Below are 55,611 nucleotides of genomic sequence, written 5' to 3'. Positions count from 1 at the left end.
GTGAATTTTTCCTTGTTGGTGCCCTTCAGCCGCAGCACCGCGAGGTCGGTGCGGCTGTCCTTCAGCACGATCTCGGCCTCGAATTCGCGCTTGTCGGAGAGCGAGACCTTCACCTGGTCGGCGCCCTCGATCACGTGATTGTTTGTGACCACAAGGCCCGAGCCGTCGACCATCACGCCGGAGCCGAGCGAGCGCTGCATCTGCTCGGGCTGCTGCCCGGGGACGCCGAAGAAGCGCCGGAAAATCGGGTCGTCCAGGAACGGATTGCGGTTCTGCACGGTCTTGGCGGCGTAGACATTGACCACCGCTGGCTGCACCCGCTGCACGATCGGCGCATAGGATAGCTGAAGCTCGGCCTGCGACGACGGTACGCGGCGATCCTGGGCCGCGGACGGGAACAGATTCCCCATGAAAGCCAGCGTGCACAGAGCGGATATGGCAGCAAAACGGGCGGGTCGGAGCATTCTCACCTCTCGAGGAAACGCCGGAATATAGGCGTGTTCGCGCGGCAATTGAAGGGCGCCCGGCCGGATAAACGGCCCCCGCCGAACCAGTGCAAAACCCCTGCCAGCCGCGTTGAAGCACGCCGCCGAACTTCTATGATGGCTGTCATCTCACTGCGCTGCTCCGCTTGTTGCCTGCGGACAACAAGCGGAACTGCGAGACTCGAAATCGCTGTCGCGCGTCAGTCACGTTCGACTCCTAGGACATTTCAGTGAGTGAGTGGGGACTTCAAACACAACAGGGGTGCACAATGGGTGCGACAAAAGTTGGTGCAATCGCCATCGGGTTGGCAGGGGCGCTTGCCGCCTCGCCGGCCTATTCGCAATCGGCCGGAGGCGGCAGCGACGCGGAGATCGCGCTGCTCAAGCAGCAGCTGAAGCTGCTCGAGCAGAAGCTCGACAGACTGCAGAAGCAGACCAACGCCAATACCGCGACCGCAGCCAGCGCAAACGCCAACGCGAAGGCGGCGGATGCCAAGGCAACTGATGCGAAGGCCGCGCGCGTCGCAACCGCAAATGCCGCGATCCCGGTGAAGGGACCGGTGGCGCCGTCGGGCGTCGTGGTGACGCTGCCGAACAACCGACCGACGATCTGCACCGCGGACGAACAGAACTGCGTTGCGATCACCAGCCGCGTGCATTGGGATGTCGGCGGCTACGACTATCGTCCGAACACCGCGGGCACCTCGCCGCAGAAGCTCGACAGCGGCGAGAACCTCCGCCGCGCCCGCATCGGCATCGTCGGCAAGTTCTTCGGCGACTGGAACTACGCGCTGATCTACGACTTCGGAGGCTCTTCCGACGGGTTCGGCGGCGCAGCACCGGGATCGCTGCCCGGCGGCGGCACCTCCGGCGTCGAGAACGCCTATCTGAGCTACACCGGCTTGAAGCCGTTCGGTGGCAAGATGGCGATCGAAGCCGGCATCATGGACCTGCTCTGGACCATGGACGAATCCACCAGCTCCAACGACATCCTGTTCATGGAGCGCGCCTCGGCCGGCATCATCGCGCAAAACGTCGCCGCCGGTGACTTCCGCTCGGCCATCGGCACCCGCTGGTGGAATGACCAGCTCTGGGCCGGCGCCTATGCCACCGGACCGACCACGGGCTCAATCCACTCCGCGTCCAGCGTTACCCCGGCCGGGACGTCCGAGCAGTATGGTGCGGTGGTCCGCGTCGCCGGCAATCCGATCAGCGGCAAGGACTATTCGGTGCATATCGGCGCCGATGCGGAATGGCTGGTGCAGCCGCCGCGCAACCAGCTCACGCAGGCGCAAACGCTCACGCTGAGCGACCGGCCCGAGCTGCGCATCGATCCGACGACGCTGATCTCGACCGGTGCGATCGCCAACGTCTCCGGCGCGCAGGTCTACGGCGTCGAGGCGGCGGCGACCTATGGCCCGTTCATCGCACAGGGCGAGTACTACTGGTTCAACGTCGACCGCACTGCGAATACCGGGCTGCCGCCGTTCGGCGCGCCGAGCCTGAAATTCGATGGCGGCTATGCGCAGGTCGGCTACGTGCTGACCGGCGAGAATCACGCCTACAATCCGGCGACGGCCTCGTACGGCGGTATCAAGCCGCACGATCCGTTCTCGCTTGCCGGCGGCGGCTGGGGCGCCTGGGAAATCGCCGGCCGCGTCAGCCAGATGAACCTCAACGACCAAGTCGGCCAGGCGGTCGGCGTCGCCGGCGGACGGCAGACCGTCTATACCGCCGCACTGAACTGGTACGTCAACAACAATGTCCGCTTCATGCTGAACTACCTGCACGGCGATATCTCCAAGCAGGCGTCAGCGACCTCGACTGCCGATGTCGGCTCGAAGTTCGACGCGGTCGCCCTGCGCACGCAGGTTGCGTTCTGACTCGATCTGAACAGACATCATGACAACGGCCGGGAGCAGCATCGCTCCCGGCCTTTTTATTGTCGCGTGCACGATTGCGATGACGTTGGGTGGAATCGGTCCGACGGCGGACTCGCTACACCCCTCCCGCTTGCGGGGGAGAGCAATCGCATATGCAAAGTTCGGTGTCGTCCCGGCGCAGGCCGGGACCCATAACCACAGGGCCTTGTTGTTGAACAAGGCTGTGGCCCCAGCTCGCTTTTATCACCCCGCCCTGTGGTTATGGGTCCCGGATCTGCGCTCCGCTTCGCTACGCTTGTCCGGGACGACGAAGTTCTTTTGCCATATGCGATTGCCCTACCCGCAAGAGGGAGAGGGAACGCAGTTCCGTGCTGATACCGTTTGACCCAATCTCGTCGTGCCTTACGCCGCGCGCTTCTTCTTCACGACGACCTCCGGCGCCGGCGCGCAGGACAGCCGCTCCTGATGGTCCTCGCCCCAGGCTTTCAGAATATCGATCACCGGCCGCAGGCTCTCGCCGAGTTCGGACAGCGTGTATTCGACCCGCGGCGGCACCTCGGCGTAAACCTTGCGGATCACGAGGCCGTCGTCCTCGAGCGCACGCAGCTGCTTGGTCAGCATGCGCTGGGTGATGCCGGGCATCCGGCGCCGCAACTCGCCGAAGCGCTGGGTGCCGGCCTGCAAGTGATACAGGATGACGCCCTTCCATTTGCCGTCGATCAGGTCGAGCGCGGCCTCGACCGCGCAGCCCGGCCGGCGTGCAAAGTTCTTCCGTTTCATCGGTATTTTCCCAATAGTATACAAACAGGGACTAGGTCCCTGTTTTTACAGTACTTGCCAAAACGACGCCAGCGCGACAGGTATCACGGCAGGCAATCGCCACCAAGGAGACCAGGCATGAAGGCCGTCGGATACCAAAAATCGCTGCCGATCGAGGCGGCGGATTCGCTCGTCGATTTCGAGATCGCCAAGCCTGAGCCGAAGGGGCGCGACATCCGCGTCGCGGTGAAGGCGATCTCGGCCAACCCGGTCGACTACAAGGTGCGCAAGCGCTCCGCGCCGACCGACGGCAGCTACAAGATCCTCGGCTTCGATGCGGCCGGCGTGGTCGATGCGGTCGGGCCCGACGTGTCGCTGTTCAAGCCCGGCGATGAAGTGTTCTACGCGGGCTCGATCCAGCGCCAGGGCACCAATTCGGAATTTCATCTGGTCGACGAGCGCATCGTCGGCAACAAGCCGGCATCGCTGTCCTTCGCGCAAGCCGCCGCCCTGCCCCTGACCTCGATCACCGCTTGGGAGCTGCTGTTCGACCGGCTCGGTGCGGTGCCGGGCAAGAGCCTCGATCCGCGCACGCTTCTGATCACGGGTGGCGCCGGCGGCGTCGGCTCGATCCTGATCCAGCTTGCACGTCGCCTCACCGGCCTCACCGTTGTTGCGACCGCGACGCGGCCGGAGTCGGCGAAATGGTGTCTCGATCTCGGCGCGCATGCGGTGATCGACCACTCGCAGCCGATGAAGGAGCAGATCGAGAAACTGAAGCTGCCGCCCGTCGGCCTCGTCGCCAGCCTCACCTTCACCGAGCAGCACTACAAGTCGATCGCCGATTTCATCGCGCCGCAAGGCAAGTTCGGCCTGATCGACGATCCCGCCGAATTCAACGTCGCCGTGTTCAAGGGCAAGGCGGTCTCGGTGCACTGGGAATCGATGTTCACGCGCTCCTCGTTCCAGACGCCTGACATGATCGCGCAGCATCAACTGCTCAACGACGTTGCCGATTTGATCGACAAGGGCGTGCTGCGCACCACGCTCGACCAGACCTTCGGCACCATCAACGCCGCCAACCTCAAGCGCGCCCACGCGCTGCTGGAGAGTGGCAAGTCACGCGGCAAGATCGTGCTGGAAGGCTGGTAGGACGATTAACGCAAAGGTGTAGGGTGGATTAGCCGAAGGCGTAATCCACCGCGCCACGCGCGGAGAACGGCGGGTTACGCTGACGCTAACCCGCCCTACGCACCTCCGCACCTCGCGAGATATCCCCACAGGCCGCTCGCGGCTTTTGCCAAAGCCGACGGCGCCTGTATGATTTGCGCAACGATCACCCCGCCTTCAATCCGGCCGCGCCCGACGCGGCAGGAACGGTGGTGACGCCCACGGGGATGGGAGGAAACCGATGAGTTTGCTCACGGCCGATCCGTCGCGGATCGATCCGGAGTGGATGACGCGGGCGCTGCGCGCAGCCGGTGTGATCGACCAGGCCAGGGTCATCGATCTCGCCTGCAAGCCGGTCGGCAACGGCCTCGTCGGCGACAGCTATCGATTTCGCCTGAGCTATGACGGCAATGAGCCGAATGCGCCCTTGAGCGTCGTCGGCAAATTCCCGGCCGCAGATCCCGACAGCCGCCGTTCGGGTTCCGCGCACACACTTTATGTACGCGAGGTCGCGTTCTATCGCGAGCTGGCCGCGACCGTCGCCATTCATACACCGCGGCCGATCCTCGCCGAAATCGATCCGGCCACCGACGACTTCACGCTGATCCTGGAAGATCTGGCCCCGGCCCGCCCGGGCGACCAGTTCGCCGGATGCTCGATCGCAGACTGCCTGACAGCAATGACCGAGGCCGCCGCGCTGCATGCACCGCGATGGAGCGACCCGACGCTCGATGCCGTGCAATGCTTCGTGGTCGCGGCCGGCCGGCGCAGAGACCTTCGCGCGGTGTTGCCCGGCATTATCGGTCAGTACAAGGAGCGATATCGTGGCGTCATCGAGCCGGAATTCCTTGATTTGATCGACCGGCTGCCGGATGCGATCCCGCGCTACCAGTCCGATCGAACGGTGCCGCGAACCCTGCAGCATGCGGACTTCCGGCTCGACAACATCCTGTTCGACGTGCGCGGCAACACAAGTCCGATGGCGACGCTGGATTGGCAGACGCTGACGGTGGGACCGGGCATCGTCGACGTCGCCTACTTCCTGTCGGCCGGCATCGACCCGATCGAGCGGCGGCTTCATGAAGCCGAATTGGTGCGGTTCTATCATTCCGAGCTGGTCCGGCGCGGCGTGCGGGATTATGGCTGGGATGACTGCTGGCGGGATTACCGGCGCTATACGCTGCATGGCATCATGATGGGCGTGGTCTCGGCGCTCAGCGTGCAGCGCTCCGAGCGCGGCGACGCGCTATTCCTGAAGATGACCCGCGGCGCCTGCGCGCAAGCACTCGACCACGACAGTTTTTCATACTGGCAGGACTAACGCTGTTTCGCGCGAATTCGAAAGGGATCGGCGTGCTCAACAAACTGGACGATTTCCCCATCCACCAGACGCCGGAGCCGATCGCGGTTCCCTCGACCAGCGACCGCAATGTCTATGATCGAACCTGGTTCAATGGCTACACCGCCGACGGCGCGTATTATTTCGGCATCGGCATTGCGATCTACCCGCACCGCAAGATTCTCGACTGCGCGTTCAGCGTCGTCGAGCGCGGCGGACGCCAGCATTGCTTCTACGGTTCGCGGCGGGCGCCGATCGAGCGCACCGAGATGCAGGTCGGCCCGTTCCGGCTCGAGGTGCTCGAACCGATGTTGCGGACCCGCGTCGTGCTCGACGACAACGCAACCGGCCTCGCCTGCGACCTGACCTTCTCGGCGCGCACGGCCGCGATCCAGGAAGCGCGCCAGACGCTTTGGTCGGGCGACCGCCGCGCGATGGATTCGACCCGGTTCGACCAGTTCGGCCGCTGGAGCGGCGTCATCCACCACCCCGATGGCGGGATCAAGGTCGACGATCGCACGTGCTACGGCACCAAGGATCGCTCCTGGGGCGTGCGTAATGTCGGCGAACGCGACGTCGGAGGTGCGCCGATGCCGCCGCCGAGCGTGTTCTTCCTCTGGGCCCCGCTGGTCTGGGACGACCACATCTCGCACGCCATCTTCTTCGACGGGACGCATGGCGAGGCGCTGGTCCGCGAGGGCATCACCGCGCCGCTCTACCGCAGCGAGGCCGAGATCCCCGGCGTGGTCGACGGGCTCGACCGCCGCATGGCGACGGCGCGGCACCGCGTGACCTATGTGCCGAATACGCGGCTGGCGCGCTCGGCTGAAATCGACCTGGTCGATATCGACGGCCACACCACGACCATCGCGCTCGACCCGATCCTCAAATTCCAGATGAAGGGCCTCGGCTACGGCCATCCGCAATGGGGCCAGGGCATGTGGAAGGGCGAGCTCGAGATCGGCGGCGAGTCGTTCGATCCCTTGGCGCTCGACCCGCTGGCCCGCGAGAACGTGCACGTGCAACAGGTCGTGCGCGCCCGCCAGGGCAGCCAGACGGGAATCGGCGTGCTGGAGCAGATCTGCTTCGGCCCCTATCCTCCCGCGGGGTTCAGCGAGTTCCTCGACGGCGCCAAAGCCTAGTTCGGCGGCACGCCTTCGACGAAGATCAAGCGGCGGTCGAGCGCGGTCCGCCGATGCCTGAGCGCTTCGGCATATTCCGGCGACGCGTACCATTCGCGCAGACGCGCCATCGACGGAAATTCGACGACGATGATGTTCTTCGGCGGCGGTCCGCCTTCAACCGCTTCCGCGGCACCGCCGCGCACCAGATAACGTCCACCATACTGCGCGATCGCCTTGGCAGCGATGGTGCGATAGGCCTCGAAGCCGGCGGCATCCTTCACGTCGACTTCGGAAATCACATAGGCTGACATGATCGCGCCTCACGCGATCGTATTGACGATGCCGCCCTCGGCCCGCAGCGCGGCGCCATTGGTCGCCGATGCCTGCCTGGAGCAGACATAGACCACGAGGTTGGCGATCTCTTCCGTGCTGGCGAAGCGCTGCAACAGCGAGGTCGGGCGGTGCTGCTTGACGAAGTTGGAGGCCGCCTCCTCGAGCGACTGGCCGTTCTGCCTGGCGAGATCCTTGACGAAAGTCTCGACACCCTCGGACATGGTCGGTCCGGGCAGCACGGAGTTGACGGTCACGGCAGTGCCCTTGGTCATCTCGGCGAGCCCGCGTGCGATCGCAAGCTGCGCGGTCTTGGTCATGCCGTAATGGATCATCTCGGTGGGGATGTTGAGGCCGGACTCCGAGGAGATGAAGACGATGCGGCCCCAGTTGCGCTTCAGCATGCCCTGCATGTAGCCGCGCGACAGCCGCACGCCCGACATCACGTTGACCTCGAAGAAGCGGCTCCAGTCCTCGTCGGGAATGTCGAAGAAGCCCTTCGGCTCGAAGATGCCGGCATTGTTGACGAGGATGTCGACCTCCGGCAGCGCCGCGAGCAGCGCCTTGCAACCGGCCGCTGTCGAGACGTCGGCGGCAATGCCGCGGACCTTCGCGCCTGGTATCGCCCTCTCGATCGCGGCCACCGCCGCATCGACCTTGGCCTGACCGCGGCCATTGACCACGACCTCGGCACCGGTCCCGGCCAACCCCTTTGCAATGGCGTTGCCGATGCCCGCGGTCGAACCGGTCACCAGCGCAGTCTTTCCGGAAAGGTCGATTTTCATCTGTCATCTCCATTGATGGTGACGGAGATATCGGGCGCGGCACTACGAGCCGCAATCGCTTTCACCGATGCGTGAGGAACATGCCACAGCGAGGTCGTCCTGGCGAAGGCCAGGACCCATTACCACCGGGTTCGATGGTGAGCGGGATCGTGGCCCCAACGAATGCAACAATCAGCAGTTGGGGTTATGGGTCCTGGCTTTCGCCAGGACGACCGCGGGGAGAGAGCCGTTGCCAAACAAAAACGGCGCCCGAAGGCGCCGTTTTCAAAACCTGGGATCGAGAGCAGCCTAAGGCCTGCTCGGCGAGACCGGCTTACGCCGCCTCGGCTTCACCGCCCTGGGCCGGACCGGAGTCCTGGCCCTTGGCGTCGACGTCGCGGTCGACGAACTCGATCACGGCCATCGCCGCGTTGTCGCCGTAGCGGAAGCCCGCCTTGATGATGCGGGTGTAGCCGCCCTGGCGGTCCTTGTAGCGGGTCGCCAGCGTGTCGAACAGCTTCTTGACCTGGTCGAGGTCGCGCAGCTCCGAGATCGCCTGGCGGCGCAGCGACAGCCCGCCCTTCTTGCCGAGGGTGACGAGCTTCTCGACGATCGGCCGCAGCTCCTTGGCCTTCGGCAGCGTGGTGACGATCTGCTCGTGCTTGATCAGCGCGGCCGCCATGTTGGCGAACATCGCACGCCGATGCTCGGCGGTGCGGTTGAGCTTCCGATGAACCTTGCCGTGACGCATTGACTTCTTCCTTCTTCAATTCTGTCGCGGTGGTTCAGCGACAAGTGCAGGTGGGCATCCTGCGTTCGCCCATCAAAAAAATCGTGGCCGGAGGTTTTCCGGCCACGACGGTGAAAGCGGATCAGTAGTGATCCTCGAAGCGCTTGGCGAGCTCGTCGATGTTCTCCGGCGGCCAGCCCGGCACTTCCATGCCGAGGTGCAGACCCATCTGGGCCAGCACTTCCTTGATCTCGTTCAGCGACTTGCGGCCGAAGTTCGGGGTGCGGAGCATTTCCGCTTCCGACTTCTGCACGAGATCGCCGATGTAGACGATGTTGTCGTTCTTCAGGCAGTTTGCCGAACGCACCGACAGTTCGAGCTCGTCGACCTTCTTGAGGAACGCCGGGTTGAACGCGAGATCGGGGATGATCTCCTGCGTGACTTCCTTGCGCGGCTCTTCGAAGTTGACGAACACGTTGAGCTGATCCTGCAGGATGCGCGCAGCGTAAGCCACCGCGTCCTCCGGCGTGATCGCGCCATTGGTCTCGATCGTCATGGTCAGCTTGTCGTAGTCGAGGATCTGGCCCTCACGGGTGTTCTCGACCTTGTAGGAGACCTTGCGGACCGGCGAGAACAGGCTGTCGACCGGGATCAGGCCGATCGGCGCATCCTCGGGACGGTTGCGCTCGGCGGCGACGTAGCCCTTGCCGGTCGTGACCGTGAACTCCATGCGGATCTCGGCGCCGTCGTCCAGCGTGCAGAGCTGGAGGTCGGGGTTGAGCACGGTGACGTCGCCGACGGTCTGGATGTCGCCGGCGGTGACGGCGCCCGGGCCCTGCTTCTTCACGACCATGCGCTTCGGGCCTTCGCCCTGCATCTTGATCGAGATGTCCTTGATGTTGAGGACGATGTCGGTGACGTCTTCACGGACACCGGCGATCGAGGAGAACTCGTGCAGCACGCCGTCGATGTGCACCGACTGCACCGCCGCGCCCTGCAGCGAGGACAACAGGATGCGGCGCAGCGCGTTGCCGAGCGTCTGGCCGAAGCCGCGCTCGAGCGGCTCGGCGACGACGGTGGCGAACCGGCTCGCGTCCGAGCCCGGCGTGACTTGCAGCTTGTTCGGTCGAATGAGTTCTTGCCAATTTTTCTGGATCGTCACTTGTTCACCCTTTGCCGGTCGTTCAGGCCAGTCGAATGGCCAAACCTGGCGTTGGAGATCGCGGATCAGTCCGCGCGGTCAATTCCAAAAACGATCGCAGGGCGGCCAAGGCCGCCCGCGACTTAGATCAAACGCGCCGACGCTTGCGCGGACGGCAGCCATTGTGCGGGATCGTGGTCACGTCGCGGATCGAGGTGACGGTGAAGCCCGCAGCCTGCAGCGCGCGGAGCGCCGACTCACGGCCCGAACCCGGGCCGGCCACTTCAACCTCCAGCGTGCGCATGCCGTGTTCCTGCGCCTTCTTGGAGACGTCTTCCGCCGCGACCTGCGCGGCATAAGGGGTCGACTTGCGCGAGCCCTTGAAACCCATCGTGCCGGCCGACGACCAGGCGATGGTGTTGCCCTGCGCGTCGGTGATGGTGATGGTCGTGTTGTTGAACGACGAATTCACGTGCGCGATGCCGGAGGCGATGTTCTTGCGTTCGCGGCGGCGTACGCGGGTGGCTTCCTTGCCCATTTCTAACCTTTCCTGTGATCTCAAACGCCGCCGTAGTGCCAGCGGCTACACCTCAAAACGCAAATGGCGAGCAGCGAATTTCGATTCGCTGCTCCCCACCTGCAATTCGCAAAACTTACTTCTTCTTGCCGGCGATCGCCTTGGCCGGACCCTTGCGCGTACGCGCATTGGTGTGGGTGCGCTGACCGCGCACCGGCAGACCGCGACGATGACGCAGGCCGCGATAGCAGCCGAGGTCCATCAGCCGCTTGATGTTGATGCCGACCTCACGACGGAGGTCGCCCTCGACCAGATAGTCACGGTCGATGACTTCGCGGATCTGCAGGACTTCCTGGTCGGTCAACTGGTTGACGCGACGGTCCGCGGGGATCTTGACCTTCTCGATGATGTCGGCCGCGTTCTTCTGGCCGATACCATGGATGTACTGAAGCGCGATCAGCACGCGCTTGTTGGTAGGAATGTTGACGCCGGCAATACGGGCCACGGACTTCTCTCCTGTCGCCGCTCCATCACGGATGCGGGCTTCTCAAGTGCTTGCTACTTGCGGGCTTGTGTCCACAAACGCGAACACGACGCCCTTCCCCTTGTGTCCTTCGGGGCCCGGCATCGTCATAAAACTATCCAACTTGGATGCGGGGCTTATTAAAGGATTCATGTCGGTTTCGTCAACCGCTCCTAGCGTTTAGCTCGCTTTTTCGTGAGCTTTTTTGTCGCCTTTTTGGCGACTTTTGCACCCTTGCGGGCATTCGCGGCACCAGCGGCCTTCTTTGCCGCCTTTTTGGCCGGCTGCTTCGCAGCCTTCTTGGCACCCTTGCCGGCGCCTTTGGCCCTGGAGGCCGTCTTGGTGGCCTTCCCGGCCGGTCTGGTGGCCTTTTTGGCAGATTCGGCAGCCTTCTTGGCAGCTTTCTTGGCCGGTTTCCTGGTGGTCTTCTTGGCAGCCTTGGAGGCCTTTTTGGCCGCCCGGGAAGCCGCCTTGGGCTCCTCGTGCTCCTTCGGTTCCAGCGCGCCGAGCGCGGTCAGGATCCGGTTGATCTCACGGGTCACGTGCTCGATGGTCATCATTCCATCGACCGTCAAGAGCTTCCGCCGCTCCGAATAATAGTGAATCAGCGGTTCCGTCATCGAGCGGTACTGCGCCAGGCGCTTGGTCAGCACTTCCGGCGTATCGTCGAGCCGCACTTCCTCGCCACGCGCGCGGGTTTCCTCGGCGCGCTTCTCAACGCGGGCGAGCAGCGCGCTCTCGTTGACGCGCAGCTCAACGACGGCATCGAGCTTGAGGTGCTTCTTGCGGAGCAGCTCGTCGAGCGCCTCGGCCTGCGGCACGGTGCGCGGGAAACCGTCCAGGATAAAACCCTTCTTGGCATCGGGCTCGTCGATCCGGTCGGCGATGATTCCGACCACGACCGAGTCGGGAACCAGGCCGCCATTGGCCATGATCTCCTTGGCCTGCAAGCCGATCGGCGTGCCCGCAGCAACCGCAGCGCGCAACATCTCGCCGGTCGAGAGCTGAACGATGCCGTGCCTGTGCACCAGCCGCTGCGCCTGGGTTCCCTTGCCCGAGCCCGGCGGCCCCAAAAGGATCAATCTCATATCTGTTTCGCCCCCCGGCTAGGTGGGCGACGTCCGCACACCTGTGTTTTGAGTTTGAAGCCGCGCCGCGATCAGCGACGGCGGCCTCCCCTGAGCTTCGACTTCCTGATCAATCCTTCATACTGATGCGCGAGCAGATAGCCCTGCACCTGCGACACCGTATCCATCGTCACGCTGACGACGATCAGGAGCGAAGTGCCGCCAAAGTAGAACGGGACCGAGGCGTAGGAAATCAGAATTTCGGGAATCAGGCAGACGATCGCGAGATAGATCGCGCCGAGCACCGTGATGCGCGACAGCACGTAGTCGATGTATTCGGCGGTGCGCTCACCGGGCCGGATGCCGGGGATGAAGCCGCCATGCTTCTTCAGATTGTCCGCGGTCTCGGTCGGGTTGAACACGATCGCGGTGTAGAAGAACGCGAAGAACACGATCAACGCGAGATACATCAGCAGGAACAGCGGACGGCCGTGGCTGAGCTGGGTGGTGAGCCACTGGAACCACTCCGGTCCCTTGCCGGCGTTGAAGTTCGCGACCGTGGTCGGCAGCAGCAGCAGCGACGAGGCGAAGATCGGCGGAATCACGCCCGAGGTGTTGAGCTTGAGCGGCAGATGCGAGGACTGGCCCTCGAACATCTTGTTGCCGACCTGGCGCTTCGGATACTGGATCAGGAGCCGGCGCTGCGCACGCTCCATGAACACGATGAAGGCGATCACGGCGACCGCCATCACGATGACGATCAGGATCAGGCCGGTCGACATCGCGCCCTGGCGGCCGAGTTCCAGCATGTTGGCGAGCGCCGAGGGCAGCTCGGCGACGATGCCGGACAGAATGATCAGCGAGATACCGTTGCCGATGCCGCGCGAGGTGATCTGCTCGCCGAGCCACATCAGGAACATGGTGCCGCCGGTCAGCGTGATCGCGGTCGAGATCCGGAAGAACATGCCGGGGTCGCTGACGACATTGCCGGCGCCCTCGAGGCCGATCGCGATGCCGTAGGACTGGAACAGCGCCAGGATCACCGTCAGATAGCGGGTGTACTGGTTCAGCGTCTTGCGGCCCGCCTCGCCTTCCTTCTTGAGCGCCTCGAGCTGCGGCGACACGGTGGTCAAGAGCTGGACGATGATCGATGCCGAAATGTACGGCATGATGTTCAGCGCGAAGATCGCCATGCGGTGGATGCCGCCGCCAGCGAACATGTTGAACATGCCGAGGATGCCGCCGGACTGGCTGCGGAACACCTGCTCCCAGATGTTGGGATCGATGCCCGGTAGCGGGATGTAGGTGCCCAGCCGATAAACAAGCAGCGCACCCAGGGTGAACCAGATGCGCTTCTTCAGCTCGTCGGCTTTCGCCAGCTGTCCGAAATTGAGGTTTGCGGCAAGTTGTTCGGCTGCTGAGACCATGTTCGGCTTTCTCCCGGAGCCCGCTTCGCCGACGGCCCCGGAGATCAAATCCCCTCGGCCAGTCGGCAGACACCGGACATTATCTGGTGCTCGGCCTCGATAAATCCATCATTCGATCCGCGGATTACCCGCCCAGGCGGCGGGCAATGACGCAGATGTTACGCCGCCTCGCCTTCGTCCTTGGCGGGGGCCAGGATCTTGACCGAGCCGCCGGCCTTCTCGACCGCAGCAATGGCCGACTTGGAAGCGCCATGCGCTTCGATGGTCAGCTTGGTCTTGATCTCGCCGCGGCCCAGCAGCCGCAGCCCGTCCTTGGCGCGGCGCAGCACGCCGGCCTTGACCAGCGTTTCGACGGTGACCGTCGCGCTCGCGTCGACCAGCTTGTTGTCGATCGCTTCCTGCAGACGGTCGAGATTGATCTCGGCGAAGTCGAGCCGGAAGATGTTGTTGAAGCCGCGCTTCGGCAGACGGCGATGCACCGGCATCTGGCCGCCTTCGAAACCCTTGATGCGGACGCCCGAACGCGCGGTCTGGCCCTTGCCGCCGCGGCCCGAGGTCTTGCCCTTGCCGGAACCGATGCCACGGCCGACACGCATGCGCTTCTTGCGCGAGCCGGCGTTGTCGGCGATATCGCTGAGCTTCATCGCCCTTCTCCTTATCTCTGCTTACTCGCCGACGACGCGGACGAGATGCTGAACCTTGCTGATCATGCCGCGAACTTCAGGGGTGTCCTGCAGCTCGGCAACCCGGCCGATCCTGTTGAGCTTGAGGCCGATCAGCGTCGAACGCTGCGAGTGATGGCGGCGGATTGCGCTGCCGGTCTGCTCGACCTTGATCGTCTTGCTGGCCTTGGCCATCGTCTTGAACTCCAGAAAGCGCTGGTCGCGCGGGTTATTCCGCCACCACTTCGGCGTCGCCGCCGACGCGGCGCGATTGCAGGGTGGAGACCTTGATGTTGCGGCGCGCAGCCACCGAGCGCGGCGAATCCTGATGCTTCAGCGCGTCGAAAGTCGCGCGAACCATGTTGTAGGGATTCGACGAGCCGATCGACTTCGCCACCACGTCCTGGATGCCGAGCGTCTCGAACACCGCACGCATCGGGCCGCCGGCGATGATGCCGGTACCCGCCGGAGCGGTACGCAGATAGACGCGACCGGCGCCGTGACGGCCGGCGACGTCGTGATGCAGCGTGCGGCCTTCGCGCAGCGCGACGCGGGTCAGATTGCGCTTCGCCGATTCGGTCGCCTTGCGGATCGCTTCCGGCACTTCGCGCGCCTTGCCGTGGCCGAAACCGACCCGGCCCTTCTGGTCGCCGATCACGACCAGCGCTGCGAAACCGAAGCGCTTGCCGCCCTTGACGACCTTCGCCACGCGATTGATGTGGACGAGCTTGTCGACGAACTCGCTGTCGCGCTCCTCGCGCTCCCTGCTCCGTTCGCGGCCGCCGCGTTCGCGTTCACCTGCCATGGTGTTTTCCAATCTCTAGGAGGCCTTACGCCTCTTGCCTTGTAATCGTTCGATTCGTTTAGAAGCTCAATCCGCCTTCGCGCGCCGCATCCGCGAGCGCCTTGACGCGCCCGTGATAGATGTAGGCGCCGCGATCGAACACGACTTCCTTGACGCCCTTCTGCGCCGCGCGTTCCGCGAGCAGCTTGCCGACCGCCTTCGCCGCATCGATGTCGGCGCCGGTCTTGCCGGCGTCGCGCATGGTCTTCTCGAGCGACGAGGCGGACGCGAGCGTCTCGCCCTTCTGGTCGTCGATGACCTGGGCGTAGATGTGCTTGGACGAGCGGAACACCGACAGCCGCGGACGGCCGCCTGCCGAGCGGCGAAGCGCAAGGCGCACGCGCTGCTTGCGCCGGGCATTCGTAACCTTGAGTGACATGACCGGCTCCGTTACTTCTTCTTGCCTTCCTTGCGGAAGATGAATTCGTTGGCGTACTTCACGCCCTTGCCCTTGTAGGGCTCCGGCGGACGGTAGGCGCGGATCTCGGCGGCGACCTGGCCGACGCGCTGCGGATCGTTGCCGGTGATCGTGATCTCGGTCGGCTTCGGCACCGCGATGGTGATGCCTTCCGGGATCGCGTAGACCACGTCGTGGCTGTAGCCGAGCGCGAGCTGCAGGTTCTTGCCCTGCATCGCGGCGCGGTAACCGACGCCGGTGATCTCGAGCTTCTTCTCGAAGCCCTTGGTGACGCCCTCGACGAGGTTGGCGACCTGCGCGCGCGCGGTGCCGTACATCGCCTGCGCGCGGTTGGTCTTGACGCGCGGAGCGACCTTGACCTGGCCGTTCTCGAACTTCACCTCGACGTCGTCATGCACGACGAACTGAAGCTGGCCCTTCGGCCCCTTCACCTTCACCGTCTGGCCCTCGACGCTTGCCGTCACACCCGACGGGATCTCCACCGGCCTTTTGCCGATACGTGACATCGTAAAATCCTTCCTCAGAACACCGTGAAGAGAACTTCGCCGCCCACGTTGGCGTCGCGCGCCTGGTGGTCAGCCATGATTCCCTTCGGCGTCGACAACACCGAAATGCCGAGACCGTTGTTCACGCGCGGCAGGTTCTTCACCGAGGCGTAAACGCGGCGGCCCGGCTTCGACACCCGCTCGATCTCGCGGATGACGGGCTCGCCGTCGAAATACTTCAGTTCGATCTCGAGCTCGCTGCGGCCCGAGGCATGCTCGACGCTGGCGTAGCCGCGGATGTAACCCTCGGACTTCAGCACCTCGAGCACGTTGGCGCGCATCTTCGAGCCCGGGGTCGAAACCTTGGACTTCGAACGCATTTGCGCGTTGCGGATGCGGGTGATGAGATCGCTGATCGGATCGTGCGTAGACATTATTCCGACCCTCCTTACCAGCTCGACTTCACGAGCCCGGGAACCAGGCCCTTGGAGCCGAGTTCACGCAGCGCGATGCGCGAGAGCTTGTTCTTGCGATAGTTCGAACGCGGACGTCCGGTCAGTTCGCAGCGGTTGCGGATGCGGGTCGGCGACGAGTTGCGCGGCATCTCGGCAAGCTTCAGCGTCGCCGCGAAGCGCTCTTCCATCGGAATGGTCTTGTCGGCGATGATCGCCTTCAGCTTCTCGCGGCGCGGGCCGGCGTTCTTCGCCATCCGCTTGCGCCGGTTGTTCTTCTCGATTGAACTCTTCTTTGCCATGCTTGGCTCCTGGGTATCCGCGTTTGAGTGGCTTTGGTTCAGCTACTCACTGCCGGAACGGGAAATTGAAAGCGGTCAACAAGGCGCGGGCCTCGTCGTCGGTCTTGGCGGTGGTGCAGACCGTGATGTCCATGCCACGCGCTTCCGAGACTTTCTCGAAGTCGATCTCGGGGAAAATGATGTGCTCCTTGATGCCGAGCGAGTAGTTGCCGCGGCCGTCAAAGCTCTTCGGGTTCAGGCCGCGGAAGTCGCGGACGCGGGGCAGCGCCACGTTGATCAGACGGTCGATGAACTCGTACATGTGGGCCTTGCGCAGCGTGACCTTGCAGCCGATCGGCTGGTTCTCACGCAGCTTGAAGGTCGCGATCGCGATCCGGGAATAGGTCACGATCGCCTTCTGGCCGGCGATCTGGCTCAGCTCGGCAGCGGCGGTCTCGGCCTTCTTGCGGTCGTTGACGGAATCGCCGACGCCCATGTTGAGCACGACCTTGTCCAGGCGCGGCACCTGCATCACGTTGGCATAACCGAACTTCTCGGTCATCATGCCGCGGATATTCTTGTCGAACTCCGCGCGCAGGCGCGGCGTGTAAGCGGTATCAGCCATCGATCTCTGCTCCCGAACTCTTGGCAACGCGGACCTTCTTGCCATCGGCCTGAATCTTGAACCCAATGCGGGTCGGCTTTCCGTCCTTGCCGACATACGCAATGTTGGACAGGTTGATCGGCATCTCCTTGGAGATGATGCCGCCTTCCTGGGTCTGGCTCTGCTTCTGGTGACGCTTCACCATGTTGATGCCGCGAACGAGAGCCTTGTTCTCGTCCGGACGCACCTCGAACACCTCGCCGGTGCGACCCTTGTCACGGCCGGTGAGCACGATCACCTTGTCGCCCTTGCGGATCTTGGCAGCCATCACAGCACCTCCGGCGCGAGCGAAATGATCTTCATGTGGTTCTTGGCGCGCAGCTCGCGCGGCACCGGCCCGAAGATACGGGTGCCGACCGGCTCGGACTGATTGTTGATCAGCACGGCGGCGTTGCGGTCGAAGCGGATGACCGAACCGTCGGCGCGGCGGATGTCCTTGCGGACCCGGACCACAACGGCCTTCATCACGTCGCCCTTCTTCACCTTGCCACGCGGAATGGCTTCCTTGATCGACACAACGATAACGTCGCCCACGGTGGCATAGCGGCGCTTGGAACCTCCAAGAACCTTGATGCACATGACACGGCGTGCGCCTGAATTATCGGCCACGTCGAGGTTGGTCTGCATCTGAATCATTGATGCACCTCGTCCTCTTTCTGCGCTTAAGCGCGCTCAAAATTTCCCTGAAATACTTCGGCCAGGCCGAAGAAATCAGGCCGTTTTCTTGTGTTCGCCCCGGACCACGGTCCAGCGCTTCAGCTTCGAGATCGGCTTCGATTCCTCGATCCAGACCATGTCGCCCGGCTTGAACTGGTTGTTCTCGTCGTGCGCGTGGTAGTTCTTGGAACGGCGGATCGTCTTCTTGTAGATCGGGTGGGTGAAGCGGCGATCGACCCGCACCACGATCGTCTTGGCTTGCTTGTCGCTGACGACCACGCCCTGCAGAGTACGTTTCGGCATAGCTGGCCCCTTACTTCTTCTTCGCGCGCTGCTGCGCGGCGATGGTCTTGATACGAGCGATATCGCGGCGGGCTTCCCGCATCCGCGACGTGTTCTCCAGCTGCCCGGTGGCGCGCTGGAAACGCAGGTTGAAGCGTTCCTTCTTCAGGTTCAGGACCGCGTCTTCCCGCTGGTCGTCGCTCATCGCGCGAATGTCTTCAACTTTCATCTCGGCCATGGCGATTACTCCGCAATGCGCGCAACGAAGCGCGTCTTGATCGGCAGCTTGGCAGCGGCGAGCGTCAGCGCCTCCTTGGCGGTCTGCACCGTCACGCCGTCGATCTCAAACATCACGCGGCCCGGCTTGACCCGCGCCACCCACAATTCCGGTGCACCCTTGCCGGAGCCCATGCGGACTTCGGCGGGCTTCTTCGACACCGGCACGTCCGGAAACACGCGGATCCAGACGCGGCCGGCGCGCTTCATGTGACGGGTCAGCGCGCGACGGGCGGCTTCGATCTGGCGGGCGGTGACGCGCTCAGGCTCCATCGCCTTCAGGCCGAACTGGCCGAACGCCAACGTCGCGCCAGAGGTCGCAACGCCGTGGATACGGCCCTTATGCGCCTTCCGGAACTTCGTTTTCTTAGGTTGCATCATGGCTTTAAGCCCTCAAATTCCTGCTTTGCCTCAAGCGGCGTCGCGGCGCGAACGCGGGGTGTTATCGCCCTCGGCCATCTTCTTGTCCTGGGCCATCGGGTCGTGCTCGAGGATCTCGCCCTTGAAGATCCAGACCTTGACGCCGCAGGTGCCGAAGGTCGTGAACGCGGTGGCAACGCCGTAATCGACGTCGGCGCGCAGGGTGTGCAACGGCACGCGGCCCTCGCGGTACCACTCCATGCGCGCGATTTCGGCGCCGCCGAGACGGCCCGAGCAGTTGATGCGGATGCCGCCGGCGCCGAGACGCATCGCCGACTGCACGGCGCGCTTCATGGCGCGGCGGAACGCCACGCGGCGTTCGAGCTGCTGGGCGATCGATTCGGCGACCAGGGTCGCATCGAGCTCCGGCTTGCGGATTTCGACGATGTTGATCACGACGTCCGACGAGGTGATGTCGGCGACCTTCTTGCGCAGCTTGTCGATGTCGGCGCCCTTCTTGCCGATCACGACGCCCGGACGAGCCGAGTGGATCGTCACGCGGCACTTCTTGTGCGGACGCTCGATCACGATGCGGGCGACGGCCGCCTGCTTGAGCTCCTTGTGCAGGATCTCGCGGATCTTGACGTCTTCATGCAGCAGCTTGCCGTATTCCTGCTTGCCGGCGAACCAACGGGAGTCCCAGGTCCGGTTGATGCCGAGACGCAGCCCGATTGGATTGATCTTTTGACCCATCGTCTTCTCCTGCGCCGCTTTAAGCGCTTGCCTCGGCCTCGACCTGACGAACCACGATGGTCAGGTGCGAGAACGGTTTGAACACACGGCCCGAACGGCCACGGCCGCGCGGAGCAAAACGCTTCATCACGATGCCGTTGCCGACATGCGCCTCGGCGACGACGAGATCGTCGACCTCGAGGTCATGGTTGTTCTCGGCGTTCGCGATCGCCGATTCCAGGCACTTCTTGACGTCGACCGCGATCCGCTTGCGCGAGAACTGCAGGTCGGCGAGCGCAGCGGACGCCTTGCGGCCGCGGATCAGCTGCGCCACCAGGTTGAGCTTCTGCGGGCTGACGCGCAGCATGCGGGCGACGGCCTTGGCCTCATTGTCCGCGAGGCTACGTTCGCGCTTTGGTTTGCTCATCGGTTAATCCTCAAGCCTTCTTGGCTTTCTTGTCGCCCGAATGGCCGTGGAAGGTCCGGGTCGGCGAGAACTCGCCGAACTTGTGACCCACCATTTCCTCGTTGATTGCCACCGGCACGTGCTTGTGGCCGTTATAGACGCCGAACGTCAGGCCGACGAACTGCGGCAGGATGGTCGAGCGGCGGCTCCAGATCTTGATGACGTCGTGACGGCCGGACGCGCGGGCAGCATCTGCCTTCTTGAGCAGAGAACCCTCGACGAACGGGCCTTTCCAGACTGAACGAACCATGTCCGGCGTTCCTTACTTCTTCCGCTTGTGGCGGCTGAGGAGAATGAATTTGTTGGTCGACTTGTTGGTGCGGGTCTTCTTGCCCTTGGTCGGCTTGCCCCACGGAGTAACCGGGTGGCGACCGCCCGAGGTACGACCTTCACCACCGCCATGCGGGTGATCGATCGGGTTCATGACGACACCGCGGTTGTGCGGGCGCCAGCCGAGCCAGCGGGTACGACCGGCCTTGCCGATCGAGATGTTCATGTGATCCGGGTTCGAGACCGCGCCGATCGTGCCGCGGCAACGGCCGTGCACGAGACGCTGCTCGCCCGAGTTCAGGCGGACGATCACGTAGTCCTGGTCGCGGCCGACAACCTGGGCGTAGGTACCGGCGGAGCGCGCCAGCTGGCCGCCCTTGCCGATCTTCAGCTCGATATTGTGCACGATCGTGCCGACCGGCATGTTGCCGAGCGGCATGACGTTGCCCGGCTTCACGTCGACATAGTTGCCGGCGACGACGGTGTCGCCCGCGGCCAGACGCTGCGGCGCCAGGATGTAGGCCAGCTCACCATCCTGATACTTGATCAGCGCGATGAACGCGGTCCGGTTCGGATCGTACTCGAGCCGTTCCACGACCGCCGGCATGTCCACCTTGTCGCGGCGGAAGTCGACGGTGCGGTAGGCCTTCTTGTGGCCGCCGCCGCGGAAACGCACGGTGATGCGACCGGTGTTGTTGCGACCGCCATTGCCGAGCTTGCCCTCGGTCAACGTCTTCACCGGCTTGCCCTTGTAGAGCGCCGAACGATCGACCATGACCAGCTGGCGCTGGCCCGGCGTCGTGGGATTGTAGGTTTTCAATGCCATCGTCGTTGCGCCTTATAGTCCGGTAGTCACGTCGATGCGGTGGCCCTCTTCAAGGGTCACGATCGCGCGCTTGGTGTCCGACTGCGAGCCGAGATTGCCGCGGAACACCTTGGTCTTGCCCTTGCGAACGAGAGTGTTGACGCTCTTCACCTTGACGTCGAACAGCTTCTCGACCGCTTCCTTGATCTGCGGCTTGGTGGCCTTGCCGGCGACCTTGAACAGCACCTTGTTGTGCTCGGAGGCGAGCGTCGCCTTTTCCGTCACGACAGGAGAGATGATGACGTCGTAGTGGCGCGGGTCGATGTTCTTCATTTGAAGCGCGCCTCCAGCGCATCAACCGCAGCCTTGGTCAGCACCAGCTTGTGGCGGCGGAGAATGTCGTAGACGTTGATGCCCTGGATCGGCAGCACGTCGATGTTCGGGATGTTGCGGGCCGCGGTCGCGAAACCGGCGTTCAGCTCGGCGCCGTCGATGATCAGCGCATTGGTGAGCCCGAGGCCGGAGAAGTGACCGAGCAGCGCCTTGGTCTTGGCGGCCTCGAGCGCGGCGTTGTCGATCACGATCAACCCGCCGTCCTTGGCCTTGGCCGACAGCGCGTGCTTCAGCGCCAGCGCGCGCACCTTCTTCGGCAGGTCGGTCGCATGCGAGCGAACGACCGGACCGAACGCACGGCCACCGCCGCGGAACTGCGGCACGCGGGCCGAGCCGTGACGGGCGCCGCCGGTGCCCTTCTGCTTGTACATCTTCTTGCCGGTGCGCCAGACGTCGGCGCGGCCCTGGGTCTTGTGCGTGCCGGCCTGACGCTTGTTCAGCTGCCACTGCACGCAGCGCTGAATGATGTCGGCGCGGGGCTCGAGACCGAAGATCGCGTCAGAGAGCTGAACGGATCCGGCGTCCTTGCCTTCAAGGGTCGTGACTTTCAGTTCCATCTCACGCGCCCTCCTTCTCGGCCACAGCTTCGGCAGCGTCGCCGCCGGCAACCTTGAACTTGCCGGGCTTCGGAGCTTCCTTCGGCAGCGGCTTCTTGACGGCGTCGCGCACCGAGATCCAGCCGCCCTTGGAGCCGGGAACGGCGCCTTCGACGAGGATCAGGCCGCGCTCGACGTCGGTCGAAACCACGCGCAGATTGAGCGTGGTGATGCGGTCGACGCCCATGTGACCGGGCATCTTCTTGTTCTTGAAGGTCTTGCCGGGGTCCTGACGACCACCGGTCGAACCGATCGAACGGTGCGAGATCGACACACCGTGGGTGGCGCGCAGACCGCCGAAGTTCCAGCGCTTCATGCCGCCGGCAAAGCCCTTGCCGATCGAGGTGCCGGTCACGTCGACAAACTGGCCGACCACGAAATGGTCCGCCTGGATTTCCGCGCCGACCGGGATCAGCGCGTCCTCAGACACGCGGAACTCGGCGAGCTTGCGCTTCGGCTCAACCTTGGCGACCGCGAACTGGCCGCGTTCGGCCTTGGGCATGTACACCGTCTTGCGGGCGCCCGAGCCGAGCTGAAGAGCGACATAGCCGTTCTTCTCGGTCGTGCGGTGGCCCAGCACCTGGCAGTTGCCCAACTTCAGCACGGTCACAGGGATATGCTCACCGGTCTCCGTAAAGACCCGCGTCATCCCGACCTTTTGTGCGATCACTCCGGAGCGCATCGGCGTGCTTCCTGTCTTTCTGTCCGCAAGCGGCGGACGTAAAAATCCAAAACCTTAGAGCTTGATCTCGACGTCGACACCGGCGGCCAGGTCGAGCTTCATCAGCGCATCGACGGTCTGCGGGGTCGGGTCAACAATGTCGAGGAGGCGCTTGTGAGTGCGCATCTCGAATTGCTCGCGGCTCTTCTTGTCAACGTGCGGCGAACGGTTGACGGTGAACTTCTCAATGCGGGTCGGCAGCGGAATCGGTCCGCGAACCTGAGCACCGGTGCGTTTCGCCGTGTTCACGATCTCGCGGGTCGACGTATCGAGAATTCGATGGTCGAACGCCTTGAGACGGATACGAATGTTTTGGCCGTTCATTGCCGCTGTCTTTCTCTGTCGTCTTATCTGCGAATGGTGGCTAACGGGCAGCGGACGATTTCATCCGCTACCCGCCAATCCTGTTCGCTTATTACTCGATGATGGCGGAGACGACGCCCGAGCCGACGGTGCGGCCACCTTCGCGGATCGCGAAGCGGAGCTTCTCTTCCATCGCGATCGGCACGATCAGGTGCACTTCCATCGCGATGTTGTCGCCCGGCATCACCATTTCGGTGCCTTCGGGCAGATGCACGACACCGGTCACGTCGGTGGTGCGGAAGTAGAACTGCGGACGGTAGTTGGTGAAGAACGGGGTGTGACGACCGCCCTCTTCCTTGGTGAGGATGTAAGCCTCGGCCTTGAACTTGGTGTGCGGCTTGACCGAACCCGGCTTGCACAGCACCTGGCCACGCTCGACTTCCTCGCGCTTGGTGCCGCGGAGCAGCGCGCCGATGTTGTCGCCGGCCTGGCCCTGATCGAGCAGCTTGCGGAACATTTCGACGCCCGTGACGATCGTCTTCTGGGTGTCGCGCAGACCGACGATTTCGATTTCCTCGCCGACCTTGATGACGCCGCGCTCGACACGGCCGGTCACCACGGTGCCGCGACCGGAGATCGAGAACACGTCTTCAACCGGCATCAGGAACGGCTGGTCGATCGGACGGGCCGGCTGCGGGATGCTCTCGTCGACGGCGCGCATCAGCTCGAGAACCGCGTCGTGGCCGAGCTTCTTGTCCTTGTCTTCGAGGGCCGCGAGCGCCGAGCCCTTGATGATCGGGATGGTGTCGCCCGGGAATTCGTACCTCGAGAGCAGCTCGCGGACTTCCATTTCGACGAGCTCGAGCAGTTCCGGATCGTCGACCATGTCGCACTTGTTCAGGAACACGACGAGCGCGGGAACTCCGACCTGGCGGGCGAGCAGGATGTGCTCGCGGGTCTGCGGCATCGGGCCGTCGGCAGCCGACACGACCAGGATCGCGCCGTCCATCTGGGCGGCACCGGTGATCATGTTCTTGACGTAGTCGGCGTGGCCGGGGCAGTCGACGTGCGCGTAGTGGCGGTTCTGCGTCTCGTACTCGACGTGAGCGGTCGAGATCGTGATGCCGCGCGCCTTCTCTTCCGGCGCCTTGTCGATCTGGTCGTAGGCGGTGAACGTCGCGCCGCCGGTTTCTGCAAGCACCTTGGTGATCGCTGCGGTCAGCGAGGTCTTGCCATGGTCGACGTGACCGATGGTGCCGATGTTGCAGTGGGGCTTGTTACGCTCGAATTTTGCTTTGGCCATTTGACTCTCCGTTCAGTCGTTAGTTGCGAACCAACGACAATCAAGCAAACTTTTTCTGGACTTCAGCCGACACGTTCGCCGGAGCTTCGGCGTAGTGATCGAACTGCATCGTGAAGGTTGCGCGACCCTGGCTCATCGAGCGCAGGTTATTCACGTAACCGAACATGTTCATGAGCGGCACCATCGCGTTGATGACGTTGGCGTTGCCGCGCATGTCTTGGCCCTGGATCTGGCCGCGCCGGGAATTCAGGTCGCCGATGACCGAACCGGTGTAGTCTTCCGGGGTCACCACCTCGACCTTCATGATCGGCTCGAGCAGAACGGACTTGCCCTTCGTCAGCGCCTCGCGGAACGCAGCCCGCGACGCGATTTCGAACGCCAGCGCCGAGGAGTCGACGTCGTGATACTTGCCGTCGACCAGCTGCACCTTGACGTCCACCACCGGGAAGCCCGCGACGACGCCGGAGCCCATCACGCTGTTGAGGCCCTTTTCGACGCCGGGGATGTATTCCTTCGGCACCGCGCCGCCGACGATCTTCGATTCGAACTCGTAGCCCTTGCCGGGCTCGTTCGGCTCGACGACGATCGACACTTCGGCGAACTGACCGGTACCGCCGGTCTGCTTCTTGTGCGTGTACTTGACCTCGGCCTTCTTGGTCACGCGCTCACGGAACGCCACCTGCGGCGCGCCGATGTTGGCATCGACCTTGTAGGTGCGCTTGAGGATGTCGACCTTGATGTCGAGATGCAGTTCGCCCATGCCCTTGAGAATGGTCTGGCCGGACTCCTGATCGGTCGACACGCGGAACGACGGATCCTCCGCAGCGAGCTTGGCAAGCGCCACGCCGAGCTTTTCCTGGTCGGCCTTCGACTTCGGCTCGATCGCGATCTCGATCACCGGCTCCGGGAATTCCATCTTCTCGAGGATGACCTGCTTGTCGGGATCGCACAGCGTGTCACCGGTGCGCGCTTCCTTCAGGCCGGCCAGCGCGACGATGTCGCCGGCATAGGCCTCCTTGATGTCTTCGCGGTTGTTCGCATGCATCAGCAGCATGCGGCCGATACGTTCCTTCTTCTCGCGGGTCGAGTTCACCACGCCGGTGCCCGACTGCAGAACGCCGGAATAGATGCGGCAGAACGTGATGGTGCCGACGAACGGGTCGTCCATGATCTTGAACGCGAGCAGCGCCAGCGGCTCCTTGTCGTCCGCCTTGCGCACGACTTCGTTGCCATCCTCATCGGTGCCCTTGATCGCGGGCACGTCGATCGGCGACGGCAGGTAGTCGACCACGGCGTCGAGCAGCGGCTGCACGCCCTTGTTCTTGAACGCGGAACCGCACAGCACCGGATAGAACGCGCCGGTCAGCACGGCCTTGCGGATCAGGCGCTTCAGCGTCGCCTCGTCCGGCTCCTTGCCGTCGAGATAGGCGGCCATGGCGTCGTCGTCGAGCTCGACGGCGGCTTCCACCATCTTCTCGCGGTATTCCTTGGCCTGCTCGACGAGGTCTTCCGGGATATCGACATAGTCGAACTTCGCGCCGAGCGATTCATCGTTCCAGATGACGCCCTTCATCTTCACGAGGTCGACGAGACCCTTGAAGTTGTTCTCGGCACCGATCGGAAGCTGGATCGCGATCGGCTTGGCGCCGAGGCGGTCGACGATGTCGGACAGGCACTTGAAGAAGTCGGCACCGGTCTTGTCCATCTTGTTGGCGAAGACGATGCGCGGAACCTTGTACTTGTCGCCCTGGCGCCAGACGGTTTCGGTCTGCGGCTCGACGCCCTGGTTGGAGTCGAGAACGCAAACGGCGCCATCGAGCACGCGCAGCGAACGCTCGACCTCAATGGTGAAGTCGACGTGGCCGGGGGTGTCGATGATGTTCAGACGCTTGCCGGCCCAGAACGCGGTGGTCGCAGCCGACGTGATCGTGATGCCACGCTCCTGCTCCTGCTCCATCCAGTCCATCGTCGCGGCACCTTCGTGCACTTCGCCGATCTTGTGGCTCTTGCCGGTGTAATAGAGGATGCGCTCGGTGGTCGTGGTCTTGCCGGCGTCGATATGCGCCATGATACCGAAGTTACGGTAGTCCTCGATGGCATGTTGGCGGGGCATGAGACTGTTCCTTAAATTCCGTTGTTCGCCTTACCAGCGATAGTGCGAGAAGGCGCGGTTGGCTTCCGCCATCCGGTGCACGTCTTCACGCTTCTTGACGGCGTTGCCGCGATTGTTCGAGGCATCGAGCAGCTCAGCCGAGAGACGCTCCGTCATGGTCTTTTCGTTGCGCTCGCGGGCGGCCGAGATCAGCCAGCGAATGCCGAGCGCCTGACGGCGCACCGAACGGACTTCCACCGGAACCTGGTAGGTCGCGCCGCCGACGCGGCGGGAACGAACTTCGATCGTCGGCATGACGTTCTCGAGCGCCTGCTCGAACACGCCGAGCGGCGGCTGCTTGGTCTTGGCCTCGATCATGCCGAGCGCACCGTAGACGATGTTTTCGGCAACCGACTTCTTCCCGGCGTACATCACCGAGTTCATGAACTTCGTAATGATGATGTTCCCGAACTTCGGATCCGGAAGAACTTCACGCTTCTCAGCAGAGTGGCGACGCGACATCTGATCGTTTCCTGCTTACTTCGGACGCTTCGCGCCGTACTTCGAACGACGCTGCTTACGGTTCTTGACGCCCTGGGTATCCAGCACGCCGCGGAGGATGTGGTAGCGCACGCCGGGCAAGTCCTTGACGCGGCCACCGCGGATCATGACCACCGAGTGCTCCTGCAGGTTATGGCCTTCACCCGGGATGTAGCCGATCACCTCGAAGCCGTTGGTCAGGCGCACCTTGGCGACCTTACGAAGCGCCGAGTTCGGCTTCTTCGGGGTCGTGGTGTAGACGCGCGTGCACACGCCGCGCTTCTGCGGCGACTGCTGCAGCGCCGGCACCTTCTTGCGCGACTTCTGCACTTCACGTGGTTTTGCGATCAGCTGGTTGATCGTCGGCATGCAGCCTTCACCCTTTAGTTCGCGCGAAAGCCCTGAATGGCTCCGCAAATTTCTTCTCAGGACTAGCCGTCCCGTTCGGCCCGCTCGACGCGAATCAAATACCCGCGCAAAGCGAAATCGCGCCAACCACTCATCACTGAGCGGAAAGCGCATCGACGCCACAGAGGACCGCGATCCCGGACCGTTCAGCGTTCGCTGTTCGGTCCGCCACCGAGGTCATGCATCCGAATTTACTCTCAAGAGGACGTGCTCAAGAGAACCAAAATCGTCCTGGCATTGCCTAGCTATCATCGACAGCGTTTGAGCGGCATTCGTCGAGGTTGGTGCCCGTCCGGCTCCTCAAAAAGGGCCGTTGGGTGTTCCGTTCCGACGCTGGCTAGCTCACCGCCTGTCGTTAAGTGGGGGCCTTGTATAATCGAGAGGTAGTGAAGTCAAGCAAAACGACAAGCCAAGAAACGCCTCTGGCACTTGCGTATTTCGCATTTCGCCGACACGCGGCGCGCGACGAAATATGACAGCCTCGTCGCCTCCCCTCACCCTTACCCGAATCTCGGGCGCGCTGCCCGACTCATATATTACCCGGGCAAAATAAGAATAGAAACAACTCTCCCCAACTTCGTCCTGAAGGCAAACTTCGAAACTAAGCCTTTATTTGCCATTCGCAGCGCAAAAATTGCGGTCTACGGCCACGGAAATCCTCATGCGGTACACCGACATCGCGATCATCGGCGGAGGTCTTGCGGGTTCGACCGCAGCCGCCATGCTTGGCCGTGCCGGGATACCGACCGTCCTGGTCGACCCCCACCAGGACTATCCGTTCGATTTCCGCGTCGAAAAGATCGGTGGCGACCTCCAGCTCGCGCGATTCGCCAGGACCGGTATCGCCGATTCCGTGCTCCGTTCGGCGACGCTGGACGGCGAGAACTGGATCGCGCGATTCGGCTATTTGCTCGACCGGCAGCCAAGCCGGCAACACGGCATCATGTACGACGCATTGATCGGTGCGATTCGGAACGAGGTCGCAGGGTCGGCGGAGTTCATTTGCGACAAGGTGGTCAATATCGCGACCAGCTCCGAGCGGCAGAAGCTCGTGCTCTCCGGTGGCGAGGAAATCTCGGCGCGCCTCGTGGTACTCGCCAACGGCCTGAATGTCGGGCTGCGCCGGATGCTCGGCATCGAGCGGCTCATCACCAGCCACTGCCACTCGATCTCGTTCGGCTTCGATTTCGTGCCCGTCGGCCGCCCCGCCTTCCCGTTTGCGGCCATGACCTATTTCTCGGAGCGGCCGAGCGACCGCATTCCCTACATCACGCTGTTTCCGGTCGAGAACCGGATGCGCGCCAACCTCTTCACCTATCGCCAGGCCGACGATCCCTGGGTGCGGGCGATGCGCCGCAATCCGGTCGAGACGCTGAACGCCGCACTGCCCCGGCTGCGCCGGCTGACCGGCGAATTCGACGTCGCCGGCGACATCAAGATCAGGCCGGCCGACATCTATGTCAGCACCGGCTATCGACAGGCCGGCGTCGCGCTGGTCGGTGATGCCTTCGCCAGCACCTGCCCCGTCACCGGCACCGGCACCGACAAGGTGTTCACCGACGTGGCCCAGCTCTGCAACGTCCACATCCCGGCCTGGCTTTCGACCGACGGCATGGGTGAGGAGAAGATCACCGCGTATTACGACGATCCGGTGAAGACTGCGTGCGATGCCTGGTCGAACGCCAAGGCATTCAACTTCCGCGAGGTCTCGATCGGCAGCGGACCCTATTGGCAAGCCCAGCGTTGGGCGCGCTTCCTCGGCTATCTCGGCCGGGGCACGCTGCGCCGGCTGCAAGGCTCGCCGGCGGCGCCGTCAATGACGCAGCCGGCCACTCATTTCCGGCAGCGTCCGCACGCGGCCGACAGGGCGTGAGACGAGAGATCGGCGGCCACTAGCGCCGGGCCGTCACCGCGGTGCCGGCTCACGCCTCCTCGTCCTCGTCTTCGTCCTCATCTTCATCATCGTCGTCATCATCGTCCGCGTCGTCGTCCTCGTCGTCCGCGCCGTGATGCACATGCCCCTGGTCGTCCCACAGCTTGCGGTAGACGCCATTCCGGGCCAGCAGCTCCTCGTGCGAGCCGCGTTCGATCGCCCTGCCGCCCGAGATCACGATGATCTCGTCCATCTCGACCACCGAGGTCAGGCGATGCGTCGACCAGATCATGGTGCGGCCCTCGGCGACCTTGAGCAGCGTGCGGTTGATCGCAGCCTCCGTAGTCTGGTCGAGTGCCGATGTCGCCTCGTCGAGCAACAGCACGGACGGATTGCGGATGATCGCGCGCGCGATCGCGATGCGCTGGCGCTGGCCGCCCGACAAGGTATCGCCGCGCTCGCCGACCGGCGTGTCGTATCGCTGCGGCAGGCTCATGATGTAGCGATGGATCTCGGCCTTCTTCGCCGCGTCCTCGACCTCGGCATCGCTCGCGCCTTCCTTGCCGAGCCGGATGTTCTCGCGGATCGACATGTTGAACAGCATGTTCTCCTGGAACACGACCGCCATGTTCGCGCGCAGTGATTCCCGCGTCACCCGTCGGATGTCGACGCCGTCGATCGCGACACGGCCCTCGTCCGGCAGGTAGAGCCGCAGGATCAGGTTGATCAGCGTGCTCTTGCCCGAGCCGCTCGGACCGACGATCGCGATGCTCTTGCCGGCATTGAGCTTGAGGCTGAGATTGTCGAGCACCGGCGTCTGCGCCCCCTCATACTGGAAGGTGACGCGGTCGAAGGAGATGTCGTTGGTGATGCGCGGCAGATCCGGCGCCCCGGGACGGTCGGCGCCGCGGGTCGGCTCGTCGAGCAGCTCCTGGATGTGCCGCACCGCTGCCGCCGACGAGATCGACACCGGGATGAAATGCATGAGATGGGCGATGTTGTACGACACCTCCCAGAATGCGCTTTCGAAGGTCACGAAGGTGCCGACCGTGATCTGGCCCTTGGTGGCGAGATAGGCGCCGATCGCCAGCACCACGAGGTGGAGCAGCAGCACCGCGATGGTGACGGTGCGCTCCACCATGGTCGACAGGAACATGGCTGACGCGGCCTTGGCCCGGACGTCGCGGTTGCGCAGCGTGAACCAGCCGAGCGCCCGGCGTTGCAGGTTGAACGCCTTCACCACCGCCTGCGCGGCGACGTTCTCCTGCACCGTCCCGAGCAGCGCGGCTTCGTTCTGCTTCTGCTCGTAATTGGCCAGCACCGCCTTCGGCGTCAGGATGCGCGGCCCGATCAGCGTGATCGGAAACACCAGCAGGGCGACCACGGCGAGCTGCCAGTTCAGGAACAGCATCAGGATGATGCCGGCGATCAACTCGAGGCCCGGCAGCGCCGCGCTGTTGGCGAAGGTCTTGACCGAACCTTCGAAGGCCGACAGATCGATCGAGAAGCGCGACAGGATCTCGCCGCGCTTGGTCCGCGCGAAATAGGCCGACGGCAGGTTCTGGACGTGCTCGAAGATGCGCGTCCGGACGTCGGCGATGATGCCGGCGCCAAGCCGCGCGTCCCAGCGCTCGTACCAGACCGCGATGATCGAGGTGACGATGCCGGCCACCGCGAGCACGCCGAGGATCTTGTAGAGGGCCTGGAAATCCTCCTCGCCGAGCGCGTCGTCGATCAGGAATTTCAGGCTGAGGGGCATGATGACGTTGAACAACGTCTCGACCAGGACGCCGAAGGCGACGAACGCGAGCGGCTTCTTGTAGTTGGTCAGGATCGGCCTGATGAAGCCATAGATCGTGGAAAGCGCGCCGGCGGCTTCCTTGGCGGTGAAGACGACGAGATCCTCGTCATCATCATCGTCGAGCTCGAACTCGTCGTCCTCGTCCTCATCCTCTTCGTCGTCAGCCGGCGCCGCGGCGGGCTTGGCGGCGGCGGCAGGCGGACCGGGGACGGAAGCGGGCTTCTTCTTCAGCTCGGGATCGTCAGCCGATGCGCGATTCGGATCGTCTGATGCAGGAGGTCTTGATGCAGGAGGTCTTGGCGCCATGAAACCAACCGATGCTTCACGGCCGGCATGACCGCAAATCGAAACCGCAGCGGCGAACGCTGCCGGTACAATCCTATGCGATCACAATGAATTCGGCAAAGCGTTTGGAACGGCCGGTGCGCGCCACACGCTCCGGTCGAATCGGGATCTCGGTCCTGCCGCCGTTTGACACGTGGTTGACGCAAGGCCGATCGCCTTGCGCCAAGGACCCGTCGTCGCTGCCGCTAGTCGTCGAGGTCGGCTTCGACCTTGTCGAAGAAGGAATAGCGCAGGCTGTCGGAGTCGGCGTACCACTGCCCCGGCCCCTTGTTGGCGGCCAGCGTCAACGTCCACAGCGCATCGGTGCAATCGCGGCGGTGCATCGACAAGTCGAAGCCGTTGCCGAAGAACAATTCCGACCACTCCCACCAGGTGCCGAGCTTCTTCACCCCGCGCAGCAGGTCGTAGCGATCGATTACGGCGGGCGCCATGTCCGAGGTCACCGACGCGAACACGACGCCGCTCTTGACCACGCGGTTGAGCTCGCGCACGCCGCGCACGACCTGCTTCTCGCCGAGATGGCACAGCGAGGTCTCGAACACGAAGTCGAACTCGTTGTCCTTGAAGGGCATGTCGGCGATCGAGCCGAGCTTGTTGTACTTCTTGAGCGCCTTCGGCGTCTTGCCGTGGATGTAGCGGTTGTTCTCGATACCCCAGGCATCGATGCCGCGCTCGCGCAGTGCGCCGACCAGTTCGCCGCTGGCGGAGCCGGCGATCAGGAGCTTGTAGCCCTTCGCCCTGCCCCAGACCGTCTTGATCAGGTCGGTCAGATAGGCCGGGTCCGTGAAGTTGCGCCAGACTTCGCTGTAGGGGCCGGCGCCGCGATAATTCTCGAAATAGCTGCGGTCGATCTTGTCGGACAGCGTGCCCTCGTCCTGCGCGCGGGCGCGGCGCAGCCGCATCATCTCGGTGACGATGATGTCGGTCGCGGCATCGGAGGAATCGAGCAATCCGTTCAACGTCGAATCGAACAGATAGTCGCCGACCACGACGATGCCGGGGTGCTGCTTCGGCTCGGGGCGGTGGTTGGTCATGACGTCGCGCACCGGCAGGCCGCCCGGCAGCGCGTTGACCGACGACAGCCAGCGATGGATCTTGCCCTCGAGGAAGTGTTCGCGCGCATCGCCGAGCGAGGCAGGCAGCGACTTCAGCGCGGCGTCGATCAGTTCCTGATCAGAGAGATTGGCGAAGGCGAGCGCATCGGAGCCCGCGATCAGCCAGTTCAGCACGCCGTGCTTGCCGACATCGTGGCGCGCGCCCTCGTTGTAGACGCAGCAGCCGCCGAACGCTTCCGACATGAACCAGGCGCCCGGGATCTTCTCGCCCCAGAACGGCTCGTCGAACAGGATCGAGACGCGCAGATAATGCGCCGGCCGGTCGAAATAGGCGACGTGCTTGACCATCGACTTGCGCAGCGTCTCGCCGTCCCAGCGCATGGTCGCGAGCCAGGAGTGCGGCAGGCAGACCAGCACGAGGTCGAAGTCGCGCGTCTCCGGCCCCTTGCCGTTCATCATGTTGAGCTGGTAGCGGCCCTGCTCGGTCTTGCCGACCTTGAGCACGCGATGGTTGAGCTGGATGTCGGCACTGACTTCCGAGCGCAGGCAATCGATCAGCTGCTCGTTGCCGTTCTGGATCGAATACAGGCCGATATAGCCGTCGACATCCATCACGTAGTTCTTCAGCGCGTTGAGGCCGTTGGTGTTGTGGCTCTCGGTCGCGAGATCGGAGCGCGCCATCACCTTGAAGAAGCGCTTGGCGGTCGCGTCCTCGACCTCTTCGTCGAGTATCTGCTCGGCCGTCTTGTAGGCCCAGGGGTGCTCGTTGTCGTGGGATCCGACGCCCTCGTAATATTCGATCGGCGACACCAGGTCGCTGCAGCGCTTGCGGAACGCCTCGATCGCAGCCGCGGTCTTCGGCCCGTATTTCCGGCGCATGCCGGGGACGTCGGCGAGCAGCTCGCCGTCGAGATGCACCTGCTCGGCATCCATCGGGATCGTCTGCAGGCCGAAATGCTGGATCAGCTCGCGCAGCGGATCGGGGCCCGTCATCGAGTAATCGTAGATCTCGGCAACGCCGGCCTCATACATGGCAGGCGCGGTTTCGAATTTGCGCGTGACGATCTTGCCACCCAGGCGGTTCGACGCCTCGAAGATGGTGATGCGGCAAAGATCGCCGAGTTTGCGCTTCAAATACCAGGCGCTCATCAGCCCCCCGGGGCCGCCGCCTACAATTGCCAAGTCGAGCATATCGATTCCGTCGTCTCCGGCTGCCAAGCAGCCGGTCTAAGTCACCCCAGCAAAAGCACTTTTCTGCCTGAAGGGAAGATGAACAAACTGCGTCCCTGCACCGCAGCAGGGAAACAAAGCAGCAAAAAGGCCGGCAAAACGCCGGCCTTCTCGTCGTTACCGTAGTCTTGCGGAGGCCTATTCCGCCGGCGGCAGTGCCAGCGGCTCCGCTTCCGGGGCCGTCGGCACGATCGCTGCCTGCTGCTTCTCGCGCTCGTCGAGGATCAGCTTGTCGCGCTTGACCGCGACTTCGCGGATCCGGGCCATCGAGGCGCCGGTGCCGGCCGGGATCAGGCGGCCGACAATGACGTTCTCCTTGAGGCCCTCGAGCGGGTCCACCTTGCCGTTGACGGCAGCTTCGGTGAGCACGCGCGTGGTCTCCTGGAACGACGCCGCCGAGAAGAACGAGCGGGTCTGCAAGCTCGCCTTGGTGATGCCGAGCAGAACCGGCGTTCCCGTGGCGGGCTTCTTGCCCTCCTCCTTGGCCTTGGTGTTGAGCGCGTCGAACTCGATCTTGTCGACCTGCTCGCCCGAGATCATGTCGGTGTCGCCCTGGTCGGTGACCTCAACCTTCTGCAGCATCTGGCGGACAATCACCTCGATGTGCTTGTCGTTGATGAGCACGCCCTGCAACCGGTAGACCTCCTGGATTTCGTTGACCAGATAGGCAGCGAGCTCCTCGATGCCCTTGATCGCCAGGATGTCGTGCGGCGCCGGATTGCCTTCGACGATGAAATCGCCCTTTTCGACGATGTCGCCGTCCTGCAGGTGGATGTGCTTGCCCTTCGGGATCAGGTACTCGCGCGGCTCCTCGGTCTTGTCCATCGGCTCGATCGAGATGCGGCGCTTGTTCTTGTAGTCGCGGCCGAAGCGGATCGTTCCCGCGGTCTCCGCGATGATCGCCGCATCCTTCGGCTTGCGAGCCTCGAACAGTTCCGCCACCCGCGGCAGACCGCCGGTGATGTCACGCGTCTTGGCGCTCTCGGTCGAGATACGCGCCAGGATGTCGCCGGGCATCACCTTCGCGCCGGTATCGACCGACAGAATGGCGTCGACCGACAGCATGTAGCGGGCATCGCCGCCACGCGCGAGCTTCATCACCTTGCCGTCCTTGCCCTTGACCACGATGGCCGGACGCAGGTCCGAACCGCCGCGCGTCGTGCGCCAGTCGATGACCACGCGCTTGGCGATACCGGTCGACTCGTCGAGCGTTTCCGAGATCGACTGGCCTTCGACCAGGTCCTCGAACCCGATCGTGCCCTCGACTTCGGTGAGCACCGGGCGGGTATAGGGATCCCACTCCGCGATGCGCTGGCCACGCTTGACCATGTCGCCTTCATCGACGTGCATCTTCGAACCGTACTGAATACGGTGGGTTGCACGCTCGGTGCCGTCGGCATCGACGATCGCAACGACCATGTTGCGCACCATCGCGACCAGGTTGCCTTCGCTGTTGCGGGCGATTGCCTTGTTCCTGATCACGATCTTGCCGTCGAAGTTCGATTCGACGAACGACTGCTCGTTGAGCTGCGCCGCGCCGCCGATGTGGAACGTGCGCATCGTCAGCTGCGTGCCGGGTTCACCGATCGACTGCGCCGCGATGACGCCGACGGCCTCACCGTGGTTGACCGGGGTGCCGCGGGCCAGATCGCGGCCGTAGCACTTGGCGCAGATGCCGTTGATCAGCTCGCAGGTCAGCGCCGAGCGGATCTTCACTTCCTGGATGCCGGCCTGCTGGATCGCGTCGACATGGGTCTCCTCCATCAACGTGTCGCGCTTGACGACAATCTCGTTGGTGGCGGGATCGCGCACGTCATCGCAGGCCGTGCGGCCCAGGATGCGCGAACCGAGCGAGGCAACGACCGTGCCGGCGTCGACGATGGCGCGCATCTTGATGCCGAGCTTGGTGCCGCAATCGGTCTGCGTGATGATGCAGTCCTGCGCGACGTCGACCAGACGGCGGGTCAGGTAGCCCGAGTTCGCGGTCTTCAACGCGGTGTCCGCGAGGCCCTTACGGGCACCGTGGGTCGAGTTGAAGTATTCGAGCACCGACAGACCTTCCTTGAAGTTGGAAATGATCGGCGTCTCGATGATCTCGCCCGACGGCTTGGCCATCAGGCCGCGCATGCCGGCGAGCTGGCGCATCTGGGCCGGCGAACCACGCGCACCGGAGTGCGCCATCATGTAGATCGAGTTGATGTCGGCATCGGCTCCCGCCGCCGTCTTCTTGGTCGACGAGATCTCCTTCATCATCGCCTTGGCGACTTCTTCACCGGCCTTCGACCAGGCGTCGACGACCTTGTTGTACTTCTCGCCATGGGTGATCAGGCCGTCATTGTACTGCTGCTCGAAATCCTTCGCCAGCGTACGGGTCTGGTCCACGATCTTCCACTTCGACGCCGGCACGACCATGTCGTCCTTGCCGAACGAGATGCCCGCCTTGAAGGCGTTGTAGAAGCCGAGCGCCATGATGCGGTCGCAGAAGATCACCGTCTCCTTCTGACCGCAGTGACGGTAGACCTGGTCGATCACGCCAGAGATCTCGCGCTTGGTCATCAGCTTGTTGATGATGTCGTACGAGATCTTGGTGCTCTTCGGCAGCAGGTTGCCGAGCATGACGCGACCGGCGGTGGTTTCGATCCACCGCTTCGACATCTTGCCTTCGTCGTCCATGCCTTCCCACCGGTACTTGATCTTGGTGTGGAGGTGGATGACCTTCGAATGCAGGGCGTGCTCGAGCTCGGCCATGTCGCCGAAGATTTTGCCCTCGCCGGGCAGGCCTTCGCGCATGATCGAGACGTAGTAGAGGCCGAGCACGATGTCCTGCGACGGCACGATGATCGGCTGGCCGTTCGCCGGATGCAGGATGTTGTTGGTCGACATCATCAGGACGCGCGCTTCCAGCTGCGCTTCAAGCGACAGCGGAACGTGCACGGCCATCTGGTCGCCGTCGAAGTCGGCGTTGAAGGCGGCGCAGACCAGCGGATGCAGCTGGATCGCCTTGCCTTCGATCAGCACCGGCTCGAACGCCTGGATGCCCAGGCGATGCAGCGTCGGCGCGCGGTTGAGCAGCACCGGATGCTCGCGGATCACCTCGTCGAGGATATCCCAGACCTCCGGACGCTCCTTCTCGACCAGCTTCTTGGCCTGCTTCACCGTGGTGGATAGGCCCTTGGCGTCGAGCCGCGAGTAGATGAACGGCTTGAACAGTTCGAGCGCCATCTTCTTCGGCAGGCCGCACTGATGCAGGCGCAGCTCGGGACCGACCACGATCACCGAACGGCCCGAATAGTCGACGCGCTTGCCGAGCAGGTTCTGACGGAACCGGCCCTGCTTGCCCTTCAGCATGTCGGCGAGCGACTTCAAAGGCCTCTTGTTGGCGCCGGTGATGACGCGGCCGCGGCGGCCGTTGTCGAACAGCGCGTCGACGGCCTCCTGCAGCATGCGCTTTTCGTTGCGGATGATGATGTCGGGCGCACGCAGCTCCATCAGCCGCTTCAAGCGGTTGTTGCGGTTGATGACGCGGCGATACAGGTCGTTGAGGTCGGAGGTCGCGAACCGGCCGCCGTCGAGCGGCACCAGCGGACGCAGGTCGGGCGGAATCACCGGCACGACCGTCATGATCATCCATTCCGGCTTGTTGCCGGAGACGCGGAAGGCCTCGACGATCTTCAGACGCTTGGCGAGCTTCTTGTGCTTGATGTCGGAGTCGGTCTCCGCCATGTCGGCACGCAGCGTCGCCTCGAGCTTCTCGAGCTCGAGACCCTTGAGCAGCTCGCGGATCGCCTCGGCGCCGATCATGGCGGTGAAGCTGTCCTGGCCGTACTCGTCCTGCGCCTTCAGATACTCGTCTTCCGACAGCAGCTGACGGTCCTTCAGCGCGGTGAGACCCGGCTCGAGAACGACGTAGTATTCAAAGTACAGGATCCGCTCGAGATCCTTCAGCGTCATGTCGAGCAGCAGGCCGATGCGCGACGGCAGCGACTTCAGGAACCAGATGTGGGCGACCGGCGCCGCCAGCTCGATATGGCCCATGCGCTCGCGCCGGACGCGCGACAGCGTCACCTCGACCGAGCACTTTTCGCAGATGATGCCCTTGTACTTCATCCGCTTGTACTTGCCGCACAAGCACTCGTAGTCCTTGATCGGCCCGAAGATGCGCGCGCAGAACAGGCCGTCGCGCTCCGGCTTGAAGGTACGGTAGTTGATGGTCTCCGGCTTCTTGATCTCGCCGTAGGACCACGACAGAATCTTCTCCGGAGACGCGATCGAAATCCGGATCTGGTCGAAGACCTGGGCCGGCGTCGTCGGATTGAAAAGATTCATAATCTCTTGGTTCATGGTCTTCTCCTCGCGTGCCGATCGTCACCGGCAGCAAATTCGAAACTCTTATTCAGCGCACGCCCCACTCAACGTCCGAGCGGAGCGCGAGGGCCCGGCGCGCATCGCGCCGGGCATGATCGCAAGCGTTACTCGGCTGCCTCGGAGGTCGATGCCGGTCCCACCTTGGAATTGTGCAGGTCGACGTTGAGGCCGAGCGAGCGCATTTCCTTGACCAGCACGTTGAACGACTCCGGAATGCCGGCCTCGAACGTGTCGTCGCCGCGCACGATCGCCTCGTACACCTTGGTACGGCCGGCGACGTCGTCCGACTTCACGGTCAGCATTTCCTGCAGCGTGTAGGCGGCGCCGTAGGCTTCCAGCGCCCAGACCTCCATTTCGCCGAAGCGCTGGCCGCCGAACTGCGCTTTGCCGCCCAGCGGCTGCTGGGTGACGAGCGAGTACGGACCGATCGAACGCGCGTGGATCTTGTCGTCGACGAGATGGTGCAGCTTGAGCATGTAGATGTAGCCCATCGTCACCTTGCGATCGAACTGATCGCCGGTACGGCCGTCATAGACGGTCGACTGGCCGGAGGCGTCGAAGCCCGCGAGCTTCAGCATCTCCTCGATATCGGCTTCCTTGGCGCCGTCGAACACCGGAGTGGCGATCGGAACGCCGTGGCTCAGGTTGCGGCCGAGCTCGATCAGTTCGTTGTCGTTCAGCGACTTGATGGTCTCGTCTTCGCCGTAGATCTTCTTCAGGGTCTCGCGTAGCGGCTTGAGATCCTGCTTGTGATAGTAGGCGTCGATGGTCTGGCCGATGCGCTTGCCGAGGCCGGCGCAGGCCCAACCGAGATGCGTCTCAAGGATCTGACCGACGTTCATGCGCGAAGGCACGCCGAGCGGGTTCAGCACGATGTCCGCATGGGTGCCGTCCTCGAGGAACGGCATGTCCTCGATCGGAACGATCTTGGACACCACGCCCTTGTTGCCGTGACGGCCGGCCATCTTGTCGCCGGGCTGGATCTTGCGCTTCACCGCGACGAAGACCTTTACCATCTTCATCACGCCGGGCGGCAGCTCGTCGCCGCGCTGCAGCTTCTCGACCTTGTCGAGGAAGCGCTGCTCGAGGCCCTTCTTCGACTCGTCGTACTGCTTCCGCATGGCCTCGATCTCGGCCATCAGCTTGTCGTTCGGCGAGGCGAACAGCCACCACTGCGACTTCGGATACTCGTCGAGCACCGCGCGGGTGATCTTGGTATCCTTCTTGAAGCCCTTGGGGCCGGCGATGCCCTGGCGGTTCTCCAGGAGCTCGGCGAGGCGGTTGTAGACGTTGCGATCCAGGATCGCCTGCTCGTCGTCGCGGTCCTTGGCCAGACGCTCGATCTCTTCCCGCTCGATCGCCAGCGCACGCTCGTCCTTGTCGACGCCGTGGCGGTTGAACACGCGGACTTCCACGATGGTGCCCTGCACGCCCGGAGGCACGCGCAGCGAGGTATCGCGGACGTCGGAGGCCTTCTCGCCGAAGATGGCTCGGAGCAGCTTCTCTTCCGGCGTCATCGGGCTCTCGCCCTTCGGCGTGATCTTGCCGACCAGGATGTCGCCAGCGCGAACTTCCGCACCGATGTAGACGATACCGGCTTCGTCGAGGTTCTTCAGCGCTTCTTCCGAAACGTTCGGAATGTCGCGGGTGATTTCCTCAGGCCCGAGCTTGGTGTCGCGGGCCATCACCTCGAACTCCTCGATATGAATCGAGGTGAAGACGTCATCCTTCACGATCCGCTCGGAGAGCAGGATCGAGTCTTCGAAGTTGTAGCCATTCCACGGCATGAACGCGACCAGCACGTTGCGGCCGAGCGCGAGCTCGCCGAGATCGGTCGACGGACCGTCAGCGATGATGTCGCCCTTCTTGACGATGTCGCCCACCTTCACCAGCGGACGCTGGTTGATGCAGGTCGACTGGTTGGAGCGCTGGTACTTCATCAGCCGATAGATATCGACGCCCGACTTGGTCGGATCGAGATCCTCGGTGGCGCGGATCACGACGCGGGTGGCGTCGATCTGGTCGATCACGCCCGAACGGCGCGCGGCAATCGCCGCGCCCGAGTCACGGGCGACCACGCCTTCCATGCCGGTGCCGACGAACGGCGCCTCGGCGCGAACCAACGGCACCGCCTGGCGCTGCATGTTCGAGCCCATCAGCGCGCGGTTGGCGTCGTCGTTCTCGAGGAACGGGATCAGCGCCGCGGCGACCGAAACCAGCTGCTTCGGCGACACGTCCATGTAGTCGACCTTGTCCGGCGTCACCGGCAGCACTTCGCCGGCGTGGCGACAGACCACCAGGTCGTCGGTGAAGCGGCCCTTGGCATCGAGCGGCACGTTGGCCTGCGCGACGCGGTAACGGCCCTCTTCCATCGCCGACAGATAGACCACCTCGTCGGTGACCCGGCTGTCCTTGATCTTGCGATAGGGCGTCTCAACGAAGCCGTACTTGTTGACGCGCGCGAACGTCGCCAGCGAGTTGATCAGGCCGATGTTCGGACCTTCCGGCGTCTCGATCGGGCAGATACGGCCGTAATGCGTCGGATGCACGTCGCGGACTTCGAAGCCGGCACGCTCGCGGGTCAGACCGCCCGGGCCAAGCGCCGACAGGCGCCGCTTGTGGGTGATCTCCGACAGCGGGTTGGTCTGGTCCATGAACTGCGACAGCTGCGAGGAGCCGAAGAACTCGCGCACCGCGGCGGCCGCGGGCTTGGCGTTGATCAGGTCCTGCGGCATCACGGTGTCGATATCGACGCTCGACATGCGCTCCTTGATCGCGCGCTCCATGCGAAGCAGGCCGATCCGGTACTGGTTTTCCATCAGCTCGCCGACCGAGCGCACCCGGCGGTTGCCGAGATGGTCGATGTCGTCGATCTCGCCCTTGCCGTCGCGCAGGTCGACCAGCGTCTTGATGACCGCCAGGATGTCTTCCTTGCGCAGCGTGCGGTGGGTATCGGGTGCATCGAGCTCGAGGCGCATGTTCATCTTGACGCGGCCGACCGCGGAGAGGTCGTAGCGTTCGGCATCGAAGAACAGCGACTGGAACATCGCCTGCGCAGAATCCAGCGTCGGCGGCTCGCCCGGACGCATCACGCGGTAGATGTCGAACAGCGCGTCTTCACGCGTCATGTTCTTGTCGGCCGACAGCGTGTTGCGGATGTAGGCGCCGACATTGACGTGGTCGATGTCGAGCAGCGGCAGGTCCTTGTAGCCCTGCTCGTTCAGCACCTTCATCGACTTCTCGGTGATCTCCTCGCCGGCTTCGGCGTAGATCTCACCGGTCTTCGGGTTGACGAGATCCTCGGCGAGATAGTTGCCGACGAGCTCCTCGTCCGACATGCGGAGCGCCTTGAGGCCCTTTTCCTGCATCTGACGCGCGCTGCGCACGGTCAGCTTCTTGCCGGCCTCGAGCACCACCTTGCCGGTGTCGGCGTCGATCAGGTCGTTGATGGTCGAGTAGCCGCGGAAACGGTTGGCGTCGAACGGCACGCGCCAGCCTTCCTTGGTCCGCTTGTAGGTGATCTTCTTGTAGAAGGTCGACAGGATCTGCTCGCCGTCCAGACCGAGCGCGTACATCAGCGAGGTCACGGGCAGCTTGCGGCGGCGGTCGATGCGCGCGAACACGATGTCCTTGGCGTCGAACTCGATGTCCAGCCAGGAACCGCGATACGGAATCACGCGCGCGGCAAACAGCAGCTTGCCGGACGAATGGGTCTTGCCCTTGTCGTGGTCGAAGAACACGCCGGGCGAACGGTGCATCTGCGAGACGATGACGCGCTCGGTGCCGTTGACGACGAAGGTGCCGTTCATCGTCATGAGCGGAATGTCGCCCATGTAGACGTCCTGCTCCTTGATGTCCTTCACCGACTTGGCGCCGGTTTCCTCGTCGATATCGAACACGATGAGGCGCAGCGTCACCTTGAGCGGCGCAGCGAAGGTCATGCCGCGCTGGCGGCACTCGTCGACGTCATATTTCGGCTGTTCGAACTCGTAGCGGACGAATTCGAGCATCGAGGTTCCGGAGAAATCCGAGATCGGGAACACCGAGCGGAACACCGCCTGCAGGCCCTCATCGAGGCGCCCGCCGGCCGGCTCGTCAACCATCAGGAACTGGTCATAGGATGCCTTCTGAACCTCGATGAGGTTCGGCATCTCGGCGACTTCCTTGATGTGACCGAAAAACTTGCGTACGCGTTTGCGACCGGTGAATGTCTGCTGCGCCATCGTGGCCTCTCATTTTCGTCGCCTTTATGGGGCGAACCTTCCGGGAGCGACTGCCATCGGCCCCGGGTTGAATTTCGAATCGTCCCGAAGGAACGAAGCCCAAGTTCAGGAATTAAATCCTGGTCTCGGCCCCCATTGCCTCCAAAACGCAAAACGACGCGCGGGGCGCATCACTGCACCCGCCCGTCCAAACGCTTCGCTTTACGGACTGAAAAAGCCCGAAATCTGACTGTCTCCCAACGGCTTACACCGGGTGCCCTGCCGCCCCCGCCGCCTACCGTGTTTTTCCGCTGCCAGCCCCATATGGGATGGCAATAAAGGAGATTCGAGGGTTAAGTCCACGCATCCCCACACTTTTTTGTGTCCGCTACGCCCCACGACAACCTGTCGCACGACGCTTGCATGGCCCGGGAGCGCCATTCGGCGCTCCCGGATCGCGCATTACTTGAGCTCGACCTTGGCGCCAGCCTTCTCGAGCTGAGCCTTGATCTTCTCGGCTTCGTCCTTGTTGACGCCTTCCTTGACGGGCTTCGGAGCGCCTTCGACGAGGTCCTTGGCTTCCTTCAGGCCCAGGCCGGTGATGGCGCGGACTTCCTTGATGACTTCGATCTTCTTGTCGCCGGCGGCAGCCAGCACGACGGTGAAGTCGGTCTTTTCTTCAGCCGGAGCAGCGGCACCGCCACCAGCAGCCGGGCCGGCAACCGCAACGGCGGCAGCGGCGGACACGCCCCACTTTTCTTCGAGGAGCTTGGCGAGTTCGGCCGCTTCGAGCACGGTGAGGCTCGAGAGGTCGTCGACGATTTTCTGCAAGTCAGCCATTGTTCAGTTCCTTAAATGTTTGGTTCGAACCAGGTTTGAGATTAGCGAAGGGGTCAGGCCGCTTCGCTCTTTGAGGCATGAGCCTGAATGACGCGTGCGAGCTTGGCCGCGGGCGCGTTGGACAGCTGAGCGAGCTTGGTCGCCGGCGCCACGAGGAGGCCCACGATCTTGCTGCGCAGTTCGTCGAGCGACGGCAGTGAGGCAAGCGCCTTCACGCTGTCGACATTCAGGACGGTTTTACCCATCGAACCGCCGAGGATGACGAACTTCTCGTTCGCCTTGGCGAATTCGACGGCAACCTTTGGCGCCGCAACCGGATCGTTCGAAGTAGCGATCACGGTCGGTCCCTTCAGCAGGGAGCCGATGGCAGCGACGTCAGTGCCATCAAGAGCAATTTTGGCGAGACGGTTCTTCGAGACCTTCACCGACGCGCCCGCCTGCTTCATCTGCATGCGCAGCTTCTGCATCTGGGCCACGGTGAGGCCGGAATAGTGAGCAACGATCGCAACCGACGTGGTCTTGAAGACCTCGTTAAGTTGTTCGACCGACTCTTTTTTTGCCGCTCGTTCCACAGCAAGCTCTTTCCGGTTGGCGGCCTTTCCGCGAAGGCAGGACCGCCGGGTTGCACCCATCGTCCCGCCCTAAACCTGATCCGCAGGGTACAAGACCCTTTGGACATGCCGGGCAAGACGACATCTAGAAGCCTGCCCTCCCAGAGCCTTGCGGCCATGGGCTGTCGAGGTTCGAACCAAACCAGCTCCCCAGCCGCGAACGGGTCGCGACGTGGAGCGCAAAATCCGGTCTTCACCCGTCTATGCAGGCCATGCGATTAAGCCGTTGAAAACACGAAGTTCTCGCGGGCGCCTGCAGTCTTGGACAGGATCGAGGCACTTCAGCATGCTGAAGGCCCCTGCTTTCATTCCTCTGGAGGCGACGGGTCTCCTTCCTTTCGAGCATCCTTGCGGGCATGCGGAAAGGAATGATCTCCTATCATCTCAGGTTTTCGGAATGCGAGCACGGACATGCCAGCAAGTGCCAGCACGCCCGGAAGGCGCTATGTAGCCGGTCCCGCCCTGCTTGCCAAGAGCAAATATTGGACCAGTTTCATATGACAACGGGGAACCGGCTCCGATAGCGGAACCGCCAGCCGTCAGGCGCCACTCACCTTATATGGCAGCGGCTTGCCGGCAAAGAACGCGTCGAGATTGGCGAGCACGCAGTCCTGCATCGCGACGTGCGATTCCAGGGTGTGGCCGCCGAGATGCGGCGACAGCACGACGTTCGGCAGCGCGGTCAGCGCGCCGGGCGCATGTGGTTCCCGGGCGAACACATCGAGGCCGGCGCCGGCGATCACCCCGTCGGTCAGCGCCGCGACCAGCGCCGTCTCGTCGATCACGGAGCCGCGCGAAATGTTGACGACAAATCCGTCGCTGCCGAGCCGGTGCAGGATGTCGGTGTTGATCACGTGGCTGTTGTCGGCCCCGGCACGGACCGCGATCATCAGCACGCTGCACCAATCGACCAGCGCCTCCAGGCTCGGCAAATACTGATACGGCAGGTCGTATCTGGTACGGCTGAAATAGCCGACCTCGGTCTCGAACGCGGCAACGCGGCTCGCGATCTTGCGGCCGATCTCGCCCATGCCGTAGACGCCGATCTTGCGCCCGCGCATGCCGGCCTGCGGCCGCATCATCGGCGACGGCCGTGCGGCGGCCCAGTCGCCGCTCCGGACATAATTGTCGGCGACCGGCAGACGCCGCACCGACGCCAGCATCAAGGTCACGGCCATGTCGGCAACCGAGGCTGCATTGGCACCGGGGCTGTGGCCGACCGCGATCCCGCGCTTTGCGGCGGCGGCGAGATCGACGCCGTCGTAGCCGGTGCCGTAGCAGACGATCGCGCCGAGCTTCGGCAGCATGTCCATGGCATCGGCGCCGAGCGGCGTGCCGCCTGCGGTGATCATGGCGCTGACGTCGGCGAGCTCGGCCGCCGGGAACGCTTCGTCCACCCGCTTGCCGGCCGCGTTCAGGAGCTCATAGCGCTCGCCGAAGCGGATCAGTTGGGCCTTGGGAAAGCGTGAATAGACCAGGACCTTATCGGGCATAGTTGTTGTTTCCTGCGAGCGGCTTCACCCACCAAAACAGGGGTGGCAAAAACAAAGGGCGGAACCGGTTGCCCGATCCCGCCCTTCTTATCTCGTCACAGTCAGAGACCTCAGCCGAGGATCGTGCCCGGCTCGACCTTCACGCCCGGACCCATGGTGGAGGAAACCGCAACGCGCTGGATGTAGGTGCCCTTGGAACCAGCCGGCTTCGCCTTGGAGACCGCGTCGGCCAGCGCCTTGACGTTCTCGACCAGCTTGTCCTCGGAGAACGAGGCCTTGCCGATGCCGGCCTGCACGATGCCGGCCTTCTCGACGCGGAACTCGACCGAACCGCCCTTGGCGCCCTTCACGGCGTTGGCGACGTCCATGGTCACGGTGCCGATCTTCGGGTTCGGCATCATGCCGCGCGGGCCGAGCACCTTACCGAGGCGGCCGACCAGCGGCATCATGTCGGGCGTGGCGATACAACGATCGAAATCGATCGCACCGCCCTGCACCTTCTCGACCAGGTCTTCGGCACCGACGACGTCGGCACCGGCGGCCTTGGCTTCCTCAGCCTTGGCGCCGCGCGCGAACACGCCGACGCGCAGCGTGCGGCCGGTGCCGTTCGGCAGGTTGACGACGCCGCGGACCATCTGGTCGGCGTGACGCGGGTCGACGCCGAGATTGATCGCGATCTCGATCGTCTCGTCGAACTTCGACTTGGCGCGCTCCTTGACCATCTTGATGGCATCCGCGAGCGGATAGAGGTGTTCGCGGTCGACGCCCTCGCGGGCCTTCTTCAAACGCTTTCCGATTGCCATGGCCCGTTACCCCGCAACTTCCAGACCCATCGAACGGGCAGAGCCCTCGACCATCTTCATGGCCGATTCAATGGTGTCGCAATTCAAGTCCTTCATCTTCTTCTCGGCGATCTCGCGCACCTGCGCCTTGGTCACCTTGCCGGCCTTGTCGCGGCCCGGCGCCTTCGAGCCGGACTGGATCTTGGCAGCCTGCTTGAGGAAGAAGGACATCGGGGGGGTCTTCATCTCGAAGGTGAACGAACGATCTGCATAGATCGTGATCACCACCGGAATCGGGGTGTTCTTCTCTTCCTTCTGGGTCTGCGCGTTGAACGCCTTGCAGAACTCCATGATGTTGAGACCGCGCTGACCAAGCGCGGGGCCGATCGGGGGCGAAGGATTCGCCGCACCGGCCGGGACCTGAAGCTTCAGGTATCCGGTCACTTTCTTTGCCATTTATCACTCCTGTTGTGCCGGACGGTGCCGGCGGTTTCAGGTTCCGTGGTTCGGTTGAAGGGGCTGGCGACCGCCTCCTCCCTCCCACGGCCTCTCACTTGACGCGAGGCATATACCCCGCGCCGTCCGGTCAGACCACCTTTTCGACCTGACCGAATTCCAGTTCCACGGGGGTCGCGCGGCCGAAGATCGACACCGCGACCTTCACGCGCGAGCGCGCCTCGTCGATTTCTTCCACCACACCGGAGAACGAGGCGAACGGGCCATCGGCCACGCGCACGTTCTCGCCGATTTCGAACGACACCGACGCCTTCGGGCGCTCCACGCCCTCCTGCACCTGGTGCAGGATCCGCATCGCCTCGGCTTCCGAGATCGGCATCGGCTTGTTTTCCGCGCCGAGGAAGCCGGTCACCTTCGGGGTGTTCTTGATCAGATGAAACGCCTCGTCGGTCAGCTTCATCTTCACCAGCACATAGCCCGGGAAGAACTTGCGCTCGGCGTCGATCTTGCGGCCGCGGCGCACCTCGGTGACCTTCTCGGTCGGCACCAGAATCTGCTCGAACAGCTCTTCCAGCCCGCGCTGCTTGGCCTGCTCGCGGATCGATTCCTGAACCTTCTTCTCGAAGTTCGAATAGGCGTGGACGATGTACCAGCGCTTGTCCATCAATTGGGTGCTCATCAGTGGATGCCCAGTATCAGGGTAATCAGATAGCGGATGATCTGGTCCGCGGCGAAGAAGAAGATCGAGGCCAGTGCCACCATCACGAACACCATGATGGTGGTGATGGTCGTCTCGCGGCGCGTCGGCCAGGTGACCTTGGCGGTCTCCGAGCGCACTTCCTGCAGGAATTTGAACGGGCTGAAAGCCATCGTGAGATCCGCGTCCGTCTCCGGACGATTGCAACGTTTCAAGGAATCCGAACAGCCGACCTTGCGGACCCAGCCCTCGTTTGGAAGGTTGAGCCGATAAACGAGCTCGAATGTTCGGGGAATTAGGCCGCGCCGGATATCCGCCATCAAAGCGGGCCGGCTGCGAGTGGGCGGTATCTACTGCGAGACCGGGCAAACGTCAAGGTCGGCGGGGTCGTGCCCGGCCCCGGGCACGCCCGCGGCAGATCGGAACGGGGCGTCTCGAATCAAGGACTTAGGGCTGGTAGCGCAAGGTCCATGGTCCCCGCCGTCCGCCGCGGCGGCCGGTGGGTCACCCGGCAAAGCTCTTCTGCACCGCCTGATCCAGCGTGGCGCCGCCGACATAGCGCTGGCGCAGCTCGCGCTTGAGCAGCTTGCCGCTCGGGTTCTTCGGCAAGGCATCGACGAAGATGACCCGCTTCGGCACCTTGAAATGAGCCATCGACGCCGCGCAATGCTTGATGACGGCCTCGTCGTCGAGGCTCGCGCCGGCCTTGACCACGACGATCGCGGTCACCGCCTCGATCCAGCGCGGGTCGGGCAGCCCGACCACCGCGACCTCCGACACCGCAGGCAGCCGGTAGATCATCTCCTCGACCTCGCGGCTCGCGACGTTCTCGCCGCCGCTCTTGATCATGTCCTTCACGCGATCGACGACGGTGATGTAGCCGTTGGCATCGACGGTCGCGAGATCGCCGGAATGAAACCAGCCGCCGGCGAACGCCGCCGCCGTCTTGACCGGATCGTTGTAGTAGCCGGACAAGAGATGCGGCGAGCGGTGCACGATCTCACCGACCTCGCCCGCCCCGACGTCGGTCATGTCCGAGTTGACGACCCGCGTCTCGACATTGATCGCAGGCTTGCCGGACGAGCCGGCCCTCGGCAGCTGGTCCTCCGGCGAAAGCACGGTCGCCAGCGGCGCGATCTCGGTCTGGCCGTAGAAATTCCAGAATTTCACATCGGGCAGCCGGCGCTGCAATTCGAGCAGCACCTCGACCGGCATGATCGAGGCGCCGTAATAGCCCTTCCGCAAGGTCGACAGGTCGGTGCGGTCGAACGCCGGCGAGCGCAGCATCGCGATCCAGATCGTCGGCGGCGCGAAGAACGAGTTGATCTTGTGGGCCGCGATCAGTGCCAGGACGTTGTCGGGCACCGGCTTGCCGGTAATGAGACTGGTGGCGCCGAGATAGATCGCGGGCCCCAGGAACACGTCGAGCTGTGCGCAATGATAGAGCGGCAGCGCGTGCAGCACCGTGTCGTCGGTCGCCATGCCGCCGTCGATGACGCAGCTGACATACTGCCACATCACGGCTTCATGGGTGAGGATCGCGCCCTTCGGCAGCGACTCCGTGCCGCTGGTGTAGATGATCTGCGCGGGATCGCGGCTGTCGACGGCCGCATCCGGCGCAGAGGCGTCGCTATGCAGCAGGCTGTCGAACGTCGTGATGCCCTCGGGCGCGGCGGCTGGATCCTCGCCCGGCAGCCAGATCAGGGTTTCGACTGCCGATCCCTTGGCCGCGGCTGCGTGCGCCGTCTCCACGAAGTCGGGACCGACCGCGAGCAGCTTCGCGCCGGAATTGGCGAGGATGAAATTGATCTCGTCGGGATTGAGCATGAAGTTGATCGGCACCAGGATCGCGCCGATCCGGGCCACCGCAAAGCGTAGCGCGGCGAACCCATGCGAATTGCGTGACAGCACCGCGACGCGATCGCCCTTCGCAACACCAAGCGCCAACAAGCCGCGTCCGAGCTGATTGCAGATCGCGTCCATCTCCGCAAAGGTCCAGCTCACCTCGCCGCAGATCAGCGCGGTCTTGTCGGGGTAGCGCTTCGCAGACCGGCGCAACAAATCGCCGATGCTGTGCTCACGCGCGCGCTGGATGGTTGCTGCGATGTCTCCGCTCATATGTCCCTCCCGAATGTGCTTCTTGTCGTTGTCTTGTTGTCGCCGCGCCGTCGCTACTGCCGGGCGGCGTAGGCGTGTTCCATGTAGGTGTGCTCGACCGAGCGATCGAGCGAGGCGATCTTCTCAAAGCCGCGGCGCCAGTCCTGCAGATGCCGCCGCGTCCACAGCACGCCGGCCTCCTTGTCGCGCCGCCTGATCGCATCGAGGATGTGGCGATGCGCCTCGACGAGGCGCGCGCCGCCCTCCGGCACACCGCCGACGATCATCTCGGTGGTCGGAAAGAACAGTTGCGCGGCCGGCTCGCGGGCGAGCTGCAGCACGCGGTTCTGCGAGGCCTTGGCCATCAGCACGTGGAATTCCGCGTCGAGCTCGGCGAGATCGGCGGGATTGCCGACGACATCAGCGCTGCGCGCGAGATTGCCGGCGAGCTCGGCGATGTTCTCCTCGGTCGCGCGCTCCACCGCGCCCTCGACGCTCGCGATCTCCAGCGTCATCGAGGTCTCGAACAATTCGCGGAAGGTCACCTCGTGCAGGATCAGCGCACGCGACAGCCTTGTGGCGAGCTTGTTGTAGCGCGGCAGGCAGGCCTGCAGGCGGCGGCTGGAATCGCGGCGGATCAGCCCGCCCTCCTCGAGCACGCGAATGCCTTCACGCACGGTCGAGCGGTTGACGCCGAACTGCGCGACGAGCTGCTGCTCCGTGCCGATCGGCTCACCCGGCTTGATCCGGCCGTTGATGATTTCCCGTTCGATCGCGTCGGCGACCTTCTGGTAGGCCGGCGCAACGTCGATGCGCCGAAACAGCGGTGTGGCGGCCACCTTTGGCTCCGGATTGTCGTTTGTCCGACAAAGTGTAGGCGAAGGCTATTGGAGCGTCAAATGCCCCTTCTTTGGCCGGATTGTCGCACCCAGCCGGCCAGAATTGACACCGGAACCGGGCAAATCTAGCTTTGTCGGACAAACCGATAAGAACACCGCCTTGGGGAGGCACATCACCATGAAATCCATCGTCACAACTCTGTCCGCTGCCGGCCTGATCGCAGCAATGCTGGCAGGGCCCGCGCTCGCACAACAGACGCCGCTCAAGATCGGCGTACTGACCGATTTCCAGTCGGTCTATGCGGATATCGGCGGCGCCGGGAACGTCGAAGCCACCAAGATGGCGATCGAGGAGTTCGGCGGGTCCATGTTCGGCAAGCCGATCGAGCTCGTCACCGCCGACGCCCTCAACAAGGCCGACGTCGCCGCGACCATCACCCGCAAATGGTACGAGGCGGAGAACGTCGACATGATCATCGACATGCCGACCTCGGCGACCGCGCTCGCCGGCATGGAGATGTCGAAGCAGTTCGAGAAGATCATGATCGTGACGGATGCGGCGAGCTCCGACATCACCGGCAAGTCCTGCTCGCCCTACACGCTGCACTGGACCTACGACACCTATGCCAACGCCCACACCGTCGGCAGGGCGATCGTGAAGAACGGCGGCGACAGCTGGTTCTTCATCACCGCAGACTATCTGTTCGGCCACTCGATCGAGCGCGACACCGGCGACGTGGTCCGCGCCGCCGGCGGCAAGGTGCTCGGCAGCGCGCGGCATCCGCTCAACACGCCGGACTTCTCATCATTCCTGCTGAAGGCCCAGGCTTCGAAGGCCAAGATCATCGGCATGGCCAACGGCGGCGCCGACACCATCAACACCATCAAGCAGGCTTCCGAATTCGGCATCGTCGCGGGCGGGCAGAACCTCGCCGGCATCGTGATGTTCATCTCCGACATTCACAGCCTCGGGCTGAGGCTCGCGCAGGGCCTGATCATCACCGAGGCCTACTACTGGGATCTCAACGACCGCACCCGCGCCTTCGGCAAGCGCTTCTTCGAGCGCATGAAGCGGATGCCGACGATGAACCAGGCCGCGACCTACAGCGCCACCCTGCACTACCTCAACGCGGTGAAGGCCGCCGGCACCAAGGACACCAAGCCGGTGCTGGCGAAAATGCGCGCGACCCCGGTCCGCGACGCGTTCACCGACAACGGCGTGGTGCGCGAAGACGGCCGCATGGTGCACTCGATGTTCCTGTTCGAGGTCAAGAAGCCCGAGGAATCGAAGGCGCCGTGGGATTACTACAAGGTGCTCGCCGAGGTGTCCGGCGACCAGGCGTTCCGGCCGCTGAAGGACGGCGGCTGCCCGTTGATCAAGTAGCCGAAATGATCATGGCCGGGGTCCAGGACTTCGGGTCCAAGACCTCGGCCAAGGCATTCAAATTGTTAGCTAAAAGCTGGCAGGAGTGGCAGGGCTCGAACCTGCGACCCCCGGTTTTGGAGACCGGTGCTCTACCAATTGAGCTACACTCCTGCAGGGAACCGGCGTCGCCGCCGGTTCGCGCCGTTTCAAGCACAGGGCATGGCCGGTTTGCAAGGGCGAAGCGGTGAAGCTTCTGTTCATTGCAAAACTTCTGCGCCAGACTTCGGCGATCACCCCATGACGGCACCCCGCCGCAAGAATCAAGAACCAGGGAGAGACCATGAACGCCCAGACCGCCACCAAGCACGCCGCGAGCCAGACCACCCCGTCCCTCCCGCTCGCCAAACCCGAATCGGTCGGGCTGTCGAGCACGCGGCTGCAGGCGATGTCCGACACCTTCAAGCGCGAGGTCGACAAGGGAACCGCACCCGGCTTCACGGTGCTGGTGGCGCGGCGCGGCCAGATCGGCTGGTTCGACGCGATCGGCCGGCAAGGCCCGACCGCATCTGCGCCGATGACCCATGACTCGATCTTCCGCATCTTCTCGATGACCAAGCCGATCGTCTCGGTCGGCATCATGCAGCTGCTCGAGGACGGCCACTTCCTGCTCGACGACCCCGTCGCGAAGTTCATCCCCGAATTCGCCGGGACCAAGGTCGGCGTCGAACGCGACGGCAAGCTCGAGCTGGTGGCGGCCCAGCGGCAGATGACGATCCAGGACCTGCTGCGCCACACGTCGGGTTTGACGTATGACCACACCGGCAACGGCCCGGTGCAGCAGCTCTACCAGCAATCGCGGCTGCGCAGCCGCAAGATCACCAATGCCGAGCACGCCACCATGCTCGCCGGCATGCCGCTGGTCTGCCAGCCCGGCGCCGAGTGGAACTACAGCCGCTCCACCGACATCCTCGGCCGCATCATCGAAGTCGTCAGCGGCCAGACGCTCGGCGCGTTCCTCACTGAGCGCATCCTCTCGCCGCTGCAAATGAACGAGACCGCGTTCCACACCGGGGAAGCCAATGCCGGCCGGCTTGCGGAAGCCTTTGCCAACGATCCCTGGACCAACGAGAAGGTGCATCTGTTCAACATGCTGGAGAAGCCGGCGATGGAATCAGGCGGCGGCGGACTGGTTTCGACCACGATGGACTATGCCCGCTTCGCGCAGATGCTGCTCAATGGCGGCGCTCTCGACGGCACCAGGATCATCGGCCGCAAGACGCTTGCCTTCATGGCCTCCGATCACCTCGGTGCCGGCGTCAAGGTGCAGGGCACGCTGGTGTCACCCGGCCACAGCTTCGGCCTCGGCTTCGCCGTGCGCATGCAGCAGGGTGTCGCGCCGTTCACCGGGTCGGTCGGCCAGTATTTTTGGAGCGGCATGGCCGGCACGTTCTTCTGGATCGATCCGAGCGAAGACCTGATCGCGGTCTTCATGATGCAGGGTCCCGGCCAGCGCGAATACACCCGCTCGCTGGTGAGGAACGGGGTGTATGCGGCGGTGGAGTGAGGCCAGCACTCCCCGCACCTCACCCTAGGCTGTCATCGCCCGGCTCGACCGGGCGATCCAGTACGCCGCGACCTCTCGGCTCAAGCACTACTGCCTCTGGAATACTGGATCACCCGCTTTCGCGGGTGATGACAGATGAGTTTGTGGCGCGCTTTACGCACCAACGCCGCTGACGTCAGCTGATCGTCGCGCCGCCGTCGATCACGACCGTCTGGCCGGTCATGAAGTCGCCGGCCCGCGAGCCCATGAACACGGCTGCGCCCGCGATCTCGTCCGGCACGCCGATCCGCAGCAGCGGCGAGCGCGCGGTCGAGGCCTTCAGATTGTCCGGATTGTCCCACAGCGCCTTGGCGAAGTCGGTCTTGATCAGGCCCGGCGCGATGCAGTTCACGCGGATATTGTGCTTGCCGTACTCGCAAGCCAGGTTGCGCGCGAGCTGCATGTCGGCGGCCTTGGAGATCGCGTAAGCGCCGAGGATGGTCGAGCCCTTCAGGCCGCCGATCGAAGACACGATGATGATCGAGCCGTCCTTGCGCTCGATCATCTGCGGCACCACCATCGAGATCAGCCAGTTGTTGGCGACGATGTTGTTGTCGAGGATCTTGCGGAACTGATCGTCGGAGATGCCGGCGAGCGGACCGTAATACGGATTCGACGCCGCATTGCAGACCAGCACGTCGATCTTGCCGAAGGCGCGGTTGCTCTCGTCGATCAGGTTCTGCAGGTTTTCCTTCGACGAGATGTTCGCGGCGATGGCAACCGCGGTGCCCTTGCCGTAGCTGTCGTTGATTTCCTTGGCGACCTGGTCGCAGACATCAGCCTTGCGCGAGGAGATCACGACCTTGGCGCCGTGTTCGGCCATCCGCTCGGCGATCGCGCGCCCGATGCCGCGCGTCGAGCCGGTGATGACGGCAACTTTTCCCTTCATGTCGAACAAGGTCATGGTTTTCTCCCTGATGGTAAGGTGTTTGAATTCTGTGTTGAGCTTAGGCAGCGTTGTCGTGTTGCGATAGCAGCAATCACGCAAGCTTGCTCGCCGGCCTGACTTCGGGTCCGGACGGCTGGTGCATCGCGGCGTGCCGGGGATCGGCGATCCAGGGCTGCTGGTTCACCATCGGCAGCCGCCACATCGACAGGTTGGGCGCCGCGATGTGATCGAGCCGCGTCACCGAGACATTGTCGATATCAAACGACAGACCCCGATCCGGCTGGCCGCCGAGTGCGAGACCGACCGCGGCCCTGATCACGCCACCGTGGCCGACCGCGATGATGTCCCTGCCGGCCTCCGCGGCGGTGATCCGCACGATTGTGCGGCAGACGCGGGTGTAGAGATCCATGAAACTCTCGCCGCCGGGCGCAGGCTCGTTGACATCGGCGAACCACATGCTGCCGGGCGGGCGGCTGGCGAGAAATGCGGCGCGGTTCATGCCCTGCCACCGGCCGAGATGCAGCTCGGCGAAGTCGCGCTCCTGCGTCATGCCTTCGGGCTTCGGATAGCCGGCGGCCCAGATCGCATCCGCGGTCTTGTGCGTGCGCTTCAGATTGCTCGAATACCACACGGCGTTGCGCGGCAGCATCTTGGCGACCGCCTCGAACACTTCGACGTCGCCGGTGTCGCAGTCGATATCCTCCTGCCCGTAGATGTTGCCGCCGTCGCTGCGCACCGGCGCATGACGAACCCACCACCACCGGGTCACCGTCACGTGAGGCTTCTCTGGATTGGACATCGGATGAGCCCTTCAATAGTGTCCCGTCACGCTGTACGTCACGCCGCACATCGTCTCAAGTGCTTCTGACGTTTGAAATTTTGTTTGAATTCCGTCGCGCGGCAAGTGTGTCACGGATCATATGAACAGGGAGAAACTCATGGGCCGCCTCGAAGGCAAATCCGTCATCATCACTGGCGCAGGCAGCGGCATCGGCCGTGCGGCGTCGCTGCTGTTCACCAAGGAAGGCGCCAAGCTGATCGCGGTCGATCGCAGCGACGGCGTCAACGAAACCGCCAGGCTGGTGCGCGATGCCGGCGGCACCGTCGAAGCCGTCACCGCCGATGCCGGATCGGAGAGCGACGTGAAGGCCTTCATCGAGAAGGCGGTTTCGAAGTACGGCAAGCTCGATGCGATCTGGGCCAATGCCGGCGTCAGCGGCGGCCTCGTGCCGCTCGCCGACCAGACTCCGGAACATTGGCAGGAGGTGCTGCGCGTCAATCTGATCGGCCCGTTCCTCGCGATCAAGCATTCGATCCCGCACATGACCAGGCAGGGATCCGGCTCGATCGTCTGCACCGCATCGGTCGCGGGCCTGAAGTCCGGCGCCAGCGGACATCCCTACGGCGCGAGCAAGGCCGGCGTCATCAGCCTGGTGCAGACCACCGCCTACTCGCTCTCCGGCACCGGCGTGCGCATCAATGCGGTCTGCCCGGGCCTGATCGAAACCGGCATGACCAAGCCGGTGTTCGACCGTGCCAAGGAGCGCGGCACCCAGGACAAGATCGGCCAGCTCAATCCGCTGAAGCGCCCCGGCCAGCCGCACGAGCTCGCAGCAATGGGATTGTTCCTGGTGAGCGACGAGGCGTCCTATGTCAACGGCCAGGCCATCCCCGTCGACGGCGGCCTCACCGCATCGATGCCGTATACGGGCAAGCCGATTTAGCAACGGTATCCTCCGGTGGTCATCCCAACGACGGGCCGGATGACTCTACATTCACGACGTCGTCCCGGCGAAAG

General features: G+C 63.7%; 58 protein-coding genes and 1 tRNA gene (1 of these 59 only partly in view). 8 read left to right on the top strand and 51 right to left on the bottom strand.

The window, feature by feature from the left end:
* Positions 1–410, bottom strand: the 5' end (the start) of a protein-coding gene (locus tag H8A92_RS15095; RefSeq protein WP_229196526.1) for a DegQ family serine endoprotease. Its footprint begins 949 nt before the window's first position; only the first 410 of its 1,359 coding nucleotides appear in the window; the start codon lies at positions 408–410; its stop codon lies off the left edge, out of view.
* 344 nt (positions 411–754) lie between these two features.
* On the opposite strand from H8A92_RS15095, the gene H8A92_RS15090 reads away from it, so the two are divergent.
* The gene (locus H8A92_RS15090) at positions 755–2,368 is read left to right on the top strand and encodes an OprO/OprP family phosphate-selective porin (RefSeq protein ID WP_229196525.1); all 1,614 of its coding nucleotides are present in this window, start codon (positions 755–757) and stop codon (positions 2,366–2,368) included.
* A gap of 402 nt (positions 2,369–2,770) precedes the next feature.
* On the opposite strand, the gene H8A92_RS15085 is transcribed toward H8A92_RS15090, so the two are convergent.
* Positions 2,771–3,148 carry a winged helix-turn-helix transcriptional regulator gene (locus H8A92_RS15085; protein ID WP_229196524.1) on the bottom strand — a complete coding sequence of 126 codons (378 nt, stop codon included), beginning with the start codon at positions 3,146–3,148 and terminating at the stop codon, positions 2,771–2,773.
* 117 nt (positions 3,149–3,265) lie between these two features.
* On the opposite strand from H8A92_RS15085, the gene H8A92_RS15080 reads away from it, so the two are divergent.
* From H8A92_RS15080 to H8A92_RS15070, 3 genes are all read left to right on the top strand, one after another.
* Positions 3,266–4,279, top strand: a complete 1,014-nt coding sequence (locus H8A92_RS15080) for a zinc-binding alcohol dehydrogenase family protein (RefSeq protein WP_229196523.1) — start codon at positions 3,266–3,268, stop codon at positions 4,277–4,279.
* Positions 4,280–4,538: 259 nt separating this feature from the next.
* Positions 4,539–5,618, top strand: a complete 1,080-nt coding sequence (locus H8A92_RS15075; RefSeq protein ID WP_229196522.1) for a phosphotransferase family protein — start codon at positions 4,539–4,541, stop codon at positions 5,616–5,618.
* A 32-nt stretch (positions 5,619–5,650) separates the two neighbouring features.
* Entirely contained in the window at positions 5,651–6,778 is a 1,128-nt protein-coding gene (locus tag H8A92_RS15070; protein ID WP_229196521.1) for an Rv3169 family protein, read from the top strand.
* Here the strand turns inward: H8A92_RS15070 and H8A92_RS15065 are convergent.
* The 33 genes from H8A92_RS15065 to rpsL form a co-directional block, all read right to left on the bottom strand.
* On the bottom strand, positions 6,775–7,071 hold the full coding sequence (locus H8A92_RS15065) for a DUF1330 domain-containing protein (protein WP_229196520.1): 297 nt from the start codon (positions 7,069–7,071) through the stop codon (positions 6,775–6,777). The two genes, H8A92_RS15070 and H8A92_RS15065, sit on opposite strands and share 4 nt — an antisense overlap.
* A 9-nt stretch (positions 7,072–7,080) precedes the next feature.
* Positions 7,081–7,875 carry an SDR family NAD(P)-dependent oxidoreductase gene (locus H8A92_RS15060; protein WP_229196519.1) on the bottom strand — a complete coding sequence of 265 codons (795 nt, stop codon included), beginning with the start codon at positions 7,873–7,875 and terminating at the stop codon, positions 7,081–7,083.
* Positions 7,876–8,188: 313 nt separating this feature from the next.
* Positions 8,189–8,605 (bottom strand): 50S ribosomal protein L17, encoded by a 417-nt coding sequence (rplQ, locus tag H8A92_RS15055; RefSeq protein WP_212014904.1) that lies wholly within the window; start codon positions 8,603–8,605, stop codon positions 8,189–8,191.
* A 121-nt stretch (positions 8,606–8,726) separates the two neighbouring features.
* A complete protein-coding gene (locus H8A92_RS15050) occupies positions 8,727–9,746 on the bottom strand; it encodes a DNA-directed RNA polymerase subunit alpha (RefSeq protein ID WP_018272129.1) in 1,020 nt (339 codons plus the stop codon).
* A gap of 127 nt (positions 9,747–9,873) precedes the next feature.
* On the bottom strand, positions 9,874–10,263 hold the full coding sequence (gene rpsK / locus H8A92_RS15045; protein WP_006021048.1) for a 30S ribosomal protein S11: 390 nt from the start codon (positions 10,261–10,263) through the stop codon (positions 9,874–9,876).
* 115 nt (positions 10,264–10,378) lie between these two features.
* Positions 10,379–10,747, bottom strand: coding sequence for a 30S ribosomal protein S13 (rpsM, locus tag H8A92_RS15040; protein ID WP_050402258.1), 369 nt, complete (start codon positions 10,745–10,747; stop codon positions 10,379–10,381).
* 191 nt (positions 10,748–10,938) lie between these two features.
* Positions 10,939–11,853, bottom strand: a complete 915-nt coding sequence (locus tag H8A92_RS15035; protein WP_229196518.1) for an adenylate kinase — start codon at positions 11,851–11,853, stop codon at positions 10,939–10,941.
* Positions 11,854–11,924: 71 nt separating this feature from the next.
* Positions 11,925–13,259 (bottom strand): preprotein translocase subunit SecY, encoded by a 1,335-nt coding sequence (gene secY / locus H8A92_RS15030; protein WP_021081647.1) that lies wholly within the window; start codon positions 13,257–13,259, stop codon positions 11,925–11,927.
* 158 nt (positions 13,260–13,417) lie between these two features.
* Positions 13,418–13,903, bottom strand: a complete 486-nt coding sequence (rplO, locus tag H8A92_RS15025) for a 50S ribosomal protein L15 (protein ID WP_229196517.1) — start codon at positions 13,901–13,903, stop codon at positions 13,418–13,420.
* A 21-nt stretch (positions 13,904–13,924) separates the two neighbouring features.
* Positions 13,925–14,116, bottom strand: coding sequence for a 50S ribosomal protein L30 (rpmD, locus tag H8A92_RS15020; protein ID WP_229196516.1), 192 nt, complete (start codon positions 14,114–14,116; stop codon positions 13,925–13,927).
* A gap of 34 nt (positions 14,117–14,150) precedes the next feature.
* A complete protein-coding gene (gene rpsE, locus H8A92_RS15015; protein ID WP_021081649.1) occupies positions 14,151–14,726 on the bottom strand; it encodes a 30S ribosomal protein S5 in 576 nt (191 codons plus the stop codon).
* A 58-nt stretch (positions 14,727–14,784) separates the two neighbouring features.
* Entirely contained in the window at positions 14,785–15,144 is a 360-nt protein-coding gene (gene rplR / locus H8A92_RS15010) for a 50S ribosomal protein L18 (protein ID WP_016843760.1), read from the bottom strand.
* An 11-nt stretch (positions 15,145–15,155) separates the two neighbouring features.
* Positions 15,156–15,689 carry a 50S ribosomal protein L6 gene (gene rplF, locus H8A92_RS15005; protein WP_229196515.1) on the bottom strand — a complete coding sequence of 178 codons (534 nt, stop codon included), beginning with the start codon at positions 15,687–15,689 and terminating at the stop codon, positions 15,156–15,158.
* A 14-nt stretch (positions 15,690–15,703) separates the two neighbouring features.
* Complete coding sequence (gene rpsH, locus H8A92_RS15000; RefSeq protein WP_024578580.1) at positions 15,704–16,102, bottom strand: 30S ribosomal protein S8; 399 nt, start codon at positions 16,100–16,102, stop codon at positions 15,704–15,706.
* A 14-nt stretch (positions 16,103–16,116) separates the two neighbouring features.
* Complete coding sequence (gene rpsN, locus H8A92_RS14995) at positions 16,117–16,422, bottom strand: 30S ribosomal protein S14 (RefSeq protein WP_229181549.1); 306 nt, start codon at positions 16,420–16,422, stop codon at positions 16,117–16,119.
* A gap of 46 nt (positions 16,423–16,468) precedes the next feature.
* On the bottom strand, positions 16,469–17,026 hold the full coding sequence (gene rplE / locus H8A92_RS14990) for a 50S ribosomal protein L5 (protein ID WP_229181550.1): 558 nt from the start codon (positions 17,024–17,026) through the stop codon (positions 16,469–16,471).
* Positions 17,019–17,333, bottom strand: coding sequence for a 50S ribosomal protein L24 (gene rplX / locus H8A92_RS14985; protein WP_163150589.1), 315 nt, complete (start codon positions 17,331–17,333; stop codon positions 17,019–17,021). The genes rplE and rplX overlap by 8 nt, the downstream gene beginning before the upstream one ends.
* Positions 17,333–17,701 carry a 50S ribosomal protein L14 gene (gene rplN, locus H8A92_RS14980; RefSeq protein ID WP_011473865.1) on the bottom strand — a complete coding sequence of 123 codons (369 nt, stop codon included), beginning with the start codon at positions 17,699–17,701 and terminating at the stop codon, positions 17,333–17,335. Before rplN ends, rplX begins: the two co-directional genes overlap by 1 nt.
* 75 nt (positions 17,702–17,776) lie before the next feature.
* Positions 17,777–18,025 (bottom strand): 30S ribosomal protein S17, encoded by a 249-nt coding sequence (rpsQ, locus tag H8A92_RS14975; protein WP_016843754.1) that lies wholly within the window; start codon positions 18,023–18,025, stop codon positions 17,777–17,779.
* Positions 18,026–18,035: 10 nt separating this feature from the next.
* Entirely contained in the window at positions 18,036–18,242 is a 207-nt protein-coding gene (gene rpmC, locus H8A92_RS14970) for a 50S ribosomal protein L29 (RefSeq protein ID WP_024578576.1), read from the bottom strand.
* A gap of 5 nt (positions 18,243–18,247) precedes the next feature.
* Positions 18,248–18,661 (bottom strand): 50S ribosomal protein L16, encoded by a 414-nt coding sequence (gene rplP, locus H8A92_RS14965; RefSeq protein WP_044538547.1) that lies wholly within the window; start codon positions 18,659–18,661, stop codon positions 18,248–18,250.
* Positions 18,662–18,691: 30 nt separating this feature from the next.
* On the bottom strand, positions 18,692–19,393 hold the full coding sequence (gene rpsC / locus H8A92_RS14960; RefSeq protein WP_024578575.1) for a 30S ribosomal protein S3: 702 nt from the start codon (positions 19,391–19,393) through the stop codon (positions 18,692–18,694).
* A gap of 19 nt (positions 19,394–19,412) precedes the next feature.
* Positions 19,413–19,799, bottom strand: coding sequence for a 50S ribosomal protein L22 (gene rplV, locus H8A92_RS14955; protein WP_016843750.1), 387 nt, complete (start codon positions 19,797–19,799; stop codon positions 19,413–19,415).
* Positions 19,800–19,809: 10 nt separating this feature from the next.
* Positions 19,810–20,088 carry a 30S ribosomal protein S19 gene (gene rpsS / locus H8A92_RS14950; protein WP_024578574.1) on the bottom strand — a complete coding sequence of 93 codons (279 nt, stop codon included), beginning with the start codon at positions 20,086–20,088 and terminating at the stop codon, positions 19,810–19,812.
* 12 nt (positions 20,089–20,100) lie between these two features.
* The gene (rplB, locus tag H8A92_RS14945; RefSeq protein WP_229181553.1) at positions 20,101–20,934 is read right to left on the bottom strand and encodes a 50S ribosomal protein L2; all 834 of its coding nucleotides are present in this window, start codon (positions 20,932–20,934) and stop codon (positions 20,101–20,103) included.
* Between the two features lie 12 nt (positions 20,935–20,946).
* The gene (locus H8A92_RS14940; RefSeq protein WP_016843746.1) at positions 20,947–21,246 is read right to left on the bottom strand and encodes a 50S ribosomal protein L23; all 300 of its coding nucleotides are present in this window, start codon (positions 21,244–21,246) and stop codon (positions 20,947–20,949) included.
* Positions 21,243–21,863 carry a 50S ribosomal protein L4 gene (gene rplD / locus H8A92_RS14935; RefSeq protein WP_229196514.1) on the bottom strand — a complete coding sequence of 207 codons (621 nt, stop codon included), beginning with the start codon at positions 21,861–21,863 and terminating at the stop codon, positions 21,243–21,245. Before rplD ends, H8A92_RS14940 begins: the two co-directional genes overlap by 4 nt.
* Position 21,864: 1 nt before the next feature.
* Positions 21,865–22,584 carry a 50S ribosomal protein L3 gene (gene rplC, locus H8A92_RS14930; protein ID WP_163150595.1) on the bottom strand — a complete coding sequence of 240 codons (720 nt, stop codon included), beginning with the start codon at positions 22,582–22,584 and terminating at the stop codon, positions 21,865–21,867.
* A gap of 54 nt (positions 22,585–22,638) precedes the next feature.
* On the bottom strand, positions 22,639–22,947 hold the full coding sequence (gene rpsJ / locus H8A92_RS14925) for a 30S ribosomal protein S10 (protein WP_002712302.1): 309 nt from the start codon (positions 22,945–22,947) through the stop codon (positions 22,639–22,641).
* Between the two features lie 91 nt (positions 22,948–23,038).
* A complete protein-coding gene (gene tuf, locus H8A92_RS14920; protein ID WP_229181556.1) occupies positions 23,039–24,229 on the bottom strand; it encodes an elongation factor Tu in 1,191 nt (396 codons plus the stop codon).
* A gap of 40 nt (positions 24,230–24,269) precedes the next feature.
* A complete protein-coding gene (fusA, locus tag H8A92_RS14915) occupies positions 24,270–26,342 on the bottom strand; it encodes an elongation factor G (RefSeq protein ID WP_229196513.1) in 2,073 nt (690 codons plus the stop codon).
* A 30-nt stretch (positions 26,343–26,372) separates the two neighbouring features.
* Positions 26,373–26,843 carry a 30S ribosomal protein S7 gene (gene rpsG / locus H8A92_RS14910; protein WP_021081660.1) on the bottom strand — a complete coding sequence of 157 codons (471 nt, stop codon included), beginning with the start codon at positions 26,841–26,843 and terminating at the stop codon, positions 26,373–26,375.
* 15 nt (positions 26,844–26,858) lie between these two features.
* Complete coding sequence (gene rpsL, locus H8A92_RS14905; RefSeq protein WP_028168167.1) at positions 26,859–27,230, bottom strand: 30S ribosomal protein S12; 372 nt, start codon at positions 27,228–27,230, stop codon at positions 26,859–26,861.
* A gap of 700 nt (positions 27,231–27,930) precedes the next feature.
* Between rpsL and H8A92_RS14900 the strand changes: the two genes are divergently transcribed.
* Complete coding sequence (locus tag H8A92_RS14900; RefSeq protein WP_229196512.1) at positions 27,931–29,142, top strand: FAD-dependent oxidoreductase; 1,212 nt, start codon at positions 27,931–27,933, stop codon at positions 29,140–29,142.
* Between the two features lie 49 nt (positions 29,143–29,191).
* On the opposite strand, the gene H8A92_RS14895 is transcribed toward H8A92_RS14900, so the two are convergent.
* The 13 genes from H8A92_RS14895 to H8A92_RS14835 form a co-directional block, all read right to left on the bottom strand.
* Entirely contained in the window at positions 29,192–31,249 is a 2,058-nt protein-coding gene (locus tag H8A92_RS14895; protein ID WP_229196511.1) for an ABC transporter ATP-binding protein, read from the bottom strand.
* A 224-nt stretch (positions 31,250–31,473) separates the two neighbouring features.
* The gene (locus tag H8A92_RS14890; protein WP_229196510.1) at positions 31,474–33,534 is read right to left on the bottom strand and encodes an FAD-dependent oxidoreductase; all 2,061 of its coding nucleotides are present in this window, start codon (positions 33,532–33,534) and stop codon (positions 31,474–31,476) included.
* A gap of 177 nt (positions 33,535–33,711) precedes the next feature.
* Positions 33,712–37,914 (bottom strand): DNA-directed RNA polymerase subunit beta', encoded by a 4,203-nt coding sequence (rpoC, locus tag H8A92_RS14885; protein WP_229196509.1) that lies wholly within the window; start codon positions 37,912–37,914, stop codon positions 33,712–33,714.
* Positions 37,915–38,042: 128 nt separating this feature from the next.
* Positions 38,043–42,161 (bottom strand): DNA-directed RNA polymerase subunit beta, encoded by a 4,119-nt coding sequence (gene rpoB, locus H8A92_RS14880; protein ID WP_163150611.1) that lies wholly within the window; start codon positions 42,159–42,161, stop codon positions 38,043–38,045.
* A 441-nt stretch (positions 42,162–42,602) separates the two neighbouring features.
* Positions 42,603–42,980: a 50S ribosomal protein L7/L12 gene (rplL, locus tag H8A92_RS14875; protein WP_229196508.1), complete on the bottom strand. Its 378-nt coding sequence runs from the start codon at positions 42,978–42,980 to the stop codon at positions 42,603–42,605.
* 53 nt (positions 42,981–43,033) lie between these two features.
* Complete coding sequence (rplJ, locus tag H8A92_RS14870; protein WP_163150613.1) at positions 43,034–43,552, bottom strand: 50S ribosomal protein L10; 519 nt, start codon at positions 43,550–43,552, stop codon at positions 43,034–43,036.
* Positions 43,553–44,130: 578 nt separating this feature from the next.
* Positions 44,131–45,084, bottom strand: coding sequence for a 2-hydroxyacid dehydrogenase (locus H8A92_RS14865; RefSeq protein ID WP_229196507.1), 954 nt, complete (start codon positions 45,082–45,084; stop codon positions 44,131–44,133).
* 110 nt (positions 45,085–45,194) lie between these two features.
* Complete coding sequence (rplA, locus tag H8A92_RS14860; protein WP_229196506.1) at positions 45,195–45,887, bottom strand: 50S ribosomal protein L1; 693 nt, start codon at positions 45,885–45,887, stop codon at positions 45,195–45,197.
* A 6-nt stretch (positions 45,888–45,893) separates the two neighbouring features.
* Complete coding sequence (gene rplK, locus H8A92_RS14855) at positions 45,894–46,322, bottom strand: 50S ribosomal protein L11 (RefSeq protein ID WP_008136439.1); 429 nt, start codon at positions 46,320–46,322, stop codon at positions 45,894–45,896.
* A gap of 130 nt (positions 46,323–46,452) precedes the next feature.
* Positions 46,453–46,986 (bottom strand): transcription termination/antitermination protein NusG, encoded by a 534-nt coding sequence (gene nusG, locus H8A92_RS14850; RefSeq protein WP_021081670.1) that lies wholly within the window; start codon positions 46,984–46,986, stop codon positions 46,453–46,455.
* A 14-nt stretch (positions 46,987–47,000) separates the two neighbouring features.
* A complete protein-coding gene (secE, locus tag H8A92_RS14845) occupies positions 47,001–47,192 on the bottom strand; it encodes a preprotein translocase subunit SecE (protein ID WP_016840554.1) in 192 nt (63 codons plus the stop codon).
* Between the two features lie 331 nt (positions 47,193–47,523).
* Entirely contained in the window at positions 47,524–49,137 is a 1,614-nt protein-coding gene (locus H8A92_RS14840; RefSeq protein ID WP_229196505.1) for an acyl-CoA synthetase, read from the bottom strand.
* 53 nt (positions 49,138–49,190) lie between these two features.
* Positions 49,191–49,955 carry a FadR/GntR family transcriptional regulator gene (locus H8A92_RS14835; protein ID WP_229196504.1) on the bottom strand — a complete coding sequence of 255 codons (765 nt, stop codon included), beginning with the start codon at positions 49,953–49,955 and terminating at the stop codon, positions 49,191–49,193.
* Positions 49,956–50,133: 178 nt separating this feature from the next.
* Here H8A92_RS14835 and H8A92_RS14830 point away from each other — a divergent pair, with 178 nt between their 5' ends.
* Positions 50,134–51,339: an ABC transporter substrate-binding protein gene (locus H8A92_RS14830; RefSeq protein WP_229196503.1), complete on the top strand. Its 1,206-nt coding sequence runs from the start codon at positions 50,134–50,136 to the stop codon at positions 51,337–51,339.
* 77 nt (positions 51,340–51,416) lie between these two features.
* On the opposite strand, the gene H8A92_RS14825 is transcribed toward H8A92_RS14830, so the two are convergent.
* Positions 51,417–51,492, bottom strand: a tRNA-Trp gene (locus H8A92_RS14825).
* Between the two features lie 169 nt (positions 51,493–51,661).
* Here H8A92_RS14825 and H8A92_RS14820 point away from each other — a divergent pair.
* A complete protein-coding gene (locus H8A92_RS14820) occupies positions 51,662–52,885 on the top strand; it encodes a serine hydrolase domain-containing protein (protein ID WP_229196502.1) in 1,224 nt (407 codons plus the stop codon).
* A gap of 175 nt (positions 52,886–53,060) precedes the next feature.
* Here the strand turns inward: H8A92_RS14820 and H8A92_RS14815 are convergent, their stop codons facing one another.
* Both H8A92_RS14815 and H8A92_RS14810 read right to left on the bottom strand, forming a co-directional pair.
* On the bottom strand, positions 53,061–53,828 hold the full coding sequence (locus H8A92_RS14815; protein WP_163150628.1) for an SDR family NAD(P)-dependent oxidoreductase: 768 nt from the start codon (positions 53,826–53,828) through the stop codon (positions 53,061–53,063).
* A gap of 76 nt (positions 53,829–53,904) precedes the next feature.
* Positions 53,905–54,612, bottom strand: coding sequence for a histidine phosphatase family protein (locus H8A92_RS14810; protein WP_229196501.1), 708 nt, complete (start codon positions 54,610–54,612; stop codon positions 53,905–53,907).
* Between the two features lie 139 nt (positions 54,613–54,751).
* Here H8A92_RS14810 and H8A92_RS14805 point away from each other — a divergent pair, with 139 nt between their 5' ends.
* Positions 54,752–55,537, top strand: coding sequence for an SDR family NAD(P)-dependent oxidoreductase (locus tag H8A92_RS14805; protein ID WP_229196500.1), 786 nt, complete (start codon positions 54,752–54,754; stop codon positions 55,535–55,537).
* The last annotated feature ends 74 nt before the right edge of the window (positions 55,538–55,611 follow it).

The organism is Bradyrhizobium acaciae (genome assembly GCF_020889785.1).
Taxonomy (GTDB): Bacteria; Pseudomonadota; Alphaproteobacteria; order Rhizobiales; family Xanthobacteraceae; genus Bradyrhizobium; species Bradyrhizobium acaciae.
Note: the sequence above shows the minus strand (reverse complement) of the source record. Positions and strands in the feature narration are given on the sequence as shown.

What these genes read in the sequence shown, in the direction of transcription:
- H8A92_RS15090 (WP_229196525.1), top strand. Translation starts at nt 755, where the DNA reads ATGGGTGCGACAAAAGTTGGTGCAATCGCCATCGGGTTGGCAGGGGCG.
- H8A92_RS15085 (WP_229196524.1), bottom strand. Translation starts at nt 3,148, where the DNA reads ATGAAACGGAAGAACTTTGCACGCCGGCCGGGCTGCGCGGTCGAGGCC.
- H8A92_RS15080 (WP_229196523.1), top strand. Translation starts at nt 3,266, where the DNA reads ATGAAGGCCGTCGGATACCAAAAATCGCTGCCGATCGAGGCGGCGGAT.
- H8A92_RS15075 (WP_229196522.1), top strand. Translation starts at nt 4,539, where the DNA reads ATGAGTTTGCTCACGGCCGATCCGTCGCGGATCGATCCGGAGTGGATG.
- H8A92_RS15065 (WP_229196520.1), bottom strand. Translation starts at nt 7,071, where the DNA reads ATGTCAGCCTATGTGATTTCCGAAGTCGACGTGAAGGATGCCGCCGGC.
- H8A92_RS15060 (WP_229196519.1), bottom strand. Translation starts at nt 7,875, where the DNA reads ATGAAAATCGACCTTTCCGGAAAGACTGCGCTGGTGACCGGTTCGACC.
- rplQ (WP_212014904.1), bottom strand. Translation starts at nt 8,605, where the DNA reads ATGCGTCACGGCAAGGTTCATCGGAAGCTCAACCGCACCGCCGAGCAT.
- rpsK (WP_006021048.1), bottom strand. Translation starts at nt 10,263, where the DNA reads ATGGGCAAGGAAGCCACCCGCGTACGCCGCCGCGAACGCAAGAACATC.
- H8A92_RS15035 (WP_229196518.1), bottom strand. Translation starts at nt 11,853, where the DNA reads ATGAGATTGATCCTTTTGGGGCCGCCGGGCTCGGGCAAGGGAACCCAG.
- secY (WP_021081647.1), bottom strand. Translation starts at nt 13,259, where the DNA reads ATGGTCTCAGCAGCCGAACAACTTGCCGCAAACCTCAATTTCGGACAG.
- rplO (WP_229196517.1), bottom strand. Translation starts at nt 13,903, where the DNA reads ATGAAGCTCAGCGATATCGCCGACAACGCCGGCTCGCGCAAGAAGCGC.
- rpmD (WP_229196516.1), bottom strand. Translation starts at nt 14,116, where the DNA reads ATGGCCAAGGCCAGCAAGACGATCAAGGTCGAGCAGACCGGCAGCGCA.
- rpsE (WP_021081649.1), bottom strand. Translation starts at nt 14,726, where the DNA reads ATGGCAGGTGAACGCGAACGCGGCGGCCGCGAACGGAGCAGGGAGCGC.
- rplR (WP_016843760.1), bottom strand. Translation starts at nt 15,144, where the DNA reads ATGTCACTCAAGGTTACGAATGCCCGGCGCAAGCAGCGCGTGCGCCTT.
- rplF (WP_229196515.1), bottom strand. Translation starts at nt 15,689, where the DNA reads ATGTCACGTATCGGCAAAAGGCCGGTGGAGATCCCGTCGGGTGTGACG.
- rpsH (WP_024578580.1), bottom strand. Translation starts at nt 16,102, where the DNA reads ATGTCTACGCACGATCCGATCAGCGATCTCATCACCCGCATCCGCAAC.
- rpsN (WP_229181549.1), bottom strand. Translation starts at nt 16,422, where the DNA reads ATGGCAAAGAAGAGTTCAATCGAGAAGAACAACCGGCGCAAGCGGATG.
- rplE (WP_229181550.1), bottom strand. Translation starts at nt 17,026, where the DNA reads ATGGCTGATACCGCTTACACGCCGCGCCTGCGCGCGGAGTTCGACAAG.
- rplX (WP_163150589.1), bottom strand. Translation starts at nt 17,333, where the DNA reads ATGGCTGCCAAGATCCGCAAGGGCGACAAGGTGATCGTGCTCACCGGC.
- rplN (WP_011473865.1), bottom strand. Translation starts at nt 17,701, where the DNA reads ATGATTCAGATGCAGACCAACCTCGACGTGGCCGATAATTCAGGCGCA.
- rpsQ (WP_016843754.1), bottom strand. Translation starts at nt 18,025, where the DNA reads ATGCCGAAACGTACTCTGCAGGGCGTGGTCGTCAGCGACAAGCAAGCC.
- rpmC (WP_024578576.1), bottom strand. Translation starts at nt 18,242, where the DNA reads ATGGCCGAGATGAAAGTTGAAGACATTCGCGCGATGAGCGACGACCAG.
- rplP (WP_044538547.1), bottom strand. Translation starts at nt 18,661, where the DNA reads ATGATGCAACCTAAGAAAACGAAGTTCCGGAAGGCGCATAAGGGCCGT.
- rpsC (WP_024578575.1), bottom strand. Translation starts at nt 19,393, where the DNA reads ATGGGTCAAAAGATCAATCCAATCGGGCTGCGTCTCGGCATCAACCGG.
- rplV (WP_016843750.1), bottom strand. Translation starts at nt 19,799, where the DNA reads ATGAGCAAACCAAAGCGCGAACGTAGCCTCGCGGACAATGAGGCCAAG.
- rpsS (WP_024578574.1), bottom strand. Translation starts at nt 20,088, where the DNA reads ATGGTTCGTTCAGTCTGGAAAGGCCCGTTCGTCGAGGGTTCTCTGCTC.
- rplB (WP_229181553.1), bottom strand. Translation starts at nt 20,934, where the DNA reads ATGGCATTGAAAACCTACAATCCCACGACGCCGGGCCAGCGCCAGCTG.
- H8A92_RS14940 (WP_016843746.1), bottom strand. Translation starts at nt 21,246, where the DNA reads ATGAAGAACATCGACCCGCGCCACTACGACGTCATCATCTCTCCTGTC.
- rplD (WP_229196514.1), bottom strand. Translation starts at nt 21,863, where the DNA reads ATGGAACTGAAAGTCACGACCCTTGAAGGCAAGGACGCCGGATCCGTT.
- rplC (WP_163150595.1), bottom strand. Translation starts at nt 22,584, where the DNA reads ATGCGCTCCGGAGTGATCGCACAAAAGGTCGGGATGACGCGGGTCTTT.
- rpsJ (WP_002712302.1), bottom strand. Translation starts at nt 22,947, where the DNA reads ATGAACGGCCAAAACATTCGTATCCGTCTCAAGGCGTTCGACCATCGA.
- tuf (WP_229181556.1), bottom strand. Translation starts at nt 24,229, where the DNA reads ATGGCCAAAGCAAAATTCGAGCGTAACAAGCCCCACTGCAACATCGGC.
- fusA (WP_229196513.1), bottom strand. Translation starts at nt 26,342, where the DNA reads ATGCCCCGCCAACATGCCATCGAGGACTACCGTAACTTCGGTATCATG.
- rpsG (WP_021081660.1), bottom strand. Translation starts at nt 26,843, where the DNA reads ATGTCGCGTCGCCACTCTGCTGAGAAGCGTGAAGTTCTTCCGGATCCG.
- rpsL (WP_028168167.1), bottom strand. Translation starts at nt 27,230, where the DNA reads ATGCCGACGATCAACCAGCTGATCGCAAAACCACGTGAAGTGCAGAAG.
- H8A92_RS14900 (WP_229196512.1), top strand. Translation starts at nt 27,931, where the DNA reads ATGCGGTACACCGACATCGCGATCATCGGCGGAGGTCTTGCGGGTTCG.
- H8A92_RS14895 (WP_229196511.1), bottom strand. Translation starts at nt 31,249, where the DNA reads ATGGCGCCAAGACCTCCTGCATCAAGACCTCCTGCATCAGACGATCCG.
- H8A92_RS14890 (WP_229196510.1), bottom strand. Translation starts at nt 33,534, where the DNA reads ATGCTCGACTTGGCAATTGTAGGCGGCGGCCCCGGGGGGCTGATGAGC.
- rpoC (WP_229196509.1), bottom strand. Translation starts at nt 37,914, where the DNA reads ATGAACCAAGAGATTATGAATCTTTTCAATCCGACGACGCCGGCCCAG.
- rpoB (WP_163150611.1), bottom strand. Translation starts at nt 42,161, where the DNA reads ATGGCGCAGCAGACATTCACCGGTCGCAAACGCGTACGCAAGTTTTTC.
- rplL (WP_229196508.1), bottom strand. Translation starts at nt 42,980, where the DNA reads ATGGCTGACTTGCAGAAAATCGTCGACGACCTCTCGAGCCTCACCGTG.
- H8A92_RS14865 (WP_229196507.1), bottom strand. Translation starts at nt 45,084, where the DNA reads ATGCCCGATAAGGTCCTGGTCTATTCACGCTTTCCCAAGGCCCAACTG.
- rplA (WP_229196506.1), bottom strand. Translation starts at nt 45,887, where the DNA reads ATGGCAATCGGAAAGCGTTTGAAGAAGGCCCGCGAGGGCGTCGACCGC.
- rplK (WP_008136439.1), bottom strand. Translation starts at nt 46,322, where the DNA reads ATGGCAAAGAAAGTGACCGGATACCTGAAGCTTCAGGTCCCGGCCGGT.
- nusG (WP_021081670.1), bottom strand. Translation starts at nt 46,986, where the DNA reads ATGGACAAGCGCTGGTACATCGTCCACGCCTATTCGAACTTCGAGAAG.
- secE (WP_016840554.1), bottom strand. Translation starts at nt 47,192, where the DNA reads ATGGCTTTCAGCCCGTTCAAATTCCTGCAGGAAGTGCGCTCGGAGACC.
- H8A92_RS14840 (WP_229196505.1), bottom strand. Translation starts at nt 49,137, where the DNA reads ATGAGCGGAGACATCGCAGCAACCATCCAGCGCGCGCGTGAGCACAGC.
- H8A92_RS14830 (WP_229196503.1), top strand. Translation starts at nt 50,134, where the DNA reads ATGAAATCCATCGTCACAACTCTGTCCGCTGCCGGCCTGATCGCAGCA.
- H8A92_RS14820 (WP_229196502.1), top strand. Translation starts at nt 51,662, where the DNA reads ATGAACGCCCAGACCGCCACCAAGCACGCCGCGAGCCAGACCACCCCG.
- H8A92_RS14815 (WP_163150628.1), bottom strand. Translation starts at nt 53,828, where the DNA reads ATGACCTTGTTCGACATGAAGGGAAAAGTTGCCGTCATCACCGGCTCG.
- H8A92_RS14810 (WP_229196501.1), bottom strand. Translation starts at nt 54,612, where the DNA reads ATGTCCAATCCAGAGAAGCCTCACGTGACGGTGACCCGGTGGTGGTGG.
- H8A92_RS14805 (WP_229196500.1), top strand. Translation starts at nt 54,752, where the DNA reads ATGGGCCGCCTCGAAGGCAAATCCGTCATCATCACTGGCGCAGGCAGC.